The 57,671-nt window shown below is 52.7% G+C and carries 54 protein-coding genes (1 of these 54 cut by a window edge); 43 read left to right on the top strand and 11 right to left on the bottom strand.

The features are described from left to right. The first annotated feature begins 13 nt into the window (after positions 1–13). The 7 genes from mltG (at position 14) to NDQ72_12100 (ending at position 6,816) form a co-directional block, all read left to right on the top strand. The gene (mltG, locus tag NDQ72_12130; protein ID WKD26817.1) at positions 14–1,021 is read left to right on the top strand and encodes an endolytic transglycosylase MltG; all 1,008 of its coding nucleotides are present in this window, start codon (positions 14–16) and stop codon (positions 1,019–1,021) included. Between the two features lie 63 nt (positions 1,022–1,084). Next, complete coding sequence (tmk, locus tag NDQ72_12125; protein WKD26816.1) at positions 1,085–1,738, top strand: dTMP kinase; 654 nt, start codon at positions 1,085–1,087, stop codon at positions 1,736–1,738. Then, positions 1,729–2,712 carry a DNA polymerase III subunit delta' gene (locus tag NDQ72_12120; protein ID WKD26815.1) on the top strand — a complete coding sequence of 328 codons (984 nt, stop codon included), beginning with the start codon at positions 1,729–1,731 and terminating at the stop codon, positions 2,710–2,712. Before tmk ends, NDQ72_12120 begins: the two co-directional genes overlap by 10 nt. A 38-nt stretch (positions 2,713–2,750) precedes the next feature. Further along, positions 2,751–3,086 (top strand): PilZ domain-containing protein, encoded by a 336-nt coding sequence (locus tag NDQ72_12115; protein WKD26814.1) that lies wholly within the window; start codon positions 2,751–2,753, stop codon positions 3,084–3,086. A 76-nt stretch (positions 3,087–3,162) separates the two neighbouring features. After that, positions 3,163–3,996, top strand: coding sequence for a TatD family hydrolase (locus tag NDQ72_12110; GenBank protein WKD26813.1), 834 nt, complete (start codon positions 3,163–3,165; stop codon positions 3,994–3,996). A 31-nt stretch (positions 3,997–4,027) separates the two neighbouring features. Continuing rightward, on the top strand, positions 4,028–4,594 hold the full coding sequence (locus NDQ72_12105; GenBank protein WKD26812.1) for a DUF1285 domain-containing protein: 567 nt from the start codon (positions 4,028–4,030) through the stop codon (positions 4,592–4,594). Further along, on the top strand, positions 4,591–6,816 hold the full coding sequence (locus NDQ72_12100; protein ID WKD26811.1) for an ATP-dependent helicase: 2,226 nt from the start codon (positions 4,591–4,593) through the stop codon (positions 6,814–6,816). Before NDQ72_12105 ends, NDQ72_12100 begins: the two co-directional genes overlap by 4 nt. A 47-nt stretch (positions 6,817–6,863) precedes the next feature. On the opposite strand, the gene NDQ72_12095 is transcribed toward NDQ72_12100, so the two are convergent. Further along, positions 6,864–8,528 carry an electron transfer flavoprotein-ubiquinone oxidoreductase gene (locus tag NDQ72_12095; protein ID WKD26810.1) on the bottom strand — a complete coding sequence of 555 codons (1,665 nt, stop codon included), beginning with the start codon at positions 8,526–8,528 and terminating at the stop codon, positions 6,864–6,866. Positions 8,529–8,958: 430 nt separating this feature from the next. Here NDQ72_12095 and NDQ72_12090 point away from each other — a divergent pair, with 430 nt between their 5' ends. The 14 genes from NDQ72_12090 to NDQ72_12025 all read left to right on the top strand — a co-directional run bounded on the left by NDQ72_12090 (position 8,959) and on the right by NDQ72_12025 (position 21,543). Beyond that, entirely contained in the window at positions 8,959–9,708 is a 750-nt protein-coding gene (locus NDQ72_12090) for an electron transfer flavoprotein subunit beta/FixA family protein (GenBank protein WKD26809.1), read from the top strand. A gap of 14 nt (positions 9,709–9,722) precedes the next feature. Further along, positions 9,723–10,649, top strand: a complete 927-nt coding sequence (locus NDQ72_12085) for an FAD-binding protein (protein WKD26808.1) — start codon at positions 9,723–9,725, stop codon at positions 10,647–10,649. Between the two features lie 232 nt (positions 10,650–10,881). Beyond that, positions 10,882–11,493: a superoxide dismutase gene (locus NDQ72_12080; GenBank protein WKD26807.1), complete on the top strand. Its 612-nt coding sequence runs from the start codon at positions 10,882–10,884 to the stop codon at positions 11,491–11,493. Positions 11,494–11,865: 372 nt separating this feature from the next. Then, positions 11,866–12,087 (top strand): glutaredoxin-like protein NrdH, encoded by a 222-nt coding sequence (gene nrdH / locus NDQ72_12075; protein WKD26806.1) that lies wholly within the window; start codon positions 11,866–11,868, stop codon positions 12,085–12,087. Positions 12,088–12,096: 9 nt separating this feature from the next. Next, positions 12,097–12,546, top strand: a complete 450-nt coding sequence (gene nrdI, locus NDQ72_12070; protein ID WKD26805.1) for a class Ib ribonucleoside-diphosphate reductase assembly flavoprotein NrdI — start codon at positions 12,097–12,099, stop codon at positions 12,544–12,546. Beyond that, on the top strand, positions 12,513–14,726 hold the full coding sequence (gene nrdE, locus NDQ72_12065; protein ID WKD26804.1) for a class 1b ribonucleoside-diphosphate reductase subunit alpha: 2,214 nt from the start codon (positions 12,513–12,515) through the stop codon (positions 14,724–14,726). Before nrdI ends, nrdE begins: the two co-directional genes overlap by 34 nt. A gap of 43 nt (positions 14,727–14,769) precedes the next feature. After that, a complete protein-coding gene (gene nrdF, locus NDQ72_12060; protein ID WKD26803.1) occupies positions 14,770–15,741 on the top strand; it encodes a class 1b ribonucleoside-diphosphate reductase subunit beta in 972 nt (323 codons plus the stop codon). A 58-nt stretch (positions 15,742–15,799) separates the two neighbouring features. Then, the gene (locus NDQ72_12055; protein WKD26802.1) at positions 15,800–16,210 is read left to right on the top strand and encodes an NUDIX domain-containing protein; all 411 of its coding nucleotides are present in this window, start codon (positions 15,800–15,802) and stop codon (positions 16,208–16,210) included. A gap of 279 nt (positions 16,211–16,489) precedes the next feature. Then, on the top strand, positions 16,490–17,272 hold the full coding sequence (locus NDQ72_12050) for a DUF3450 domain-containing protein (GenBank protein ID WKD26801.1): 783 nt from the start codon (positions 16,490–16,492) through the stop codon (positions 17,270–17,272). Continuing rightward, positions 17,269–18,639, top strand: a complete 1,371-nt coding sequence (locus NDQ72_12045; GenBank protein ID WKD26800.1) for a MotA/TolQ/ExbB proton channel family protein — start codon at positions 17,269–17,271, stop codon at positions 18,637–18,639. Before NDQ72_12050 ends, NDQ72_12045 begins: the two co-directional genes overlap by 4 nt. A gap of 1 nt (position 18,640) precedes the next feature. Continuing rightward, positions 18,641–19,183 (top strand): MotA/TolQ/ExbB proton channel family protein, encoded by a 543-nt coding sequence (locus NDQ72_12040; GenBank protein WKD26799.1) that lies wholly within the window; start codon positions 18,641–18,643, stop codon positions 19,181–19,183. Further along, a complete protein-coding gene (locus NDQ72_12035) occupies positions 19,176–19,583 on the top strand; it encodes a biopolymer transporter ExbD (GenBank protein WKD30389.1) in 408 nt (135 codons plus the stop codon). Before NDQ72_12040 ends, NDQ72_12035 begins: the two co-directional genes overlap by 8 nt. After that, the gene (locus NDQ72_12030; protein ID WKD26798.1) at positions 19,580–20,347 is read left to right on the top strand and encodes a TonB family protein; all 768 of its coding nucleotides are present in this window, start codon (positions 19,580–19,582) and stop codon (positions 20,345–20,347) included. The genes NDQ72_12035 and NDQ72_12030 overlap by 4 nt, the downstream gene beginning before the upstream one ends. Before the next feature lie 95 nt (positions 20,348–20,442). Further along, the gene (locus NDQ72_12025; protein WKD30388.1) at positions 20,443–21,543 is read left to right on the top strand and encodes a hypothetical protein; all 1,101 of its coding nucleotides are present in this window, start codon (positions 20,443–20,445) and stop codon (positions 21,541–21,543) included. Between the two features lie 69 nt (positions 21,544–21,612). Here the strand turns inward: NDQ72_12025 and xthA are convergent, their stop codons facing one another. Continuing rightward, positions 21,613–22,446: an exodeoxyribonuclease III gene (gene xthA / locus NDQ72_12020; GenBank protein WKD26797.1), complete on the bottom strand. Its 834-nt coding sequence runs from the start codon at positions 22,444–22,446 to the stop codon at positions 21,613–21,615. Further along, positions 22,446–22,694: a hypothetical protein gene (locus NDQ72_12015; protein ID WKD26796.1), complete on the bottom strand. Its 249-nt coding sequence runs from the start codon at positions 22,692–22,694 to the stop codon at positions 22,446–22,448. The genes xthA and NDQ72_12015 overlap by 1 nt, the downstream gene beginning before the upstream one ends. A 145-nt stretch (positions 22,695–22,839) precedes the next feature. On the opposite strand from NDQ72_12015, the gene rhlB reads away from it, so the two are divergent. Together rhlB and dinG are read left to right on the top strand one after the other, a co-directional pair. After that, the gene (gene rhlB, locus NDQ72_12010) at positions 22,840–24,114 is read left to right on the top strand and encodes an ATP-dependent RNA helicase RhlB (GenBank protein ID WKD26795.1); all 1,275 of its coding nucleotides are present in this window, start codon (positions 22,840–22,842) and stop codon (positions 24,112–24,114) included. A gap of 5 nt (positions 24,115–24,119) precedes the next feature. Further along, positions 24,120–26,249 (top strand): ATP-dependent DNA helicase DinG, encoded by a 2,130-nt coding sequence (gene dinG, locus NDQ72_12005; GenBank protein WKD26794.1) that lies wholly within the window; start codon positions 24,120–24,122, stop codon positions 26,247–26,249. 73 nt (positions 26,250–26,322) lie between these two features. On the opposite strand, the gene NDQ72_12000 is transcribed toward dinG, so the two are convergent. Continuing rightward, a complete protein-coding gene (locus tag NDQ72_12000) occupies positions 26,323–27,399 on the bottom strand; it encodes a 3-deoxy-7-phosphoheptulonate synthase (GenBank protein WKD26793.1) in 1,077 nt (358 codons plus the stop codon). A 378-nt stretch (positions 27,400–27,777) separates the two neighbouring features. Here NDQ72_12000 and rpoE point away from each other — a divergent pair, with 378 nt between their 5' ends. The 12 genes from rpoE (at position 27,778) to acpS (ending at position 38,807) form a co-directional block, all read left to right on the top strand. Next, positions 27,778–28,377: an RNA polymerase sigma factor RpoE gene (gene rpoE, locus NDQ72_11995; GenBank protein WKD26792.1), complete on the top strand. Its 600-nt coding sequence runs from the start codon at positions 27,778–27,780 to the stop codon at positions 28,375–28,377. Between the two features lie 297 nt (positions 28,378–28,674). Continuing rightward, positions 28,675–29,415, top strand: a complete 741-nt coding sequence (locus NDQ72_11990) for a sigma-E factor negative regulatory protein (GenBank protein ID WKD26791.1) — start codon at positions 28,675–28,677, stop codon at positions 29,413–29,415. 116 nt (positions 29,416–29,531) lie between these two features. After that, positions 29,532–30,428, top strand: coding sequence for a MucB/RseB C-terminal domain-containing protein (locus NDQ72_11985; protein ID WKD26790.1), 897 nt, complete (start codon positions 29,532–29,534; stop codon positions 30,426–30,428). A gap of 14 nt (positions 30,429–30,442) precedes the next feature. After that, positions 30,443–30,889 carry a SoxR reducing system RseC family protein gene (locus tag NDQ72_11980; protein ID WKD26789.1) on the top strand — a complete coding sequence of 149 codons (447 nt, stop codon included), beginning with the start codon at positions 30,443–30,445 and terminating at the stop codon, positions 30,887–30,889. Between the two features lie 80 nt (positions 30,890–30,969). Continuing rightward, positions 30,970–32,388 carry a DegQ family serine endoprotease gene (locus tag NDQ72_11975; protein ID WKD26788.1) on the top strand — a complete coding sequence of 473 codons (1,419 nt, stop codon included), beginning with the start codon at positions 30,970–30,972 and terminating at the stop codon, positions 32,386–32,388. A gap of 192 nt (positions 32,389–32,580) precedes the next feature. Next, the gene (gene lepA / locus NDQ72_11970) at positions 32,581–34,398 is read left to right on the top strand and encodes a translation elongation factor 4 (GenBank protein ID WKD26787.1); all 1,818 of its coding nucleotides are present in this window, start codon (positions 32,581–32,583) and stop codon (positions 34,396–34,398) included. Between the two features lie 15 nt (positions 34,399–34,413). Further along, positions 34,414–35,217, top strand: a complete 804-nt coding sequence (lepB, locus tag NDQ72_11965) for a signal peptidase I (GenBank protein ID WKD26786.1) — start codon at positions 34,414–34,416, stop codon at positions 35,215–35,217. Between the two features lie 61 nt (positions 35,218–35,278). After that, the gene (gene rnc, locus NDQ72_11960) at positions 35,279–35,971 is read left to right on the top strand and encodes a ribonuclease III (GenBank protein WKD26785.1); all 693 of its coding nucleotides are present in this window, start codon (positions 35,279–35,281) and stop codon (positions 35,969–35,971) included. Continuing rightward, entirely contained in the window at positions 35,968–36,867 is a 900-nt protein-coding gene (gene era / locus NDQ72_11955; protein ID WKD26784.1) for a GTPase Era, read from the top strand. The genes rnc and era overlap by 4 nt, the downstream gene beginning before the upstream one ends. 8 nt (positions 36,868–36,875) lie before the next feature. After that, complete coding sequence (recO, locus tag NDQ72_11950; protein ID WKD26783.1) at positions 36,876–37,568, top strand: DNA repair protein RecO; 693 nt, start codon at positions 36,876–36,878, stop codon at positions 37,566–37,568. 35 nt (positions 37,569–37,603) lie between these two features. Then, entirely contained in the window at positions 37,604–38,428 is an 825-nt protein-coding gene (gene pdxJ / locus NDQ72_11945) for a pyridoxine 5'-phosphate synthase (GenBank protein WKD26782.1), read from the top strand. Position 38,429: 1 nt separating this feature from the next. After that, entirely contained in the window at positions 38,430–38,807 is a 378-nt protein-coding gene (acpS, locus tag NDQ72_11940) for a holo-ACP synthase (protein WKD30387.1), read from the top strand. Positions 38,808–38,825: 18 nt separating this feature from the next. Here the strand turns inward: acpS and NDQ72_11935 are convergent, their stop codons facing one another. Beyond that, positions 38,826–41,525, bottom strand: a complete 2,700-nt coding sequence (locus NDQ72_11935) for an ATP-binding protein (protein ID WKD26781.1) — start codon at positions 41,523–41,525, stop codon at positions 38,826–38,828. Positions 41,526–41,616: 91 nt separating this feature from the next. On the opposite strand from NDQ72_11935, the gene cysM reads away from it, so the two are divergent. The 7 genes from cysM to rluF all read left to right on the top strand — a co-directional run bounded on the left by cysM (position 41,617) and on the right by rluF (position 51,595). Beyond that, positions 41,617–42,513, top strand: coding sequence for a cysteine synthase CysM (gene cysM, locus NDQ72_11930; protein WKD26780.1), 897 nt, complete (start codon positions 41,617–41,619; stop codon positions 42,511–42,513). Then, positions 42,514–43,980: a 23S rRNA (uracil(1939)-C(5))-methyltransferase RlmD gene (gene rlmD / locus NDQ72_11925; GenBank protein ID WKD26779.1), complete on the top strand. Its 1,467-nt coding sequence runs from the start codon at positions 42,514–42,516 to the stop codon at positions 43,978–43,980. It abuts the gene before it with no gap. A 70-nt stretch (positions 43,981–44,050) separates the two neighbouring features. After that, a complete protein-coding gene (gene relA / locus NDQ72_11920) occupies positions 44,051–46,327 on the top strand; it encodes a GTP diphosphokinase (GenBank protein ID WKD30386.1) in 2,277 nt (758 codons plus the stop codon). Further along, positions 46,327–47,166, top strand: a complete 840-nt coding sequence (gene mazG / locus NDQ72_11915; protein WKD26778.1) for a nucleoside triphosphate pyrophosphohydrolase — start codon at positions 46,327–46,329, stop codon at positions 47,164–47,166. Before relA ends, mazG begins: the two co-directional genes overlap by 1 nt. A gap of 61 nt (positions 47,167–47,227) precedes the next feature. After that, the gene (gene ppc / locus NDQ72_11910) at positions 47,228–49,876 is read left to right on the top strand and encodes a phosphoenolpyruvate carboxylase (GenBank protein ID WKD26777.1); all 2,649 of its coding nucleotides are present in this window, start codon (positions 47,228–47,230) and stop codon (positions 49,874–49,876) included. A 65-nt stretch (positions 49,877–49,941) separates the two neighbouring features. Then, on the top strand, positions 49,942–50,487 hold the full coding sequence (locus NDQ72_11905) for a DUF924 domain-containing protein (protein WKD26776.1): 546 nt from the start codon (positions 49,942–49,944) through the stop codon (positions 50,485–50,487). 67 nt (positions 50,488–50,554) lie between these two features. Further along, a complete protein-coding gene (gene rluF, locus NDQ72_11900; GenBank protein WKD26775.1) occupies positions 50,555–51,595 on the top strand; it encodes a 23S rRNA pseudouridine(2604) synthase RluF in 1,041 nt (346 codons plus the stop codon). A gap of 85 nt (positions 51,596–51,680) precedes the next feature. Here the strand turns inward: rluF and NDQ72_11895 are convergent, their stop codons facing one another. Genes NDQ72_11895 through NDQ72_11885 form a run of 3 tightly spaced genes read right to left on the bottom strand, consistent with a single transcriptional unit; the run spans position 51,681 to position 54,057 of the window. After that, positions 51,681–52,340 carry an aminodeoxychorismate/anthranilate synthase component II gene (locus tag NDQ72_11895; GenBank protein WKD26774.1) on the bottom strand — a complete coding sequence of 220 codons (660 nt, stop codon included), beginning with the start codon at positions 52,338–52,340 and terminating at the stop codon, positions 51,681–51,683. After that, positions 52,337–53,761 carry an anthranilate synthase component I family protein gene (locus tag NDQ72_11890; GenBank protein ID WKD26773.1) on the bottom strand — a complete coding sequence of 475 codons (1,425 nt, stop codon included), beginning with the start codon at positions 53,759–53,761 and terminating at the stop codon, positions 52,337–52,339. Before NDQ72_11890 ends, NDQ72_11895 begins: the two co-directional genes overlap by 4 nt. A 2-nt stretch (positions 53,762–53,763) precedes the next feature. Beyond that, positions 53,764–54,057, bottom strand: coding sequence for a trp operon repressor (locus NDQ72_11885; protein WKD26772.1), 294 nt, complete (start codon positions 54,055–54,057; stop codon positions 53,764–53,766). A gap of 118 nt (positions 54,058–54,175) precedes the next feature. Between NDQ72_11885 and NDQ72_11880 the strand changes: the two genes are divergently transcribed. After that, positions 54,176–56,074, top strand: coding sequence for a monovalent cation:proton antiporter-2 (CPA2) family protein (locus tag NDQ72_11880; GenBank protein ID WKD26771.1), 1,899 nt, complete (start codon positions 54,176–54,178; stop codon positions 56,072–56,074). Here the strand turns inward: NDQ72_11880 and NDQ72_11875 are convergent. From NDQ72_11875 to NDQ72_11865, 3 genes are all read right to left on the bottom strand, one after another. Then, entirely contained in the window at positions 56,071–56,640 is a 570-nt protein-coding gene (locus NDQ72_11875) for a hypothetical protein (protein ID WKD26770.1), read from the bottom strand. The genes NDQ72_11880 and NDQ72_11875 overlap by 4 nt on opposite strands. Before the next feature lie 44 nt (positions 56,641–56,684). Further along, a complete protein-coding gene (locus NDQ72_11870; protein WKD26769.1) occupies positions 56,685–57,509 on the bottom strand; it encodes a methyltransferase domain-containing protein in 825 nt (274 codons plus the stop codon). Positions 57,510–57,570: 61 nt separating this feature from the next. Continuing rightward, on the bottom strand, positions 57,571–57,671 hold the final stretch of the coding sequence (locus tag NDQ72_11865; protein WKD26768.1) for an AMP-binding protein. It continues 1,603 nt past the right edge of the window; only the last 101 of its 1,704 coding nucleotides appear in the window; the start codon falls outside the window, past its right edge; the stop codon is at positions 57,571–57,573.

Raw genomic sequence — 57,671 nt, 5'->3', positions numbered from 1 at the left:
TTATTGAGGTGTCATGGTGAAACGGTTTTTAGCTGCCGTAGGTGTCGTGGTCGTGATTGGATTCGCAGCCGTTGTGGGCGGCTATGCATACTGGCAGCAGCGCTTATCGGCATCGGTCACACTTGAGGAGCCCGCGCTTTACCAGGTTCCTGCGGGTGCTGGGTTCAATCAGGTCGTTCGAGAGCTGGAAAGCCAGGGTTTTATTGAAGATGCTTGGGCATTTCAATTATTGGCGCGTGTTGAGCCTGAGCGTGTACCACGCTTACGGGTGGGGGAGTATCAGCTAACCCCAGGCATGAGCGGTCTTGAACTGATTGCCCTATTGGGCAGCAATAACGTTGTCACTTATCCGTTAACGATTCCCGAAGGGTGGACGTTCCGCCAGATGCGCGAGCTGTTGGACAGTGCGCCAAAACTTGAAAATCAGACGGCAGAGTTAAGTGACGACGAAATTATGTCGTTGCTGGATCGAGAGGATACCTTTCCTGAAGGCTGGTTTTTCCCTGATACCTACCGCTACCACCTGGGTATGAGTGACGTTGATATTCTACGTCAGGCACTTTCCCGCATGGAGCAGATTCTAGCAGAAGTCTGGGACGGGCGTGATGATGACCTGACCATTGAGACACCTTATGAAGCACTCATTATGGCATCGCTCATTGAGCGTGAAACAGGCGCGCCGGAAGAGCGTCGGGAGATCGCAGGTGTCTTCAAGCGTCGTATGGAACAGGGAATGCGTTTGCAAACAGATCCCACGGTCATTTATGGCATGGGCGAACGCTATGAAGGGAGGATCACACGTGCTGATTTACGTGAGGCGACTCCCTATAACACCTATGTGATTGATGGCATGCCGCCAACGCCGATTGCCTTACCCGGGCGCGCCTCCCTTGAGGCGGCTGTGAATCCGCTGCCTGGAGAAACGCTTTACTTCGTCTCGCGCGGTGACGGTACCCACCATTTTTCACGTACGTTACGTGAGCACAATAATGCGGTTAATCGCTATATTCGCAATCGCTAATTAGGTTGAGTCATTGTTTAAGTGCGATGTGTTTTTTTCGAATTTACTTAGTAAGGGGCTTCAATGAGCAAGCGCGGACGCTTCATCACCCTTGAGGGTGGTGAGGGAGTCGGAAAATCTACTAACGTGGCGTTTGTAGAGACATGGCTACAAGAGCGCGGGATAGAGGTTGTGCGAACCCGTGAGCCCGGGGGGACGCCACGCGCTGAAGCGATTCGAGGATTGCTGCTTGATCCCTCTTTCGATGAGCCCTTGCACAGCGATGCCGAATTGCTATTAATGTTTGCCGCGCGAGCCCAGCATTTAGCGCAAAAAATAGTGCCAGCCCTTGAACGCGGTGCTTGGGTGATCTGTGATCGTTTTACCGACGCTACCTTTGCTTACCAGGGCGGTGGCCGCGGTATTGAGACAGGTCGGATTGCTCAACTGGAACAGTTCGTGCAAAAAGGTCTCTCCCCAGATCTAACCCTGTTACTAGATATGTCACCCGAGGCTGCGAAAGAGCGTCTTGAAGGGCGTTTAAGAGACCAGCAAACGCAGCGTGATCGCTTTGAGCAAGAGCAAGTAACCTTTTTCGAAGCAGTGCGGCGGGCTTACTTAGCGCGCGCTGCCGCTGCCCCCCAGCGCTTCGCAATTGTTGATGCCGGGCAAGCGCTTGATCAAGTACAGGCGTCTCTAGCTCAAGCGCTAGAAGAGCGAGTGGCGTTATGGCAATAACGGGAGTGCTGCCTTGGCATCAGTCTACGTGGCAGCAGTTGATTCGTCTCGCCAATGAGGGGCGGCTGCCGCATGCGCTGTTAATCAGCGGTGCTCACGGAGTTGGCAAGCAGCAGTTGGCGGAAGCGTTGATTGCTCGAACGTTATGCGCACAACCTGGCGAGCTAGCCTGCGGCCACTGTCATAGCTGTGCCATGCTGGCTTCGGGCTACCACCCCGACTTGATGCGCATTTCTCCAGAAGAGGGTAAGCGTCAGATTCGCATTGACCCCATACGTGATGTAAACCGCTTTGTTTCGCAAACCGCGCAGCAGGGAGGTTATCGTGTGATTGTGATCTCCCCCGCGGAAGCAATGAATATTGCAGCGGCAAACGCACTGCTCAAAAGCCTTGAAGAGCCCGGCGATAAAACGCTATTTATTCTGCTGTCAGACGTGCCTTCGAGAACGCTACCCACGATTCGCTCCCGCTGTCAGCAGTGGCCATTAGCCAGTGTCCCCTTTGAGGATTGCCAAGGCTGGTTGACTGAAAAACTTGGCAGCGACGAAGCACATTTTTGGTGGCGAGTGTCGGGTGGTTTGCCGCTGCTTGCTGTGGAGTTGGCAACGCCTGAGGAGCGCGCACTTCGCCATCAAATTCATGATAGTTTCGAGCAGTTAGTGCGTGGTGCTGAGCCTGTTTCAGAGGCTGCTAGGCTTGATCGTCAGGCCATTGATGCCATCTTGTGGTACGGTATTGCTTGGCTTGAAGACTTGATCCGGCTGGGTTTGTCTGGCGAAACCTCGGTGCTGCATAACCCTGATTTAGAGCCGTTATATCGTCAAGCGATGAAGAATGGACGGGTGCAGGATTGGTTCCGATTACTGGATTATGCTCGAGAACAGCGCCGTTTATTCGCAGTCGGCGCTAACCCGAACCCTCAGCTAGTGCTTGAAGCGTGGCTGGTACGCTGGTCGGCGCTGTTACGCTCCTAGGGCTGTTGCTAAATAGGGTTGTTGCCAAGGAGGCTGTTATGACGGTTCAAAAAGCACTTTCTTTGACAATGCCGGATATACCGACGTTACTTTCCGCGTATATGCCTTTTCTAGATAGAGGCGGTATTTTTGTCCCGACTAAAGCGCTTTATCGACTTGGACAGCAGGTTTATCTATTGCTGACCCTGCCAGGAGAGAGTGAACGTCTTTCTATCTCCGGCCATGTTGTTTGGGTTTCTCCTGAGGGCGTGAGTGGACAGCGAATGCCAGGTATTGGGGTGCATTTCAGTCAGCAGGACTACTCAGTACGTGATCGCATTGAAACGTTGTTGGCCGGCCAGTTAGATAAAGCTCCTCCGTCCTTTACGCTTTGATAGCCGCTAGTTAGCACCGCAATAACACTGAACAAAACCTGCCCTTCACCTGTTTACGAGAATTTAAGAGAGCTGCATGTTTGTTGATTCCCACTGCCATTTAGACCGTTTATCTGAGCTAACCCACGACGGTGATATTGCCGCAACGCTGGCGGCTGCTCGTGCTGCTAATGTGAGCCAGTTCTTAGCTGTTGCGGTGACGCTTGAGGAGATGCCGGGGTTGGCGGCAATCGCTCGTGAGCACCACGACGTGGTTATTTCGGCGGGACTGCATCCGCTTCATCAGGCTCCGAAAGAGCCAAGCGTAAGCGATATTGTTGATGCTGCTGAGCAGTACGGTGCCGTCGCCATCGGTGAAACAGGGTTGGATTATCACTATCAGGACAGCGTGCCTGTAGAGGTTCAGAGCGAGCGGTTTAAGCGCCATTTAATTGCAGCCAATGAGCTAGAGCTGCCGGTAATTATTCATACCCGTGAAGCGAAAGAAGACACGTTAGCGTTGCTGCGTGAGCACACGAATCCTGAGGTAGGCGGCGTATTACACTGCTTTACTGAAGGTTTAGACATGGCGCGTGAAGCTGTGCGGCTTGGGTTCTATATCTCGCTATCGGGTATTATTACCTTCCGCAATGCTGCGTCGCTTAGAGAGCTGGCCAGAAAACTGCCGCTTGACCGGCTGCTGATTGAAACCGATAGCCCTTATTTGGCGCCTGTTCCTTATCGTGGCAAGCCCAACGAACCCGCTTGGGTGGTTGAGGTGGCAGAGTGTATCGCTAAAGAACGCGGGATCAGCGTTGATGAAGTGGCGATGCAAACCACCGCCAATTTTTATCATCTGTTCCGCGCTGCCGTGCCCGATGCCCCTGATAACGTAAAGGAAGCGTTGGCGCAGTCCGGTTTAGTGGTATAAGTGGCTGTAAGCACAGCTTGGGAGGTAAGCGATGAATATTGATCGGCTTATGCAGCAATTTAACGGTTCGGCGACGATTCCCCCCGTTGATCAGTGGCAGCCAGCACTTAGTGGCGATATTGATATCGTTATTCAGGCTGATGGCACGTGGCTGCATGAAGGAAAGCCGTTTGAGCGCCTTGCCATACCACGGTTGTTAGCGAGCCTATTACGCCGCGATGCCGATGGCTATTGCCTGGTAACGCCTGTTGAGCGTTGGCGTGTCACCGTGGTTGACTGCCCGTTCGTGGCGGTAGAAGCAGATTTTCACGATGATGCCTGGTGGCTGACGACCCAATTCGATGACGTTGTGCGTGTGGATGCAGAGCATCTGCTTAGTCTCTCCAAAACGCCTGAGGGTGTCCTTGCCCCTGAGTGTGCCGTGCGCTTTGGGCTAGCGGCTCGTTTGCATCGCAATGTGTATTATCGATTGGTAGAGCAGGCCACGCTGAGCGAGGCAGACGACGGCGAATGCCAATGCCGACTCTACAGCGCAGGATCTTGGTATGTCTTAGGTCAGTTTAATGCCAATGATGCGATGCCAGGCGAGGTGACGTGAAGTTAACCGCTGAACAGCAAGCCGTTGTCCAGCATCGCGAGGGGCATGCCCGCGTAGCTGCTGTTGCAGGGGCGGGTAAGACCACCACCATGGCGGCAAGGGTGCTCCACCTGTTGGCGTCTGGTGTATCGCCGAAGCGTATGCTGGTGCTGATGTTTAACCGCTCAGCCCGAGACGATTTTCAACGCCGCCTGATCAGCATGGCGCCTCAAGGGCAGCCATTGCCAGATGTGCGCACCTTTCACTCTCTTGGTCATCGGTTGACGCAGAGTCTGTGTCGCTGGGGGGCGCTTGCGCCGAGACGCCTGCTGTCTGCTGATTGGCAGCTAGAGCGCCTGTTACGTCAGGCGAGCTTGAATGTGCTTCACGATGCCGTTGAGCGTCGCGATGCCGTTGAGCGTCGCGATGCGGCTATCGAAGGCGACCGATTAGAAGCGCTTGCTCACTTCTGTGGGCTGGTAAAAGCGGAAATGCTATCGGCTGATGTACTTTACAAGCGTCTCAATTACGAGCCGGATACTGACTACTTTCCCAGCGCATTTGATGAAGCTGAACGGCTGTTGCACGTTGAAGGCGTCATGACCTACGCTGACTTGCTCTATCGGCCCCTGCAAGTGTTAGAAGCCGAACAGACCTTGCGCAGTCGTGTGGAAGGTTTTCTTGATCATGTGATCATTGATGAATACCAGGATATTAATACTGCCCAGCAGCGGTTGCTGGCGGTGTTGGCGGGCTCCAGCGCCAATGTGATGGCGGTAGGTGATGCGAATCAGTGCATCTACGAATGGCGGGGCGCACGCCCTGACACCATGCTGGAAAACTTTACCGCCACGTTTGGCAGCGCCACAAACTACCCGCTCTCTATCACGTTTCGTCATGGCCACGCGCTGGCGCTGACCGCAAACCATGCCATCATGGCTAATCAGCGCCGACCAGACCAGCTCTGTTTGGCGGATGCTAATAATCCTGAGACCCATATATCTGTCGGCCAGGGCAGCCGACTGCTGCTCGATGCCTTAGTCGATTGGCAAGCGCAGGGGCGCGCGTTGAGCGATGTTAGTCTGCTGGTGCGTAGTTGGGCGCTTTCGGTGCCATTTCAGTTGGCGTTACTGCAGGCAGGTATTCCATTTCGTCTTCAACGAGAAGATCGTTTCGTTTTCCGACTCCCTCTCGTGCAGGCATTGGCTGGCTATTTGAAACTGTCTCGCCAGCCAGAGCTGCTGCACGATCCAGAGCAACTCTTGCTTTTGCTCTCTCAGCCAACGCCTTTTGTTGCCCGTGAGCGGCTTCAGCAGCTTGCCTATCAGCTGGCCGGCACCCAGCGCTGGCCTGAACGCCACGAGCCGGTACTAACCTCTCTAAAGCCGCTGCAGCGCCGCACGCTTAAAAAACGCTGGGCGCTGCTATGTGAGCTGCCCAAATTAAGTGGTTGGCCGCCTGCAAAGCTGCTGAGTCATGTGGTGGAAACGATCGAAGCGGAAAAAACCTTAAAGCGAGCAGCGGCAAGACGCGATAAGGGCGAAGAGGACGTTCGTCTATTGGATGTGCTTATCGAGCAGGCCGATAGCGTGAAAGATCCAGATGCGTTTATCGAACTGCTCGAGCGTCCAGTGGAGAACCAGGCTGGCGGTGTTCTGATTAGCACGGTTCACGGAGCGAAAGGTCTGGAGTGGCCGTTGGTCGCCGTTGCCGGGGTGAATGAAGAGGACTTTCCGCACTACAGTCGAGACAATCCGCTCAATGATGAGAGGTTAGAAGAAGAGCGACGACTGTTTTACGTGGCGATTACACGGGCTCAAGAGCAACTGCTGGTGCTGCATGATGGGGGTGTTCATCGGCCTAGTCGCTTTATTGCGGAAAGCGCCTGGCAGGATAGTTTGCGGGTAGCGTCATGTTTGTCGCGCCAAGATACACCCGCCACGGCTGTGCAGGTAACATCGCCGAGCTTGGTGAAGCGCTATCTTGAGCGCTTAGGGCGAACGGATATTGAGCTGGCAGCGCCGCAGATCAATGAGGCAGCGGCAAGTTATCAGGCTGATGCACACTTTTACCCAGGACAACGCTTGATACATGCCGTGTTTGGAGAAGGTGAGGTGGCCTCGGTAGAAGGTAACCCCTCCGATCCTGTCATCGATGTGCGCTTTGTACAGGCTGGTCGGCGCCGTCTCATTGCTCGACGCGCGCCGATTGAGTGCCTAGAGCCACCGGCGCAGCCAGCGTAACTGACCGCGCCGAATGTCTCTGTGGTGCGAATTACATAGTCGGATGGTTACATATTGGGATAGTTGGGCCCGCCGCCGCCTTCTGGTGCTACCCAGGTAATATTTTGGGCAGGGTCTTTAATATCGCAGGTTTTGCAGTGCACGCAGTTCTGGAAGTTGATCTGGAAGCGTGGCTTGCCTTGATCATCTTCCACCACTTCATAAACCCCCGCAGGGCAGTAGCGTTGGGCCGGTTCTGCATAGGTTGGCAGGTTGTCGCGAATCGGCAGCTCTGGATCTGCTAGGCGCAGATGGCAGGGCTGGTCTTCTTCGTGGTTGGTGTTGGACAAAAAGACGGAAGTCGATTTATCAAACGACAATTTGCCATCGGGCTTCGGATAAGTGATTTTTTCGAACTCAGCAGCAGGCTTCAGCACGCCGTGGTCGGTGGTGGTGTCATGAACATTGGGTAGCTTATTGCCCAGCAGTTGATTGACGAAGTTGTAAGCACCGCCGCCTACCGTGCCATATTTATGCATAGCAGGGCCAAAGCTTGCGCTCTCTTTCAGCTCTTCATAGGCCCAGCTAGCTTGCCATTTCTCAGTGAAGCTAGCCAGCTCCTGAGCACCTTCATCACCCCCCTTAATGGCTTCAAAGACACTTTCTGCAGCGACCATGCCAGATTTCATCGCTGTGTGTAGACCTTTGATTTTGGCAAAGTTCAGCGTGCCCGCATCGCAGCCAATCAACAGGCCACCCGGGAACGTCATTTTCGGTAGGCAGTTAAAGCCGCCTTTGGTAATGGCGCGCGCACCATAGGCAACCCGTTTGCCGCCTTCTAAATATTGGCTAAGCACCGGGTGATGCTTCATACGCTGGAATTCATCAAAAGGTGACAGCCAGGGGTTCTTATAACCAAGATCCATAATGAGGCCAACGACGACCTGCTGATTTTCCGCGTGGTAAAGGAACCAGCCACCGTGAGTGTCTTTTTCAAGCGGCCAGCCCGAGCCGTGAAGCACAAGCCCAGGTTCATGTTTGTCGGCGGGAACATCCCACAGTTCTTTCAAGCCAATCCCGTAGTGCTGTGGGTCACGGCCAGCATCTAGTGAGAACTCTTTGATTAACCGTTTACCCAAGTGGCCGCGGGCACCTTCGGCAAATAGTGTGTATTTCGCGCGCAGCTCCATGCCTGGCATATGGCCATCTTTGGGAGTGCCATCTGCGCCAACACCCATATCACCAATGAGGATGCCGCGTACTGCATCATCTTCGATAATTACGTCCTGGGCAGCAAAACCAGGGAATATTTCCACCCCAAGAGACTCGGCTTGCTCTGCCAGCCAGCGGCATAGGTTGCCTGCGCTAATCACATAGCGATTAAGCTCGCCGCCAGTGTTATGCATGCTTTTTGGCACTAGCGCATTAGGGATTTTTTGCGCTTTTTGAGCATCTTTTAATAGATAAACATCGTCACGAACGGCAGGTGTGTTAAGCGGTGCGCCACGCTCTTCCCAATCAGGAAATAGCTCTGCCAGTGCGCGGGGCTCAAAGACAGCACCAGAAAGGATATGGGCGCCGACTTCGGAGCCTTTTTCGACGACACAAACCGTCAACTCTTGTTCCGCTTGATTTGCCTGTTGCATTAGACGGCAAGCGGAAGCTAGACCAGAGGGGCCAGCCCCGACAATGACTACATCGAAGTCCATGACATCGCGTTCAACATTTTCCACCCGGCTTCTCCTTATTCTCAATTCTCATAAGTGCCACTATTTACAAAAACTAGCCTGTACAAACGTCAAATGAGCGTTATGAGAACTAGCTTATAAAAAGATGGCCTTAATTTTAAACGGTCGTTTGCTTCTGGTTATGCTCCATGATAGGCATAATACCCCTGTAAGGTCACCCCTACGATGGCAAAAGCACCATTTATCCATGGAGTTTGCGTCGCTGCTACGACCAAGGCCGTAGTTAATCAGTGTTGTCGCTAGTCACTAGGTTGTGGCAAATTGATAGGGTTTTTCATTTACAGACCTATCAAACGCTTGCATGAATTTTTTAAGGTGGCGTATTTAAATACACGTCGCCCCTATTTTAGAAGCATCAGTTGGTACGATGCTGAGACAAGCTAACGGCTTCCATCACAAGCCAAGCGAGGAATCTATGAAAGTACTCGTCGCGGTTAAACGCGTCATCGACTATAACGTCAAAATCCGCGTGAAAGCGGACAACTCTGACGTTGATCTTACCAACGTCAAAATGGCGATGAACCCCTTCTGCGAAATTGCCGTAGAAGAAGCGGTGCGCCTCAAAGAGAAAGGTGTTGCGACAGAAGTCGTGGCCGTTACCGTTGGCCCCAAGGCGGCTCAAGAGCAGTTGCGCACCGCGCTAGCGCTTGGGGCGGACCGTGCTATTCATATTGAAACCGACGAGCGCGTTGAGTCGCTTGCGGTGGCTAAGTTGCTAGCTAAGGTTGTTGACGAAGAGCAACCTGGCTTAGTGATTCTTGGTAAGCAGGCTATCGATACCGACAACAATCAAACGGGGCAAATGCTGGCCGCGTTGACCAATCTACCCCAAGGTACGTTTGCCTCTGAGGTTGCTGTTGACGGTGACAAGGTGAATGTTACTCGCGAGATCGATGGTGGTCTGCAAACCGTAGCGCTTTCTCTGCCCGCTATCGTTACCACCGATTTGCGTTTGAACGAGCCGCGTTACGCGAAGCTGCCCGACATCATGAAGGCCAAGAAGAAGCCGCTGGATACCAAAACGCCCGCTGATTACGGGGTTGAAGTGGCCTCCAAGGTTAGCCTGCTCAAAGTGGAGTCCCCGGCAGAGCGCAAAGGTGGTGTTAAAGTCGCCTCGGTAGATGAATTGATCGACAAACTGAAAAACGAAGCCAAAGTGCTTTAATAGGAGCTGATCTCATGAGCATTCTGGTACTTGCCGACCTTCATGAAGGTCAGTTAGCGGGCGCAACCGCTCACGTAGTTGCTGCTGCCAAGGCGATTGGTGGTGACATTGACGTGCTGGTGGCCGGTGAAGGCGTTCAAGCGGCGGCTGATGCTGCTGCAAAGCTTGAAGGCGTCAATAAAGTTCGCGTTGCCGATAACGCTGTTTACGCCCATCAGCTTGCCGAGCCAATGGGTGCGCTATTGGTTGAATTGGCTGGCGACTATACCCACGTGTTGGCTAGCGCCTCTACCACTGGCAAAAACGTACTGCCGCGCTTGGCTGCCTTAAAAGATGTTAGCCAGCTGTCTGACGTGATTGGCGTTGAAAGTGCTGATACTTTCCTGCGTCCAATTTATGCGGGCAACGCCATCGCCACAGTAAAAAGCGACGACGCACTGAAAGTGATGACCGTGCGTACCACTGCGTTTGATGCGGTCGAGAGCACGGGTAGCGCCTCTGTAGAAGCGGTAGACGTAGTGGTCGAAAATGGTCAGTCTAGCTTTGTTAAGCAAGAGCTGGCGCAGTCCGACCGCCCAGAACTTGGCGGTGCTAAAGTTGTGGTGTCTGGTGGTCGTGGTATGGGCAACGGCGAAAACTTTAAGCTGCTTGACGGCATCGCTGACAAGCTGGGTGCTGCCATTGGTGCATCGCGAGCGGCCGTAGATGCTGGGTTTGTGCCCAATGATATGCAGGTCGGCCAAACCGGTAAGATTGTGGCCCCTGAGCTGTATATTGCCGTGGGTATTTCTGGTGCTATTCAGCACTTGGCGGGCATGAAAGACTCCAAAGTCATTGTTGCGATCAACAAAGACGAAGAAGCGCCAATCTTCCAAGTCGCCGATTACGGCTTGGTGGGCGATCTCTTCGAGGTTCTGCCGGAGCTTGAAAGCAAGCTATAAGCCACTGAATCTAAACTGGCTAAAAGCCGACTTCACCAGAAGTCGGCTTTTTTATTGGCGATGAATTCGATAAACTGCCAATAGTTGACTATGGTACTGGGGTATAAAATGTATCGGTTATCAATAATCGCTACTCACGGTGATTAATTATAGCCGTGATGGTTGAAAAAGGTGGGGTAAGACCACACTTAGTTATGTGAGCGTAACAAAAGCCACTTAAGGAGAAGTTAGCATGGCACATACACTTCCAGAATTACCGTACGCTTATGACGCGCTTGAGCCGCATATCGATGCGATGACGATGGAGATTCATCACTCTCGTCACCACAATACTTACGTTACTAATCTAAATGCAGCTCTTGAAGGCACGGGCCTTGAAGACGTGCCGGTTGAAGAGCTGGTTGCCAATCTTGATCGTGTACCTGAAGAGAAGCGTCAAGCCGTTATTAATAACGGCGGCGGCCATGCCAACCACTCTATGTTCTGGCAAATGATGTCACCTAATGGCGGCGGCCAGCCCCAGGGTGATGTAGCAAAAGCGATTGAAGCCGAACTAGGCGGTCTTGATGCGTTCAAGGAAGCGTTCAAGAAGGCTGCGCTGGGTCGCTTTGGTAGTGGCTGGGCATGGCTCTCCGTGACACCTGAGAAAAAGCTGGTCGTTGAAAATACCCTGAACCAAGACAGCCCGCTAATGCATGGCAACACGCCGGTATTGGTTCTGGATGTTTGGGAGCACGCATACTACCTGAAGTTCCAAAACAAGCGCCCTGATTACGTAGAAGCCTTTTTTAACGTAGTCAATTGGGAAGATGTTGAGCGTCGTTATCAGGCGGCTATCGCCTAAACTCACGCGCTGTGAGAAAGGCGCCAAGCTAGTTGGCGCCTTGGAAAAAAACCGCTTCCATTGGGAAGCGGTTTTTTTTGTTTTTGGGAGAAGGTTCAGCTGTTTCTGAGACAGCTCTTGTGATGACCCGAATGAGGGCTATGGAGAGCGTTCCTGGGGTGGTTCGGGGAAAGGCGTTTTAGGCGGCTATTGAGAGGCTGCTGGGTATGATATTGGGTACGAGCTGTCAATAACCTGTGGATGAAAAATACCATATATGCTTGAGTTGATTTTCTCATGGTCTATATATAGTATGCGTTGTGTCTTCCAGAGAGGGCGAGCACAAGATGTGCTCTACCCGAAAAACACCGCTATGAAAAGGGAAAAATAGCCATGGATATCCAAATTTATAGCAAGCCTGCTTGTGTTCAATGCACTGCTACCTACCGTGCGCTGGATAAGCAGGGCCTAGAATATACCGTTATCGATATCACTGCTGAAAGCGGTGCCCAAGAGGAAGTAGAAGCGCTGGGTTATCGCCAGTTACCTGTCGTGGTTGCAGGCGAGGATCATTGGTCTGGTTTTCGTCCTGACCGCATTCAAGCGCTAGCGTAAAACATCGCTATGCAAAACGCTGGTGTGGAAGCTGGGCGCAATCGTTCATTAGTTTATTTTTCCACTAAGTCAGGCAATACCCACCGTTTTATACAAAAGCTTGGCTTAAGCGCCCAGCGGCTGCCACTAAACCGTGAAGAACCAACGCCACGCGTTGAGCAGCCCTACATATTAGTGACGCCTACCTATGGTGGCGGCTATGCCGAAGGGGCAGTGCCGGGGCAGGTGATTCGGTTTTTAAATGATGAGCACAATCGGCACCTCCTAAGAGGTGTTATTGCCGCTGGTAATACGAATTTTGGTGAGGCATACGGATTGGCAGGGCGAATTATTGCTCAAAAGTGCCAAGTGCCGCTGCTTTATCGATTTGAACTGTTTGGCACTGACGACGATGTCGCCAAGGTCCGCAAAGGAGTAGAAGAGTTTTGGAAACGTCAAGCTCAGTCTCTAGCAACGTAGCCGCTAACAATGTCGCTACAAAAAACTCGGCAGAAACAAAACGGCCTACTGCGGGGGTGTCCGAGGCGCGTACCCTGGATTACCATGCGCTGAACGCGATGTTGAATCTATACGGTGCCAACGGTGAATTGCAGCTCGATAAAGATCGCGAAGCCGCCCGCCAGTATTTCCTGCAGCACGTTAATCAAAACACCGTGTTCTTCCACTCGTTGGAAGAGAAGCTCGATTACCTAGTGGAAGAGCAGTACTACGAGGCAGAAATGCTGGCCCAGTACAGCTTTGCCTTTATTAAGGCGCTGTTTGAGCAGGCATACGCCTATAAATTCCGTTTCCCGAGCTTCTTGGGCGCTTTCAAGTATTACACCAGCTACACGCTGAAAACGTTCGACGGTAAGCGTTACCTTGAGCGCTATGAAGACCGTGTCTGCATGGTGGCGCTGACCCTGGCGCGTGGCGATGAGGCGTTGGCCAAGTCACTGGTTGATGAAATTATTAGCGGCCGTTTTCAGCCAGCTACGCCGACTTTCCTGAACTGCGGTAAACAGCAGCGCGGTGAGCTGGTTTCCTGCTTCCTGCTACGTATTGAAGATAACATGGAGTCGATTGGTCGCTCGATTAACTCCGCGTTGCAGCTCTCTAAGCGCGGCGGCGGTGTTGCCTTCTTGTTGACTAATATCCGCGAGTCCGGCGCACCCATTAAGCGTATCGAGAACCAGTCCTCGGGTATTATCCCGATTATGAAACTGCTGGAAGATGCCTTCTCCTACGCTAACCAGTTAGGTGCGCGCCAGGGCGCAGGTGCGGTTTATTTAAATGCTCACCACCCGGATATTCTGAGTTTTCTCGACACTAAGCGTGAAAATGCCGATGAAAAAATCCGCATTAAAACGCTGTCGCTGGGCGTAACGATCCCGGACATTACCTTTGAGCTGGCCAAGCGCAACGACGATATGTACCTGTTCTCGCCCTACGATGTTGAGCGGGTTTATGGCGTGCCGTTTGGGGATATCAGCGTGACCGAGAAGTATCATGAAATGGTCGCGGATGCGCGTATTCGTAAGCACAAGATCAATGCGCGTGCATTCTTCCAAACCCTGGCCGAGCTACAGTTCGAATCAGGCTATCCGTACATCATGTTTGAAGATACGGTTAACCGTGCGAACCCGATTGCTGGTCGTATCAATATGAGCAACCTTTGCTCTGAAATTCTCCAGGTGAATACGCCCACCGAATACGATGACGATCTTGGCTATCGTCAGGTCGGTCAGGACATCTCCTGTAATCTGGGGTCGATGAACATCGCTAAAGTGATGGACTCAGGTGATATTGGCACCAGCGTTGAGATTGCCATTCGTGGTTTGACCGCGGTTTCTGAGATGAGCAACCTGCGCAGCGTACCTTCCATTGCTGAAGGTAACGCCAAGTCTCGCGCCATTGGCCTCGGGCAAATGAACCTGCACGGTTTCCTGGCGCGCGAACACATTTATTATGGTTCGGAAGAGGGCTTGGACTTTACCAATCTCTACTTCTACTGCGTGGCATTCCATGCGATTCGTGCGTCTAACCAGCTGGCGATCGAACACAGCGAAGCCTTTGCAGGGTTTGAAGACTCCACCTACGCATCGGGCGCTTTCTTTGATAAGTACACCGATCAAGCGTGGCTGCCGAAAACTGAGAAAGTGCGTCATTTGTTCGAGCGTAGTGGTATTGCACTACCTACCCAGGAAGAGTGGCAGGCGCTAAAGGCATCGGTAATGGCGCACGGGCTGTATAACCGTAACCTGCAGGCGGTGCCGCCAACGGGTTCTATCTCATATATCAACCACTCCACCTCGAGTATTCACCCGGTGGCAGCGAGAATTGAGATCCGTAAAGAAGGCAAGCTGGGGCGTGTTTATTATCCGGCGCCATTCTTGAATGAGGCGAACTTCGATTATTTCCAGGATGCTTATGAAATTGGTCCTGAGAAAATTATCGATACCTATGCTGAAGCGTCTAAACACGTTGATCAGGGGCTGTCGTTGACGCTGTTCTTCCCTGATACCGCCACCACGCGGGATATCAACAAAGCGCAAATTTACGCGTGGCGTAAGGGCATCAAGACGCTTTACTACATCCGTTTACGCCAGAGCGCGCTTGAAGGTACGGAAGTAGAAGGCTGCGTCTCCTGCTCGCTGTAATCGTATATCGCTTTTATTAGATCATGTTGGTGAGAGAATTCTGATGACCACTATGCAACGCTTATCGCGGGTCGATGCGATCAACTGGAACCGCCTTCAGGACGATAAAGACCTGGAAGTGTGGAACCGCCTGACCAGCAATTTCTGGCTGCCGGAAAAAGTGCCGCTCTCCAACGATATTCAATCGTGGAACACCCTGACGCAGCAGGAAAAACAGCTGACGATTCGTGTGTTCACTGGCCTGACGCTGCTCGATACGATCCAGAGCAGCGTGGGAGCGCCGGTATTAATGGAAGATGCGCGCACACCCCATGAAGAGGCGGTTTATACCAATATTGCCTTTATGGAGTCGGTGCATGCGCGCTCTTACAGCTCGATTTTCTCAACACTGTGCGCGACGCGGGATGTAGATGATGCGTTTCGCTGGAGTGAAGAAAACCCGACGCTGCAGGCGAAGTCTGAATTGATCCTTGAGCGTTACCGCTCCGACGATCCGTTAATGCGCAAAGTGGCTAGCGTCTTCCTTGAGTCATTTCTGTTCTACTCGGGTTTCTACCTGCCGATGTACTGGTCGAGCCACGCCAAGCTGACTAACACGGCTGATCTGATTCGTTTGATCATTCGTGATGAAGCTGTGCACGGCTACTACATTGGCTACAAGTTCCAGCAAGCGCTGGCAGAAGCCACGCCCGAGCGCCAGCAAGAAGTGAAAGACTACGCTTATGAGCTGCTGCTAGAACTTTACGACAATGAAGTGCGCTACACCGAATCGCTCTATGATGAGGTGGGCTTAACGGAAGACGTGAAGAAATTCCTTCACTACAACGCCAATAAGGCACTGATGAACCTCGGGTTTGAACCGTTGTTCCCCAGCAGCGTCACCGACGTCGACCCAACGATTATGGCCGCACTTTCGCCGAGTGCGGATGAAAACCACGACTTTTTCTCCGGTTCTGGTTCTTCCTACGTGATTGGTAAGGCTGTTGCCACCGAAGACGACGACTGGGCGTTTTAAGCTTATCGTCGGCGGCTTTTCAACGCTGTTGATAGTTTGATGAGGCAAGGAGGGGGCAGTGCTGGGCAATACCGAAAAGACGCAGAACCTGCTGAAAATAGCAGCGGCAGTCGTGAGTGACCCTTCGGGGCGTTTGCTATTAGTACGCAAGCAGGGCACGCGCTTTTTTATGCAGCCAGGCGGTAAAATTGAGCCAGGAGAGGAGGCCATAGCGGCGCTCTGCCGTGAGTTGGAGGAAGAAGTTGGCTTACGTATAGCAAGTGATCAGCTACTTCCTTTGGGCATGCAGCGTGCTTTAGCAGCCAATGAGCCAGACACCGTGATTGAAGCGCAGTTGTTCAGTCTGGTGATTGATCAGCCTGTCAATGCTGGGGCGGAGATTGCTGAAACGATTTGGGTAACCCGCGAAGAGGCATTAAAGCTGCCGTTGGCGCCGTTGACCAAGCAGCATGTTGTGGTTGCTGCTTAGAAACGCTTTTCCTGTGTTTTTACTGAATCTGTGTTTTTGCTGAACCTATATCTTTACTGAACCTATATCTTTACTGAAGGGCGCCACTTGGCGCCCTTTTTTATGGTGGAGTGACGGTCTGCAACGAAACACTATTGAATGCTAATGATAAATATTGTCATTTATTCTATTAGTGTTAGGCTATGCACTGCTTAAACGAAACGCAAATCGTTCATTATACCTAATGAGTTTCTAGCGCGCCGTTAATGGCGACGTGCTAATCAGTAACGGAGACGTAACGTGCTGAAAAGGCCTTTCTTTGCCTTGCATGGAGGCTGGCTTGCCGGAGTGCTGGTCAGCGGTACGCTAATGGCAAGTGATGAGACAGTCGATCAAGCGGCCCAGAGTGTCGAGGCCCAGCAAGCGCAGTCCGCACTTCAGCAGCAAATTGATGAGGCTGATGACGTCACGCGTTCAGCGATTGAAGAGCTGCGCCGCCTAGAGCGGGAAACCCGCCAGATGGAAGCATCCAATGCTGCTTTAAGTGGTCGTCTGGCCCGTGAAGCCGAGCGCCAGCAGCGCCTTGGTCAGGCGCTCGATACGTTAAGCGACACGCGCGCAGCGCTGCCTGCTGTTGAGCAGGATATGACAGAGCAGCTAATCAGTTGGATCGAGTCTGACCTGCCGTTTCTGAAAACCGAGCGTTTGGCGCGTGTTCAACCCACTGAGCAGCAACCGTCAGAGAGTGCGGCACGCATTGCTAATTTGCTGGAAGCTTGGCGTGCTGAGTTGGCGTATGGCCGTGAAGTGGATAGCTGGCGTGGTCGTTTACAATTAGCAGAAGGTAATCCGCGTGAAGTGGACTATTTGCGCATTGGCCGAATCGGCTTTTATTACCTAACCCCTGATGGTCGAGAAGGGGGGATGTGGGATAAGGCGAGCGGTGAGTGGCAGGCGCTTGATGAAAGCGCTCGCCGCGAGGTGCGTAACGGTCTACGTATTGCTGACGATCAGCGCACGCCAGAGCTGCTGCGTTTACCGCTTTCTATTAGTGCCAATGACCACGCAGGGGGCCAGCAATGAGTCTGTTAACACGCCAGCGAGGCGCGCGCAGAAGCATAATCTGTTTTGCATTACTGGCAAGCCTTCTGGGCGGCAGTATGGCAATGGCGCAAACTGACAGCGTTGGTTCGTTACGTGAAGCTCGCGAAGCCGCTGAGGCGCGTGACCAAGCGCGCTTGCAGTCGTTCCTTGAAGATCAAGAGGCACTGGATGAAGCGCTAGCAGAGGCGCGGGCTGAGCATCAAGCTGCAGAAGAACAGCAAGTCGCATTAGCCGCGCAACAGCAGGAACAAGCGCAACAGGCTCAAGCGCTGGCCGCGCGCCAGGAAGAGCAGGGCGAAGCGCTCACCTCGCTACTGGCGGATCTGTCACGGCACAGCGAAGAGGTGCGTAACGAACTAGGCGGTGATAGCTGGTTAACGCTGGATGCTGATGCGTTACCACCGCGTCTCAATGAGATCGAGGTGCTGGAGCGTCAACAAATCGAAACTGTCGTGGATAGTTTGGCGATGCTAACGCTGAGCACTGGGCGTGCCGAGCGACTTGAATTACCGGTGGCCGATGCCAGTGGCGAGATTGAATCGAGAAGCGTTGTGCGCTTGGGTGATTTTGCAGCGTTTACTGACACAGCGTTGCTCAGCAAAGGCCAGGATGATAGTGGCTTGGCGGAAGTGCCGCATACTCCTGCTGAAATCAGCGATGTGCTGGCGGCCTATCATCAAGGTCAAAGCCGTGTATTTGCCATTGATCCTACCCAAGGTAGCGTGCTGCAAGCTCTCGCTCAGCAGCCAAGTCTTTGGGAGCGATTCCAGCAGGGCGGTTATGTCGGTTACGTCGTGGTAGCGCTGGGTGGCTTTGGTCTATTAGTGGCATTGGCTCAGTACCTTTACCTGGTCGTCGTCAGTGCACGGCTGCACCGTCAGCGTAAAGCGCTGGATCAACCGAATGCTAATAACCCGCTGGGTCGCGTGCTCCAGCGTTTCCAGGAAATGGATAAGCACCAAACACCGGAAGCACTGGAAGCGAGGTTGGATGAGGCGGTGTTGGCTGAACTACCGCGTATCGAGCGTGGCCAGCCGATTGTTAAGCTGTTGGCAGCCGTTGCGCCGCTACTGGGTCTGCTGGGTACCGTGACCGGCATGATTGTCACCTTCCAGGCGATTACCGTATTCGGTACCGGCGACCCGCAGCTAATGGCGGGTGGTATCAGTCAGGCGCTGGTAACAACGGTGCTGGGGCTTGTGACAGCCGTGCCGCTACTATTTGCTCAGACAGCCTTGGCGAGTCGGAGTCGCTTGATTACCCAGGCCATTGAAGGTGAAGCAAGTGCCACCTTAGCTGACCATCTTGAAGCGCAGTCGACGGCTAATGCGCAAGCGGTGACCTAATATGCCCACGTTACCTCTTTGGCTTGAGCCCGTTGAGCGGCTGCTTGATGCCGGTGGTGCCGTTTTAGTGGTGCTGGCATTCGTTGCCGTGTTGGTGTTTGGGATGGCAATTGAGCGCTGGTGGTATTACCGCTTTAGTTGGCGGCGTGCCCGTCGCCAACTGATTCGACGCTGGGCGGCACGCAATGATCACCGTAGCTGGAGTGCACGCACGCTACGCAATGTCTGGACAGAGGCACTGGTTGCTAAGCTACGCCGCCCGCTGCCATGGATCAAACTGCTTGTGGCGCTATGCCCACTGTTAGGCTTGTTGGGTACTGTCACCGGTATGATTACCGTGTTCGATAGCCTTTCTCTTAGTGATACTCATCAGGCGCGGGCCATGGCCGACGGTGTTGCCCGTGCCACGCTGCCCACGCTAACCGGCATGGCGATTGCTGTGGTGGGGTTGCTGTTTATTAGTCGTTTAGAGCACGTGATTCGTCGCGAAGACCAGCGGTTACACGACCGCTTAGCCCGTGCCTTGGAGGAGAATGATGCGTAGACGCCGTTCCATAGACACCACGGCTGATAGTAATGAAGTTAACCTAACGCCGATGCTGGACGTTGTCTTTATCATGCTGATCTTCTTTATTGTGACGACCAGCTTCATTAAAGAGAGCGGTGTTGAGATTGAACGCCCCGAAGCGGCAGCGGCAAGCCCGCGGCCCGATGCACAGGTACTGATTGCTGTGACGCCGGAGGGGGCTGTTTGGGTCGATGGTAAACCAGTTGATGTGCATCGTATTGGCCAGCAGGTCGCCGATATGTTGAGTGATGATGGCTCCGTTGTTATCCAGGCCGACCGGGAATCCACGACTGGCTTGCTAATTGAAGTGATGGATCGTCTTAAACAGGCAGGTGTTGATCAGATTGCCGTGGCAGCGAGCCGGAGTGCACCATGATTCGTCATGTTCTCTCGATACTGGGCGGCATTGCCTTAGCCGTTGGCTTGTTTTGGATGTTAGCGCTACTGGTAACGCCCCCGGAGCGCTCGCCTGAGACGCCGATCATGACTATGTCGATGACCATGATAGAAGCGCCAGAGATGGCGCCAGAGCAGGAGGCGCCGCCGCCTGCGCCTTCAGAGGCAGCGCCAGTAACACCGCCGCCGATGCCTATGCCAGCGCCGGCACCTATCGCTGAGAGTGCGATTGCGCTACCTGAGGTAGAGCTTCCTGACGAGCCAGTGGAGCCGGTTGAGTTGGAGAGTGAGTTACCAGAGTTGACTGAAATTACTCCCGAACCGACCCCGCAGCCCGCGCCGAAGCCCTCTCCACGACCGGCACCGCAACCTGACCCTGCACCACAGCCAGCAGAAACGGCGGCGCCTTCTCCTGCGCCTTCGACAGCGCAGCGAGAGGCCGCGCCAGTGGCAGAACCCGCGCCATCGAATGAGCCTGTTAGTGTCGGGCAAGTTGCCCCGACCAGTCGCGTGAATCCTTCTTATCCGCCGCGCGCTCAGCGGCGGGGCATGGAGGGCTTTGTTGAGGTGGAGTTTGTTATTCGCCGAGATGGTAGTGTCGATAACGGCACGATTCGCGTGACGCGGGCACAGCCGAGGCGAGTGTTTGAAGACGCTGCCCGTGAAGCGATCGCGCGCTGGCAGTTCGAACCCGGCCAGCAGCTTCGCCGCGCCACGCAGCGCATTGAGTTCCAGTTGAGATAGCCCGTTGAGTTAGTCCGTTGGAATAGTTCGTTGAAAGGGTTTGTTGGAATGGTTCGTTGAGTCAGTCCATTGAAAATGCCAGTCGAGGAAAGAGTATGCAGCGTTGGGTGGGAATCGTCGTATTAAGCGCGCTAAGCGTCATGGCGCACGCGAACGAACCGCTGCCGGGTGACATTGTTCGCGATCTTAATGGGTTACAAAGCCAATTAGCTGAGCAGCCCAGCGGCGAGGCTGATAGCGATGTGCTCGAGCGTATTACGAGTCATGCGCGATCCCAGGCAGCGCGTCTCGCTGGCGGCAATCGTGCGGACCAGTGGGCAAGTGCGCTCTATCATCAGCTCGCCGCGAGTGCGTTGGTGCGTCAAGGTGATCACATTGCAGCTGCTGATGAGTTAGCCAGCGCACGGCAGCGCCCTAGCGTGCCAAACAGCCAAATTCTGCGCTGGCTGCGTGATGAGGCGTCGCTGCGTCGCGCGGGTAACCAGCGTACTGAAGCCATCACGCTATATGAGCAGTGGCTCACTCAATCCCAGGGCAGTCCTCACTACGATGAATCAGCATGGCGACTGATTCGCTTATTGGCGGAAGTGGAGCGCTGGGATGACGCCGCTGAATGGCTGTTCCCGCTACTGCAAAAAGGTGGATTGACTGACGCACAGCAGGCACTAACCACGGTGGTGTTACGCAATGCGGGACAAAACGAGCAAGCTCTCGGTTGGCTAGTGGGTGATTTGAATGCGCAGAGCGATCCTGATGCTTGGCGTCAGGCGGCAGGGCTTGCCCAGCAAGCAGGCCAGGCGGGCGTGGCGGCTGGCGTGTGGGAGATGGCGTGGCAGCTGGGGAAGTTCACCACGATTGAAGATCGCTTAACGTTAATTCGTCTGCATTTGGCGGGTGGTACGCCAGCTAGGGCAGGTGAGCACTTGGAAACGGCTATTCAAGAAGGTGTGTTGGCGCGTGATGAAGAAACGTTACGGCTGCTGGCGGGGGCGTGGCAGCAGGCTAGGCATGTTGATAAGGCGTTAAGCGCTTGGAAGGCACTTGCTGACAACACTCAGCAAGCGGAAGACTGGCGGCAGTATGGGCAGCTGGCTTACCGCTGGGGGCAAGATGATCAGGCTGAGGAAGCCCTTATCAAGGCGGCGAATCTTGGTGACGATCAGGCGGAGCAGTGGTTGGCGAATTTTGAGGAGTGAAGTGACAAGCCCACAGTAGACGCCCCTCGAATAACCTAAGGGGCGTACGCGCGTTTGGCTTGTTTGCGCTTAGTCTGTCTGGGAGAGTGTCAGCGCAAAATCGCTCCAGGTAGGAGCGTGATCGGAAGGCCGCTCCATGCCGCGCAGTTCATAATCAATGCCTGCGCCGGTGACGCATTCGGCAAGCGGTTTAGACACCAGAATGTAGTCAATGCGCAGGCCGCGTTTTGGCTCACGGTCAAAGCCTTTCGAGCGATAGTCAAACCAGCTGAACCACTCACTATTATCTGGGTGACACAGCCGATAGCTGTCGCTAAGGCCCCACGCTTTTATCCCTTCAAGCCATTCTCGCTCGATAGGCTGAAAGCTGGCTTTGCCCTCGCGCAACCAGCGTTTGCGGCTTGGTTCGCCAATGCCAATATCCTGATCTTCCGGCGATATGTTGAAATCCCCCATGATCGCCAGCTGTTCTTCAGGATGGTGCTGGTTGTGTAGCAGGCTTGCCAACTGCCGATAGAAGCGCGCTTTGTGCGGGAATTTAGTGGGGTGTTCAATGTTTTCACCCTGGGGGAAGTAGCCATTCCAAACAGTGACTGTTTCACCATTGTCGGCTAGTAACCGCACGCCAATCATCCGGCGTTGGGCTTCTTCCTCATCGTCAGGGAAGCCATAAAATACCGCTTGGGGTTTTTGCCGACACATTAAGGCAACCCCGTAGTGGCCTTTTTGACCGTAATAAAAAACGTGATAGCCCATGGCTTCAACATCAGCCAGAGGAAACTCGCTGTCTTGTACTTTGGTTTCCTGTAGGCCAATGACGTCTGGCTGCTGCGTATCAATCAGCGCTTGAAGCTGATGAAGCCGTGCCCGAATGCCATTGATATTAAACGAGACCAAACGCATTACGAACGATCTCCTGAAGGGTTGTCTCCTTCTTTATCAGGATGGATGGCAATATTCTGTCCGTCTTGCTGGCGTGCCAGTTTACGCACGGCTTGAAGCTTGCGTTGTTGCTGCTTCTTAGCCACAAAGCGGCGTGAAGGAGCCACTTGGTCAGGGTTGTCATGGCGCCATTTTTTGTAATCTTTGCGGCGACCAGTGCGGATAGTTACCTTATCCGCTAGCGAACGAGTTTTTTTCTTACGCGTCATGTCGCGCTCCTTGGGTTAATTTATGCCTCATTCTAACAGGCAAGCGCACTCCTTCGACAGCAGGACGCGCTCTTATCGCCAACCCCTGGTACAATGCGCACTTCGTGATGCCTAACATCCACAGCAATGGACAGATACACAGCCTATGAGCGAGTCGGAACAGACCACAGCATCGGCCCAGAACCGCAAGCCTAAACGCCGCCGTCGGAAGCCGCGTCGTCGTCAATCGAACTGGGATCTTCGTCAGTTTCAGGTGCCCGCCGTTGCCGGCAAGTGGCGCTTCCATGACTTTGATTTGCCGCTGCCTTTAATGCGTGCCATTCATGCCCAAGGGTTTGAATACTGCACGCCTATTCAGTCAGAGGCACTGCGTCACACGTTGCTGGGTGGCGATATTGTCGGTAAGGCGCAGACAGGTACCGGAAAAACCGCCGCCTTTTTGATCTCGGTAATGGCTTATTTTCTGGAAGAGCCGACCCCTGATGGCCAAAAGCAAGGCGCACCCCGTGCGTTAATTATTGCGCCTACCCGGGAGCTGGCGCTGCAAATTGAAAAAGATGCTAAAGCGCTTGCTCGCTTCACGCAGCTCAATGTGGCCAGTGTTGTCGGCGGCATGGACTATCAAAAGCAGCGCGACAGTTTGGGTAAGAAGATCGATATCCTGGTGGCAACACCCGGTCGCTTGCTGGATTTCCATCAGAAGCGCGATATTGACCTCTCCGAAGTTGAGGTGTTGGTATTGGATGAAGCGGATCGCATGCTTTCCATGGGCTTTATTCCCGATGTGAAGCGCATCATTCGCTATACGCCTAAAAAAGAGGAGCGCCAGACGTTTCTGTTCTCGGCAACCTTTACCGATGATATCTTGAACCTAGCGAGTCAATGGACGCTCGATCCTGCTCATGTAGAGATTGAAGTCACCGTTGAGAACCAGGCAGATATCGATCAGCGCGTTTATTTAGTATCTGATGATGACAAGCAGCGACTGTTGGTGAACCTGCTGACGCAGGAGAGCTTCGAGCGCGTGATGGTGTTTGGTAATCGTCGTGATCTCGTGCGCAAGCTAGATGATTTGCTGAAAAAAGCAGGCGTTAGTGTCGCTATGCTATCTGGCGATGTGCCGCAAAATCAGCGCATCAAAACCTTGGAAAGCTTCCGTGAGGGAGAAATCCAGGTGCTGGTAGCAACTGATGTCGCAGGGCGTGGTATTCATATTGAAGATGTTAGCCACGTGATCAACTACACACTGCCGGAAGATCCAGAAGATTACGTTCATCGCATTGGACGTACCGGTCGTGCGGGTGCCAAAGGCGTCTCGATTAGCTTTGTTGGCGAAGAAGATGCGTTCTCGCTACCAGAGATTGAGCGCTACATTAACGGTAAGCTGCCCTGCGAACATCCGCCGGAAGGCATGCTGTAACGCGCATGCTCGATAATGCGCTGAAAAGCGATATTCAAGACGCCTATCGTCGCGTGGTGGAAAAGCTTGAGCTGACACCACGCTACGGACAGCGTCTGATGATCGCAGAAATCGCCCGTACACTAGGTGGCATTGAGCAGGATAGCGAAGGCAAGCGCACAAACGATAATCATGTATGTGTGCTGGAAGCGGGTACCGGAACCGGTAAAACGCTTGCCTATCTGATTGCCGCATTGCCGATTGCTAAGGCGCAGGGAAAGCGACTGATTGTTTCCACCGCGACGGTGGCGCTGCAGGAGCAGGTGCTTAATCAGGACTTGCCTTCGCTTGCCAGTCATAGCGGTATTGCCTTTCGTTACGCCTTGGCAAAAGGGCGCGGCAGGTACGTGTGTGTTGCGCGCCTTGATCAGGCGTTAGAAGGCTCTGAGCCAAACCCGACACTGTCGCTGTTTGAGCAGTCACTTCAATCCCACAGTAGTGACTTTTCCTTATTAGCCACGGATCTTGCCGAAGCTTACGGAAAAGGTGAATGGGCAGGTGATCGCGATACGTGGTCGGCGTCGATCGACGACGGTCATTGGCGACAGCTTACGGTGGATCATCGTCAGTGCACCGGGCGTCGTTGTGGCCATTTCGGTGCCTGCGCCTTTTTCCGTTCCCGGCGTGATCTGGAAGATGCCGATATAATTGTGGCCAACCATGACTTGGTTCTTGCTGACCTGGCGCTGGGTGGTGGGGCGATTCTACCCGATCCCGCTGACTGCATTTTTGTCTTTGATGAAGGCCATCATCTGCCGGATAAGGCGCTTTCCCACTTTGCCCATCGCTTTGCGGTGCATGGCTGCCTGCGTTGGTTAAAAACACTGAAAAGCAGTCTAACCGATCTGCATCAAGGATTAGCAGTTCAGCCGACGATTGCGCGTTTGCTCGCTGGGCTACCTGAGCTGCTGCATAGCTTAGAGCCCGCTTTGGGCGATGTGTTTAGCATGGGGCACCAACTGGCGGGGCGGGAAAACGGCTTGTCGGATGAAGAAGCTAATCATCAACTTCGTTTTGAAAAAGGCCAGGTACCAGAAGCGCTTCGCGAACAAGCTCAGCAACTGCTGGTTATGTTCGCCACGCTGTCACGCAGCCTGGAGAGCATTAGCGATATCCTGCGCGAAAGTCTCGATCCCGATAAGCAAACAGGGTTGGATAGGGATCAAGCCGACACGTGGTTACCGCTGATTGCACTGCTGCATGGGCGTTCGCTTGATGCCCATTCACTATGGCAAGCGTTCAGTGAACAGGATGCTGCCAATGCGCCGCCCAGTGCTCGTTGGATTACGCTTAGTCGTGTGGCGGGAGAACCGGAAATTGAGTTTTCGGCAAGCCCCGTATCCGCGGCGCATACCCTCGCGAAACATTTGTGGGGGCGCTGCCATGGCGCGGTAGTAACGTCAGCAACACTTACCGCGCTGGGGCGTTTTGAGCGAATCCAAGAGCGCGCTGGGCTAGCAAACCGCTATCGCTATCAGGCGTTGCCGAGCCCCTTTGATTACGCCAATGCCATTCTGCGCGTACCTAAGGAGGCGACCGATCCCAGTGATCGAGATTCCCATGAGAGCGCCATTGTTAATTTCGTGACCCAACTGGGAGACGACGAAGCTGCGCTGGTGCTGTTTTCTTCTCGGGCGCAATTGCGAGCAGTGGAAAAAGCCTTGCCGGCGGCGGCTAAGGGGCGCGTGTTAGCGCAGGATGCGTTACCCAAGCATGAATTGCTTGAGCGTCATCGCGCGGCTGTCGATGATGGCAATGGGAGCATCATTTTTGGCTTGGCCAGTTTTGCTGAAGGTATCGACTTACCTGGCGACTACCTCACCCATGTGGTGATTACCCGGCTGCCATTTGCAGTGCCAGATGATCCTGTGGGAGCTACGCTTGCTGAATGGATTGAAAGCCAGGGCGGTAACCCGTTTATGCGGATTAGCGTTCCAGATGCGTCAATCAAGCTAGTGCAGGCCTGTGGGCGATTGATCCGTAAGGAGAGCGACCGCGGTGTCATCACGCTGTTGGACCGCCGGGTGATTACGCGTCGATATGGCCAAGCGTTGCTAGATGCACTGCCGCCGTTCAAACGAGAAATCATGCCGTAATAAAAGGTAGCCATAAAAAACGCCCCGCTAAGGCGAATTACCTTGCGGGGCGCTTATGGTTGCTAGCCGTTTTTTACTGTGCGATGCGCTGGGCGAGCACTGGCGCAAGCTTGTCGTTCATGCGGGTAAAGGTTTCAACCGTTGTATCCCAATCAATGCAGGCGTCGGTGATGGAAACGCCATAGGTTAGCTGGCTAAGATCGGCAGGAACTTTCTGGTTGCCCCAGCCAATGTTTGACTCGACCATCAGACCAATAATGGACCTGTTGCCTTCGAGGATTTGGTTGGTGACGTTTTCGAGCACCAGCGGCTGTAGGCCAGCATCTTTATTAGAGTTGGCGTGAGAGCAATCGATCATAATGTTGGCTGAAAGATCAGCTTTTTTAAGCTCTTTTTCTGCCAATGCAACGCTGACGCTATCGTAATTTGGCTTGCCATTACCACCGCGTAATACGACGTGGCCGTAAGCGTTACCCCGTGTACGGATAATGGCAACTTGACCTGCGTTGTTGATACCCAGGAAATTATGCGGGCTGGCAACAGACTGCAGGGCATTAATAGCGACGTCGAGGCTGCCGTCGGTGCCGTTTTTGAAGCCGACTGGGCAGGAGAGTCCTGATGCCATTTCACGATGGGTTTGCGATTCGGTGGTGCGTGCACCGATCGCAGACCAGCTAATGCAGTCTTGCATATACTGGGGGGAGATCGGGTCTAACGCTTCCGTTGCAAGCGGCAGGCCAAGCTCAGCCAGATCGACAAGTAGCTTGCGCGCGATATGGAGGCCTTCATCAATTTCGAAAGAGTCGTTAAGATGAGGGTCGTTTATCAGCCCTTTCCAGCCTACTGTGGTACGGGGTTTTTCGAAATAGACGCGCATGACAATGAACAGGCTGTCGCTCACTTGGTCTGCCAATTTACGCAGGCGACGGGCATAGTCCAGTGCGGCATCGACATCATGGATGGAGCATGGACCTACAACGACGAGAAGTCGGTGATCTTTACCATCGAGGATGTTTTGGATGGTATGGCGACCCTCAATAACACAGCGTTCCGCAGCTTCTGTTAGCGGAATAGTCTCTTTAAGGGCTTCGGGGGTGGTGAGAACATCCTGTGCAAGGACGTTAAGGTTACTAACCTGCTGATCTGACATCGTGCTACCTGTGCGTGCGCTATGGACTAAAAAGTGGCTCTACTATGGCGTGTCAGGCAGGTAAAAATCAATTGTTACGGAACTTGATCTAGACGAAAAGTGTCACGGTCAAGATTTTGTGGGAGCTGTGGATCAAGTTGAGAGGAATGAGGGGGAGTGTGTGTAAGCGCTTGATGCCCCGCTAAGAACGCGCAACACTAAGTACCACTGAATACTTTTTTACACTGAATGTAGTAGGCGAAGCATTCATTATTATCTGTCATCATTAAGATTAACCAATGCCCAAGGGACACTATGCTGCTTGCTGTGAAGGCCCACATGAAAGGGCGAAGAGAAATAGCGCTCGGCGTGCGTCGCACGAGCGGGAGGGGGGTGTGAATGGGCACTCGTGAAACAGACCAGCAGTTGGTTGAACGTGCCCAAAAAGGTGATACACGCGCTTTCGATCTACTGGTCAAAAAATACCAGCACAAAATTATTGGATTGATCGGACGTTATGTTCACGATCACTCCGAAGTACAAGACGTGGCGCAAGAAGCCTTTATTAAAGCGTATCGAGCGCTGGGGAAATTTCGCTCGGAAAGTGCGTTTTATACATGGATGTACCGTATCGCGATTAACACTGCCAAAAATCATTTAGTCTCTCGGGGGCGCAGGCCGCCCGGCAGTGATCTGGATATTGTCGATGCTGAAATGGTTGACCAGAGCGGACGGTTGGCTGACGCTGAGTCGCCAGAGGCATCGATTGCTCGGGATCAGTTGGAAGCAGCCGTTTACGAAGCCATCGAAAATCTGCCAGATGATTTACGCACAGCGATCACGCTGCGTGAACTGGATGGTCTTGCGTATGAGGATATTGCCCAAGTGATGCAATGCCCCGTAGGCACCGTGCGTTCGCGTATTTTTCGCGCCCGTGAGGCGGTTGATGAGCATATACGCCCATTGGTGACAACGGCCCGGAACAGTCGTGATGAGTAAGGGGCCGAATAGGGGTAGGTTTAGGGCGCTAAATTCACATTTGATTACGTTTTTAGATTTTTTGTGAACTGTCTGGAAAGTGAAGCGTCATAGAACCTGACGATCTTAGTTGGGTCGAGTAAGCGCCAAGTGAACGTTCAATGTTCAGTAGTCAAATAGTTTAATCTGCTGATAATTAAGCGTTTAGGAATTGGCGATTTGAAACGAGGTCTTGGCCTGTGGAGTGGCTGTGGTGGTACACACTGGGTAGCAGTGTCGCCGCAGCGCTTCTAATAACACAGTGTGAGGGTGTGAAGTATGAGTCATAACACACGGGAGTCGCTTTCAGCATTGATGGATAGCGAAAGTGATGAGCTTGAATTGCGCCGAGTGTTGAAGTCATTGCCTGACGATTCTGATGCGGCGGAGACATGGCGGCGCTACCATTTGGCGCGCAGCATGATGCAGCGTGAAAGAAATGTTGATGTGAGCATTGATCTTTCTGCTGGCATTATGGATCGATTGCGCGATGAACCTGCTCCAGCCCTTGAAGACGACACCGTGGTTATTCCCACTCGTTCTGGTGGACTTTCCTTTGCCCGTGGTGCCGGGGTAGCGGCTGCCGTTTCACTGATGGTTATTACCGGGGTGCAGTTCTTTAACAACGGCAATACAACGTCTGGTAGCGCGCAGAATGCAGGCGATAGCATTGCTGCCCAGTCCGGCAGTGGTGTGCAGGTTCAGCCTGTTAATCTTGCAGCTTCTCAACCCGCTTCCATGACGCCATCAGAAATGCCGATGTTTGAACAAACGCCGTTTCGTGTGAATGGTCAGTCTGGACAAGGCGGCTTTATGAATGTCAGCGACGCTGGGTTCTCAACACCCCATGCGCCCCAGGGAGATATGGCCCAGCAGACACTGGCTATTGATGCTGATCAGATTCGCCTGCTTAAGACGTACCTTGAACAGCACGCGCAAGGTGCTGCCGGTGGAAGTGGTGATAGCTGGATGCCATTAATGCGCTCTTCTTCAGTAACGGAGCCTTTAGGACAACGTTAATATTAGGTGCGTTGGCCAACTTTTTTAACCAAGTGAGGGCCCGCGTGGCTGGAAACGTGATAGGTAAATATCTTTACGGGAGAGGTAGAGGTAGGCTTGCAGTGGGCCTGTGCGTATTGAGCACCTGTTTACTGCCTCTCCATTTGAAAGCTGATAGCTACCCATCGCTTTCCTGCGCAGATGCTCCTAGCCAAGCCCCTTTCACTACTGCTCATGAGTGGCTAGTGGCTAGTGTCTATGCTGGGCATTGCTTTGAATTTCAAGCGCGTGCGGTTTCTATTGATGCGATAGGGGTTAGAACACTGGCGCTCTCCCATCGCATTCGAGATGGCGTTCGCCAACAAGTTGTGCAGCATCTGGATGGCCCGTCCGTTAGCGTTGAACGCCGTTCTATCGCTGGGCATTTAGCTTGGTTTCCATCTGGTGAGTCTGACTCAGTATCTGCACCAGAAGCATGGGCAGAGCATGTCGCCGAGTACTATGACATAACGCTTCAGGATAAAACACGAGTAGCCGAGCGTGATGCTGTAGAGCTTCGCTTTTCGCCTATCGATAGTCAGCGATATCAACATACTTGGTGGATCGATCAAGCGACTGGGCTATTGCTTAAGCATGTGCTTAGCGATGCTCAAGGCCGTGTCCTTGAAACCTTCCAGGTCACCCAGCTTCACTCTCCTACCGCCTATAGTGGTGAAGTGCCCAGACCCAGCGATGAGCAGATGCTTGATCAGCCTTGGCAAGTAACTTGGCTGCCTGAAGGATTTGTCGAGCAGCCATTGGAGCCAGGGCAGCAAAGTGGCCAGCGTGTGTATAGCGACGGGTTGGCGGCGGTGAGCGTGTTTGTGTCGCCCGCCAGTCAGCCAGCGTTGGAGCAAGGTCTTCATCGAGTCGGTGTATCTAACGCTGCTGTGTCGTTGATTGATGTCGGAGATCAGAACTGGCAACTAGTGGGCATCGGCGAGCTGCCCGTTGAATTGTTGCAGCGCATTGTTCAGTCAGTGCAATTTGAATAACCAGGTACATCGTTGTGAACACTACAGATTGCAATGCTATCGTACGCTCAGGCACCGTCATTGCTCACTCTGGAGCAGGAATAGTGGTCGATGTGTCGAGCAGTGTCGCTTGTCAGCAGTGTGCTGAAGGGCGTGGATGTGGCGCAGGGTTGTTAGCTCGCCGTCAACCACGCACCGTCATTGATCCGGGCGGTTTGCCCTCGCAATATTCAAGCCTTTATCCAATAGGTAGCTCAGTTTCGTTCACCGTTACTAAAAGTGATGTAAATATTCTGGCGCTGCTCGTTTATGCATTACCTCTCCTATTTGCCATCATCACTTCTGGTACGGCGTCAGGAATGGGGGCGAGTGATGGGGTTTGTGCGATGCTATTTTTTAGTACCTTAATTGGCGCTGTCGTCATCCTAAAATATCTACTGCGCGGACGAGTGGAACGCTTCCGCCCGCGTCTGGTCAGTTAATACTCCTGTAACTCGCTGAGAGTTGCACTCCCTTGTGTTTAGTACGTGGTTAGTACTTTTGCTTGATTAGGAGCTGTTGCATGAAGCGCTTGGTTTTTCCTTCCGCACTTTGGTTGTGCTTTATTGTATTTTTGTTCGTTGGGCAAAATGCCCACGCGCAGAACTTGCCAGACTTTACCAAATTGGTAGAAGACGCTGCCCCTGGTGTGGTCAATATCTCTACTAGCAGGACGATTCAGCGTAGTTCTGGGCCTTCTATTCAAGGGTTCGGTGGCCAGGATATCCCTGAAATATTCCGCCACTTTTTTGGCGATAGTTTTCCTACGCCTCCCCCTAGTCGAGGGCCAAACCGCAGTGAAGAGCGCCAGTCACTTGGTTCTGGTTTCGTCATTAGTGCGGATGGTTACGTGCTGACGAACGCTCACGTGGTTCAAGATGCTGATGAAATTCTGGTGCGATTAAACGATCGTCGAGAACTCACCGCAGAGCTGGTGGGTAGCGATACGCAAACAGATGTTGCGCTACTGAAGGTGGATGCCAACAATTTACCAGTGCTTGATCTGGGCGACTCCGATGAATTAAAAGTCGGTGAGTGGGTGGCTGCCATAGGCTCACCCTTTGGTTTTGACCATTCTGTATCTGCTGGCATTGTGAGTGCTATTAACCGCACGCTGCCTCGTGATGTTTATGTACCCTTTATCCAAACCGACGTTGCCATTAATCCAGGTAATTCCGGTGGCCCCTTATTTAACCTTGAGGGGGAAGTGGTCGGCATTAACTCACAAATACTGACGCGTAGCGGTGGCTTCATGGGGCTCTCTTTTGCTATTCCCATTAATGTCGCCATGGATGTGGCTGACCAGCTACGTGAAGACGGACATGTGAATCGTGGGTGGTTGGGCGTAATGATTCAGCCTGTGTCTCGTGATCTTGCTGAGTCGTTTGGCATGGAGGAAGCCATTGGCGCGCTGATTGCTGACCTAGATCCGGATGGGCCCGCGGCGCAAGGTGGTCTTCAAGCAGGGGATGTCATTATTGCCGTGAACGGTGAAGAGGTTGATCGTTCCAGCACGTTACCGCGTCTGATTGGTCGCGTTGCTCCTGGCAGTGATGTGGATTTAACACTGATGCGAGATGGTGAAGAGGTGACTGAAACGCTTGAACTGGGTAGCTGGCCTGATTCAGAAGCTGGTCATAGCGATAGTTCGAGCAGCAATAATCAGGTTCGTCTGGGTGTGGCCGTGGTAGAAGTTGATGAGGCAACCCGTGAGCGCCTAAATATTGGTGGTGGCGTGGAAGTGCGTCAGGTTGACCCCGACAGTGTTGCCTCGCAAGCGGGGCTGCGTGTGGGCGATATATTGGTCAGCATTGACCATCGTAGCGTTGCTTCGGCAGATGAGCTGTTGAGAATTGTTGAAGAACTGCCAGATGATCGTGCAATTCCATTGCGCTTGTATCGAGATGGACGCTCGCTATTTGTGGCATTACGTCTAGAGTAATCCACTGATTGTCTCTCCAGTCCGGCGGTTCTCGCCGGACTGCTGTTCCTATCCCGCGCATATCGCTACAATAGCGCTTATCTTTTTGACGAACATTGGCAAAGTAGTCGTGCAGGCAATCTTTATTGCCTGCGCATATTGGCTCTATAAAGCCAGCTACACCTTGCACACCCATAAGGCAGAACACACTCGATGTCTCAAGACGTTTCCAGCGGAAAGCTCAAGCACATACGCAACTTCTCCATCATTGCGCATATTGATCATGGTAAATCGACGCTATCAGATCGTTTGATTCAGACCTGCGGCGGTTTGACCGAGCGAGAGCTTAAGGAGCAAGTGCTCGACTCCATGGATATTGAGCGCGAGCGTGGTATTACCATCAAGGCGCAGTCCGTCACGCTTGACTACACGGCTGCAGACGGTGAAGTCTATCAACTCAACTTCATTGACACGCCTGGACACGTGGACTTCTCTTATGAGGTGTCGCGTTCTCTTTACGCCTGTGAAGGGGCGCTGTTGGTGGTAGACGCCGCACAAGGTGTGGAGGCTCAATCGGTTGCCAACTGCTACACCGCAATTGAACAGGGCTTGGAAGTACTCCCAGTACTTAACAAGATTGATTTGCCCCAGGCTGACCCTGATCGTGTCGCACAGGAAGTCGAAGAGATTATCGGTTTGGATGCCACCGATGCCTGCCAAGTGTCGGCTAAAAGCGGTATCGGTATCGACGCCTTATTAGAGCGGTTAGTGCGGGATATTCCGCCTCCTAAGGGTGATCCAGAAGCCCCCTTACAAGCGCTTATTATCGACTCTTGGTTCGATAACTATCTTGGGGTTGTCTCGCTAGTGCGCTTATTCGACGGAACATTGCGCAAAGGCGACAAAATCCGCATCAAGTCCACAGGGCGTGACTGGGGGGCGACCGAAGTAGGGATCTTTACACCGCTTCGCAAAGAGACCAATATTTTGCGTGCTGGTGAAGTAGGCTTTATTGTCGCTGGCATCAAGGAGATCCACGGAGCACCGGTGGGCGATACAATCACCCACACCAAAACCCCTGATGTTCCCCGCTTGCCTGGTTTCCAAAAAGTGAAGCCGCAGGTATATGCAGGTATGTTCCCGGTTAGTGCCGATGACTACGAAGACTTTCGGGATGCGCTTGAGAAGCTTGCGCTCAATGATGCTTCGCTTGAGTATGAGCCGGAAAACTCGGATGCATTGGGCTTTGGTTTCCGCGTCGGCTTCCTGGGTACGCTGCACATGGAGATCATTCAAGAGCGCTTAGAGCGTGAATATGATCTTGATCTGCTGACCACAGCGCCGACGGTGGTGTATGAGCTCGCCATGAAAAACGGCGAGATTCAATACGTATCGAACCCCTCGAAATTGCCTGATATGGCAGACGTTGATGAGATGCGTGAACCCATCGTGCGCGCCAGTATTCTGGTTCCTCAGGAGTATGTTGGTAACGTGATTGCTGAGTGTGAGCAGCGCCGCGGTACGCAATTAGATATGCAGTTCCTGGGTAATCAGATCCAGTTAACCTATGAGCTGCCCATGTCAGAAGTGGTCATGGATTTCTTTGATCGTTTGAAGTCTATTTCTCGTGGTTATGCATCACTTGAGTACAACTTCGAACGTTTTGAAGCGGCTAAGTTGGTTCGCCTGGACGTGCTGATCAACGGCGATAAAGTTGACGCACTTGCTGTCATTATCCACCGTGACCATGCGCATAACCGTGGTCGCCTGCTAGTGGAAAAAATGAAAGAGCTGATTCCGCGGCAAATGTTTGATGTGGCTATTCAGGCCGCTATTGGTGGCCAGGTTGTCGCGCGCTCAACAGTCAAAGCGCTGCGTAAAAACGTGACGGCCAAATGTTACGGCGGTGATGTAAGCCGTAAGAAGAAACTATTGGAAAAACAGAAGGCCGGTAAGAAACGGATGAAACAGGTGGGGCGTGTTGAAATTCCCCAGGATGCCTTCCTTGCTGTGCTCAAGGTAAACGACTAGGGATACTTACCCCACATGGATTTTTCATTATTACTGGTGATTGCCGTTGCACTTTCTGGGGCAATATATTTGCTGGATGTGCTTTGGCTTAGACCTAAGCGGCGTGAGCGATTAGCCGCTGCTGAAGCAGCTACCACGCAAGGCCTGGATGAAACGACTCGAGAGACGTTGCTCAAAGAGCCATGGCCGATTGACTACTCTCGCTCATTTTTTCCAGTTCTGCTGGTGGTGTTGGTCGTACGTAGTTTTATTATTGAGCCGTTTCAAATTCCATCTGGATCAATGAAGCCGACGCTTGAAGTGGGTGACTTTATCTTGGTGAATAAGTTTGCCTACGGCCTGCGATTACCGGTGCTGCACAGCCGTTTTTTAGAGGTTGATGATCCTGAGCGCGGGGACGTGATGGTGTTCCGCTTTCCAGAGGAGCCGTCGGTCAACTTTATTAAACGTGTGGTTGGTTTGCCGGGCGACCGTATTCGCTATGAAGGAAAACAGCTGTATGTTAACGGTGAGCCAGTTACTAAAGCATTGATTGAAGAAGGCCCCGAACTTTCGCCGCAACAGCTATTATTGGAAGAGCAATTAGGTAGCGTTAGCCACTATATATATAATAACCCCCGTGATCCTGGGCCCCAGATGCGTGAAGTGGTTGTTCCGGATGGGCACTATTTCACGATGGGCGATAACCGTGACCACTCCAACGATAGCCGTTATTGGGGGTTTGTTCCTGAAGATAATATTGTTGGAAGAGCGTTTGCCGTTTGGATGCATTGGGACGGTGGTTTGCCTAGCTTTACCAGTGTACGGCGTATTGAATGAAAAATAGTTTAGAAATTGTTAATGCTGTCATATTAGTTAACGTCAACGACGTAGGAGCACTGTGAGTAATTCCTTAATCGCTTTTTGCCGACGAATCGGCCATACCTTCGGTGACCCTACGCTGATGGAACTGGCCATGACCCATCGTAGCTACGGTGGTCGTAACAATGAGCGCCTGGAATTTCTGGGTGACTCTATCGTCAATTTTGTAATCGCTGAGGCGCTTTTCCAACGTTTCCCTCAGGCTAGGGAAGGACAGTTATCACGCCTTAGAGCGCGTTTAGTAAAAGGTCAGACATTGGCTGAGTTGGCTCGAGAAATGGAGTTCGGCGAATGCTTACGGCTTGGCTCTGGAGAAATGAAGAGCGGCGGGCATCGCCGCGAATCCATTTTGGCTGATGCAGTAGAAGCTGTGATTGGCGCTATTTATTTAGATGCGGGCATGGATGTCGTTCGTCAACGTGTGCTGGCATGGTACGCCGAGCGGCTTGAAAATATTTCGCTACAAGATACCCAGAAAGATCCCAAAACACGTTTGCAAGAATTTTTGCAATCGCGTCAAGCAGCGTTGCCACGCTATGAAGTAGTCTCTGTAAAGGGGGAGGCGCATGCCCAGACCTTTACCGTGGAGTGCTACATTGATTTGCTAACCGAGCATACCACTGGTAAAGGTCCCAGCCGCCGCCATGCTGAGCAACAGGCGGCTGAAGAAGCGCTATTCCACCTTGAAAAAACACCTGGAGACAAGTCATGAGTCAAACCTGCGGCTTCGTGGCCATCGTTGGACGGCCCAACGTAGGCAAATCAACCCTCATGAACCGGATTCTAGGGCAAAAGATCTCTATTACTTCGCGTCGTCCTCAAACCACGCGGCATCAGGTAATGGGTATTAAGACTGTCGAAGAGACGCAGTTCATCTATGTTGATACGCCTGGCATGCACATCATGTCAAAAGACCGTAATAAAGCGATCAACCGCTTTATGAATCAAGCGGCAACACAAGCGTTACGTGATGTTGACTGCGTAGTGTTTATTATTGACCGCACCCGTTGGACGGATGAAGACCAAGCCGTGCTAAAGCGGCTTGAGCACGTGAAAGCACCGGTGATTCTAGCCGTCAACAAGGTAGATCGCTTAAACGATAAAGGTGACTTGCTACCCTGGTTAGCTGAAGTAGGTGCACGCCGTGAGTTTGCTGCGGTTGTACCAATTTCTGCCAAGCATGGCACTCAAGTTGATACGCTCGAACAGGAAGTTGCCAAATACTTGCCAGAGAGCGTTCACTTTTTCCCGGAAGATCAAATCACTGACAAGAGCTTGCGCTTCATGGCGGCTGAGTTGGTGCGTGAGAAAGTCATGCGTCAGTTGGGTGACGAACTGCCGTATCAAATGACCGTGGAAATCGAAGAGTTCCGGGAAACCGAGCGTGTGACCCATATCAGTGCCTTAATCCTGGTCGAACGTCAGGGGCAAAAGGTTATCTTGATCGGTGAGAATGGCGAGCGTATTAAAAGCATTGGCCGCGAAGCCCGCCTAGATATGGAGCGTGCCTTGGGTACCAAGGTAATGCTCAATCTATGGGTGAAAGTGAAGCGCGGCTGGTCTGATGATGAGCGGGCATTAAAGAGTTTGGGTTACGATCTCGATTGAGTGCTTCCATGTCGGCAGAGCCAGCGTTTTTACTGCATCGCAGGCCTTACCGTGAAACCAGCGCGCTGGTGGATTTGTTAACCCTTAACCATGGCCGTATCCGCGCCGTTGCCCATGGAGGGCAGCGGCCAGGTTCTAAGTCGCGTCAACGGCTGCAACCCTTTACTCCTTTGTTTGTGTCGTGGCGCGGCGAGCGTGAGCTAAAGCGATTAACGCTGATGGAGTCGCGTGGCCAGACGGCATTGCTAGCCGGAGAAGGGTTGCTCTGCGGTTTATATGCCAATGAAATAGCCACGCGTCTACTGCCTTTGGAGCTTGCAGCGCCAGAGGTTTTTGCATTTTATAGCGCGCTGTTAGAGGCATTGCCAACACCGGCGGATCGCGCCTTGGCGCTGCGACGCTTTGAATGGGCGCTGTTGGAGACGCTAGAGGCAACACCGCGTTTTTGTACCTGCGATGGCGCTGCGCTTGATCCTCAAGCGCGTTATCGGTTTGATGCGGCAAGTCGTTCTTTTATACCTGCTGAGCAGGGCATAGAAGGCCGCACGCTGCGCTATATTGATCAAGGCGATTGGCAGCCCGCTGGCTTAGCTAGTGCATTAAAAGCGGTAATGCGGGCAGCGCTTGCGCCTCATTTAGGCGCGACTGCTTTACGTTCCCGAGAACTAATGCTTGATTTGGCCCGCCGCCGACAGCGCTAGGTGGGCATTTTGATATCACTTATTGGAGACACGCGATGCATCCTCCGAGGATTTTATTAGGCGTTAACATCGATCACATTGCGACGCTACGCCAAGCGCGTGGTACTCGTTATCCTGATCCAGTTCAAGCGGCGCTGTTAGCGGAAGAAGCGGGCGCTGACGGCATCACGGTTCACCTGCGTGAAGATCGTCGTCATATTCAGCCTAGAGACGTTCGCCTGTTGGCAGAAATGCTCAATACACGCATGAATTTAGAGATGGCTGTCACTGAAGAAATGCTAGTGCTGGCTGAGGAAGTACGCCCGGCACACGTGTGTTTAGTACCAGAAAAGCGTGAAGAGCTAACCACCGAAGGTGGCTTGGACGTTGTGGGTGGTTTTGATCTTATTGCCAATGCCTGTGAGCGCTTAAGCGCAGCCGGTTGCGACGTGTCTTTGTTTATCGATCCTGATAACGCGCAAATTGATGCTGCCATTCGTGCAGGGGCACCAACGATTGAGCTGCATACAGGTGCCTATGCAGAAGCAAAACCTGGCAGTGAGGCTGCTATTGCTGAATATGAGCGCCTGAGTGCAGCGGCCATTCACGCTGTTTCTGCTGGCTTAGTGGTTAATGCTGGGCATGGCTTGCATTACCACAACGTTGAGGCGATTGCTGCGCTACCGGGTGTTAATGAGCTCAATATTGGTCACGCCATTATTGCCCGAGCTCTTTTTGTCGGGTTGAAGGACGCCATTCAAGAAATGAAACGCTTGATCATTGCTGGTCAGGAAGCTGGATTAATGGCGGCGTTAGATGCTCATGAGCATGAGCATGAACATGAGCACGAACACAAGCATGACGGTTGCTGTAGCCACTAAGATGATTGTCGGAATTGGGTCGGATATCGCCCGTGTCGAGCGCTTTGCTAAGGCAGTAAAACGTCATGGGCCACGCTTTGCCCAGCGAATTTTAGGCCCTGAAGAGCAGGCTGTGTGGCAGACAAAAGGTCAGCCCGCTAGCTATTTGGCTAAGCGTTTTGCAGCGAAAGAAGCGTATGTTAAAGCGCTAGGGCTTGGCCTGAGAAGCGGTATGCAATGGGGCGATATTCAGATCCTCAATGATTCGCTGGGCAAGCCAAGCCTGCAGCTAAGTGGTGAGGCGCTTCGTCTATTTCAAGCTAGCGGCGCCTCGGCGACTCATATAACGCTCAGTGATGAAGCAGATTACGCGGTAGCATTTGTGGTACTTGAATGCTAGTACTTGAGCGCTAACGGGCTAGCGCTGATTTAACGTGCTCCGCTGCTCCCTGAGGCGTTTGATGGCGGTATACAGCTTATCAAGTAAATTTTCAGCCTGTTCCAAGCCCCCGGTGCGTAACCGTGTCTCCAGGGTTTCTACTGTTAGCGCGAGCTCGGGTGCTCCGCAGTAACGACTGGCCCCATTGAGCGCATGAACATGATCCAGCAAGACCGTCAGGTTGTTTTCTTCGAAAGCGCTGCGAATGTGCTGTTCGCATTCACTTAGGCTATCGATCAGGCGCTTTAGCTGCTGTTTGGCGAACTCGGGGTTGCCGCCTGCAAGGCGCGTGCCGAGCTCAAGGTCAATGACGGATAACGAGGTGGGGGTATATCCAAGAGCAGGGGTTTTTGGGGGCGTCTGTAACAGCGGACTGGTTGGCAGCGTAATGCCCAAGAAGCGTTGAAACTGCTGTTGCAGCTGAGTTTCATTGATAGGCTTCACCAATACGTCGTCTAAACCCTCCACAAGCCACTGCTGACGTTCATCGCTTAGCACGTGTGCGGTCACGGCAATAATTGGACAGCGCGCCCAGCTATTATTAATGCGCCGCAAAGCCTGGGTGGTTTGAACACCGTCCATATCAGGCATACGAATATCCATTAGCACCATGTCTGCTTCGTTCTGACGCGCGTAATCCAACGCTTCCTGGCCGCTGGCAGCCAATACAATGTTGATATGCTCATTTTCGAGCATGGCCTTTAACAGTTCGCGGTTGGGCGCATTATCGTCAACGATCAGAACTGTGAATGTTGACGAGGGAAGTGCTTTAATCGTTTGTGCGCTGGCAGAAATAGTGGCTGTAACAGGTTCCAATAGTTGTTTGAACGTGGCAATCAATTGAGTTCTGGTAAATGGTTTGCACAGCATGTCCCCCCCATTAGGAAGCTCCCAGTGAGGCAGTTCAAAGCTAGTGGCGTTTGCGAGGATGAGTGTTGGGCAGGGCGCTTGAGCAATCACGGACTGCCAATACGTCTTTCGCTCACCGATGAAGTCATCATGATCTAGGCTCAGCAGTAGCAGTTGCTCGTTGCCAGATTCAATGAAAGAGACGGCAGTTGCGCCCCAGCGTTCCATTAAGTGTTCCAACACATTGCGAGTGGGTAGATGGGGCTCATGTAAACGAATAATTGAGCCGTCGAGTGAGAGTTCCTGTGGCCGTTCCTTGGTCATGTCGGCAAGTAGTGGCAACGTAAATGAGAAGGTTGCGCCTTCTCCAGGCTCGCTATCGACTGAAATCTCTCCACCCATTCGTTGAACTAATTGCCTGCAAATCGTTAGCCCTAAACCACTGCCGCCAAACTGTCTGGAGTGACTAGGATCTGCCTGGGAAAAGGCGCTAAATAGCTGCTTTTGTTGTTGTTCACTCAAGCCAATGCCTGTGTCACTAACGCTAATACGCAGCACAACATGCTGGCCCTCCTGGCTGTCCAGCATGACACGAATGATGACTTCTCCCTTCTGAGTAAATTTCAGGGCATTGCTAGTCAAATTATTGAGGACTTGATGGATGCGTAGCGGGTCGCCGCAGAGCGCTGACGGCACGTCGTCATAAACCATCGCCACTAAATGCAGTCGTTTGCGTTGAGCTTCAGGCGCATGAAGGCCAACAACTTCATCCATCAGCGACACAAGATCGATATCGACTTCTTCTAACGTCAGCCGGTCGGCTTCTAGTTTCGAGAAGTCCAGCACATCATTGACTAGCATCAACAGGTTATCGCACGCACGGTGCACATGTTCTAGCCATTCTTTCTGCCGAGCGTCGAGAGAGGAGCGGCCTAATAAACGGCAAAAACCAATGATGCCATTTAAAGGGGTGCGGATTTCGTGGCTCATATTAGCCAGAAATTCGGACTTCACTGCATTCGCGCGTAGTGCGCTTCGATGAGCAAGATCGAGTTTGATATTTTGCTCTTCAATCGTCTCCATGGACTCTTGCAGTTCACTGGTCGCTTGCTCGATTTGGCTTTGCATATCATGCTGAGCTTGCCGAAAATGCTCCGCTAGCCCATTGATATGCTCTGCCAGTTGCCGAAACTCGGTAGGGCGGGCTGCCGCCATATAAGGCCGGTAGTCCCCCCGGGATAGGCGGTAAAGCGCTTGGTTCGCTTCTTCAACTGGGCGAGTAGCGTAGCGGCTGATCGCAAACGCGACTAAAAAAAGCAGCAGCCCAAGCAGCATGCCGCCTAAGCTGAGGCTAGCAATGAGCTTATAGCGCTCCAGTTTAAGCGTGCGTATGTCCATTTCGGCTTCGAGCCAGCCAGTATTAGCGAGATTAAATGGTTGGCCGTAAGACGTGGTTAAAGGTACCTGTAAACGCCAAATAGCTTCATCCATGGTGAGTGTCGTAGCATTGGGGGCATTTAGGCGAGGGGGTGGAGGTATCGAATGTCCCAGTACCAATAAGCGACTCCCTTGCTCGTCGAAAAGCGTCACCGCACGTAACCCTTTGTGCTCCAGAAGCTGTCTGGCAATGGCTTCCAAACGAGGCAAGTCGCCATCTACCATGGCGTTACCCAGGCTTGGTGCCAGTAATTCACCAGCGCTAACTAAACGCTCTTCTAACATGTCACGGCCGGTGGTCTCGCTTTGCACCACCAGCAATAGTGCCATGACGGCATAGACAAGAAGCGGAAATCCGAGTAACGCAAAGAGTAAGCGCGTGTTTAAAGACATGAGAGAAGCTCGTTGATTCAATGAGGTTGCCTGTCAAGCTAACGGCAGCACCGATATAATGCAGCATAATGGTGATGATAAGGAATGTACGATGAATTATCCGACGCTCGAAGATGTGGTTGGCAATACGCCACTGGTTCGTTTAAAGCGCATAACGGCAGGGCGTAATAACACGCTTCTAGCCAAGCTAGAAGGCAATAACCCTGCTGGTTCGGTGAAAGATCGCCCGGCACTCTCTATGTTAAGTGAAGCTGAAGCACGGGGCGATATTGTTCCAGGCGATACGCTGGTGGAAGCAACCTCGGGTAATACAGGTATTGCCTTGGCCATGGCCGCTGCGATCAAAGGCTACAAAATGACGCTAATCATGCCTGAAAACGCTTCTGAAGAGCGTAAGCAGGCGATGGCGGCTTACGGTGCCACATTGGTGTCAGCGAGCAAAGAAGGCGGGATGGAAGAGGCGCGAGATATTGCCGATGCGATGATTGCAAGAGGCGAAGGTAAGCCGCTAAATCAATTTGCCAATCCAGATAACCCGCTTGCGCACTATCGCACAACGGGGCCTGAAGTGTGGCAGCAAACCGGCGGTGAAGTGACGCATTTTGTCAGTTCAATGGGGACCACGGGCACCATCATGGGGGTGTCTCGCTATCTTAAGGAACAAAACCCAGCGATCCAAATTGTCGGTTTACAACCGGCGGATGGTGCGAGCATACCGGGGATTCGTCGTTGGCCAAAAGAGTACCTGCCGTCGATTTTTGAAGCACCAAGGGTTGATATTACCCTTGATATCGCTCAGCAAGAAGCAGAAGCCCACATGCGCCGCCTGGCCCGTGAAGAAGGTATTTTTGCCGGGGTGTCGTCAGGTGGCAGCTTGGCTGGAGCACTGCGTATCGCAGAACAAACTGAGAACGCGGTCATTGTCTTCATCGTTTGTGACCGAGGTGATCGCTACCTTTCCACAGGCTTATTTGCCCCGGAGTTATAGATGGCCATGTTGGGTAAGCGGCGGCCATCTCGCCCCGCCTCGGGACACTCAGGGCTAGTTCGCCAACCAAGCCGTAAAACTGAGTCAAAAGATGATACCTCGACAACGCTGGTGGTTGAACGTTTAGCTCATGATGGCCGTGGTGTAGCGCATAATGTCGAGGGAAAAACAGTCTTTATTGACCAAGCGCTTCCCGGTGAACATGTCGATGTAGCGATACACGTGACGCGTAAGCGGTATGACGAAGCGCATATAAAAAACCGGCTCACCTCTTCAGAACAGCGGGTTGAGCCTCCCTGCACTTACTTTGGGCAGTGTGGAGGCTGTGATTTACAGCATCTTAATCTTACTGCGCAACGCCAGCATAAGCGCGACGTTGTCACCGAGCTAATGGCGCGTCAGGGCCTGACGCTAGGTCCTATTGCTGCGTTAGATGGGAGTAGCGAGCACTACCGACGTCGCGCACGTTTGGGTGTCAGGGTAGATGGTCAGGGTAATGTTCTCCTGGGGTTTCGAGCGCCCAACAGCCACCGATTAGTGGATATTGAGCAGTGCCATGTGCTGGTGCCAGCGCTGAACAAATTGATTCTTCCGTTACGGCAACTGCTGGCAACATTAGCCTCGCCCCGTCTTGTTGGCCATGTCGAACTACTGGCGACCGATGAGGCGACAGTCGTGCTTGTGCGTCAGTTAAAAGCCCATGATCAAGATAGGGCTCGCTGGCAGCAGTTTGCGGAACAGCAGCAGGTCTCGCTCGGCACTTGGTTAGGGCGGGAGACGCCTGTTTTGCACTGGAATGGTGCGCAGGGTGATGCTACACCCGTTCTACAAGAAGTGCTTAATCTTGATGAACTCGGAATTCAAAGAGCGAGTTCACCCACAAGTGAACACTGTTTGTCAGGTGATAAAGCATCCAGCCTAGTGACGTTACGTTTCTCACCAGGCGACTTTTTACAGGTAAATGCTGAGGTAAACCAAAAGATGGTAGCCCAGGTGGTAGCATGGCTAAAGCCAGCGCCAGGGCAACAGCTCATAGATCTCTTTGCTGGGATTGGTAATTTCAGTTTGCCGTTAGCCGCCGCAGGAGCCAAGGTACTTGCTGTAGAAGGCAACCCTGCGATGGTCGAACGAATTACCGCTAACGCTAATGTTAACCTACTGGATGTGCATGCCCAGCAAGCAGACTTAAGCGACGCCAAAAAGGTGCAAATGCTATTGAGCGAGCATCAGCAAATTGATGCGGTTGTGCTGGATCCGCCGCGCAGCGGTGCAGAAGCAGTTTGCCAAGTATTAGGTAATTACAATGTACCCCGGGTGGCCTATATTTCTTGTGACCCGGCAACGCTTGCTCGCGATGCGGCACACCTTGTGCATGCAGGTTATCGCGTCAAGCAAGTAGCAGTGGCCGATATGTTTTTACACACTGCTCACCTGGAAACGCTGATGCTATTTGAATACGAGGGCTAGCCTGCCCATTGCATCAAGCCTCGGTGACGGAAAATGGCTAGCCGTCACCCTGAAAGGATGAATGATTGTCATGGTGAAAGTGCGTGAAGACCAGCCGCTTACCGAAAGCGGAAAGGTGGACATACAGCAGTGGTTAGCGCGCCTTCAAGAGGATGTGCGCCTACGCGACCCCGAACGACTATTGCAAGCATGCGAGCTTGCTGAACAGTTGGAACGAGAGGCGCCGCAAACCCACCGTGTGTGGCTCTCGCCAGGTTCAAGTTTTCGAATGGGGCTGGAGATGGCCGACATTCTGGCCGAGCTCAAGCTTGATCAAGCAACCCTTGAGGCTGCCGTGCTGTATCGCGCGGTTCGCGAAGGGCTGCTGAGTATAGACGCTGTTACCAAACGGTTTGGCGAAGAAGTCGCTAAGCTGATTGACGGCGTTTTGCAAATGGCAGCCATTAGCTACCCACTAGCGCCCAACCATGGTATGAGCCAGCATAACCAGCAGGAAAACCTGCGCAAAATGCTGGTTAACATGGTCGGGGATGTACGCGTTGCACTGATCAAAATTGCTGAACGCACCTGCGCCTTGCGCCAAGTAAAAGATGCGCCCCGTGAAAAGTGCTTACAAGTTGCGCGTGAAGTGGCTGATATTTATGCGCCGCTGGCTCATCGACTTGGGATAGGTCAAATCAAGTGGGAACTTGAAGACCTATCGTTTCGCTATCTGCATGAAGATGAGTACAAAGCGATTGCTAAGCTATTAGCTGAAAAGCGCTTAGATCGTGATCGCTATATTCATGACGTGGTGGAAACCATCAAGAGCTTGATGGAAGCCCAGAATATTCATCACTACGATGTCGATGGGCGAGCCAAGCACATTTACTCAATCTGGCGCAAAATGAAGCGCAAACGGATTGATTTTTCCCAGGTGCACGACGTGCGCGCAGTGCGCATCTTGGTACCTGATGTAGCCGATTGCTATACCGTACTCGGAATTGTTCACTCTCGTTGGCACCATGTGCCCAACGAATTTGATGACTATATCGCCAACCCGAAGAAAAACGGCTACCAGTCGCTGCATACCGCGGTGATGGGGCCAGAAAATAAGGTGCTGGAAATCCAGATTCGCACCTTTGCTATGCATGACGAAGCAGAATTAGGCGTGTGCGCACACTGGCGGTATAAAGGGCATGATACCAACGCCAAAAGCCGTAGTTATGAAGAAAAGATTGCCTGGTTGCGCCAAGTGCTTGAGTGGCAGGATGAAGTGGGTGGCTTTGGCGACCTGCGTGAAGGTCTTTCAAGCGACGTTGCGCCAGACCGCATCTATGTGTTCACCCCCGATGGTCATGTTATTGACCTGCCGCGTATTGCAACGCCTATCGACTTCGCTTATCGCGTGCATACTGAAATTGGTCACCGCTGCCGTGGTGCCAAGATTAATGGTCGGATAGTACCGCTTACCTATAAGTTAAAAACCGGCCAGCAAGTCGAGATTTTAACGGCCACCAAAGGCGGCCCCAGCCGCGACTGGTTAAACCCCAGTTTGGGCTATGTGCGCACCTCACGCGCGCGGGCGAAGATTCAGGCATGGTTTAAGTACCAAGCACGAGACCAGAACCTAGACGAAGGGCGGGCGCTATTCGAGCGAGAGATGCGCCGTTTGGATGTTGAAGGGCTTGATCTTGCTAAGCTTGCCGGTGCCGTTAACTACCAAAACGCCGATGATATGTATGCGGCGCTTGGCGCGGGCGACCTGCGTATCGGTCAAGTGCTTCATCAAGCCCAGCAGTTGTTTGGTGAAACGGACGACCAAGAGCAGTTAGATCGGCTGCTGGCGAAGCCACGCCGTCAGCCAAGCAAAGCGACTAAAAGCGACATTACCGTGCTGGGGGTCGGTAACTTAAAAACCAGCATGGCGAATTGCTGTCGGCCAGTGCCAGGCGAACCGATTGTTGGCTTTATTACTCAAGGTCGCGGGGTCACCGTCCATCGTCAGGACTGCAGCAACATCCTTCAATTGCGCATGGAAGAGCCCCAGCGCATTATCGAAGTAGAGTGGGGCGAACGTGCCCATACTCGTTATCCCGTCACTATTGAAATTCAAGCCTGGGATCGCTCTGGCTTACTACGCGACGTGACCGGACTACTCGGCAACGAGAAGGTCAATGTGTTAGCAGTGAATACACTGACAGATACCGACGAGGGTATCGCGCGACTGCGCATCACGCTGGAAGTTGACGGTCTTGAAGCGCTAGGCCGATTGTTTTCGCGTATCCAGCAGTTGCCCAACGTGACGGAAGTGCGTCGCCTGCGCAATGCCGACCCAGAGAAAAACGTCCGAAGAGGAGGCGCCTGATGCGTTACAGCGTAGAGGATCTACTGACATTGATGTCGGTACTTCGCAATGCGGAACTGGGGTGTCCTTGGGATATTAAGCAGGATTGGGACAGCATTGTGCCCCATACGCTGGAAGAAGCTTACGAAGTGGCTGACGCTATTGAACGACGTGCTTTTGATGAATTGCCCGGCGAGTTGGGTGACCTGCTGTTCCAAGTAGTCTATTACGCCCAGTTTGGTGCTGAAGAGCAGCGCTTCGACTTTCACGATATCGTTGATACATTGACCGCAAAGATGTTGCGCCGTCATCCGCATGTATTTCCTGATGGCACGCTAGCATCACGGCGCCCACCTGGAGTGAGTGCCGAGGACGTACAAACTCAGCACGTTAATTCACGCTGGGAAGCGCTTAAGGCCGATGAGCGTGCTGAGCGTTCGCAGCAAAGCACGCCCTCTGTACTTGACGATGTGCCACGTACGCTACCTGCGCTCAGTCGTGCTGCTAAACTCTCGAAGCGTGCCGCCAGGGTCGGGTTCGACTGGCCGGATGCCAGCGGTGTGCTGGACAAAATCAGAGAAGAGCTCGCTGAAGTTGAAGAAGCCCTTGCCGAGGGTAATCGCCAGCACGCTCAAGAAGAAGTCGGTGACTTACTGTTTGCAGTGACGAATTTAGCTCGCACACTGGGTGCCGACCCCGAACAGTGTTTGCGTACCACAAATAGCAAATTTGAGCGCCGCTTTCGCTACGTAGAGCGCGAGCTTGCCGCTGATGCGCGTCCGTTAACCGACGCCTCGCTGGATGAAATGGAAACCCATTGGCAAGCCGCTAAAGCACAAGAAAAAACGCTTACCCCTTAACAACTGATTTTTAACAACTGACTTTTAACAACTAATGCGACCCCGTAAGGAGGCCATGCCAATGAGTCACGACCTACACGAATCGCTACGAGATAACGTACGTATTCTCGGTGATAGCCTGGGCCGTACGATTGCCGATGATTTAGGCCAGTCGTTTGTTGATAAAATTGAAACAATTCGTGCCCATGCCAAGCAGGGACGTCAGGGCGATTCATTGCAGCAGCGTGAGCTTATTGAGTATCTACGCCAGTTGCCCGAACGCGACCTGCTGCCTGTGACGCGCGCGTTTAACCAGTTTTTGAACCTTGCCAATATTGCTGAGCAGCACTATCGGGCACGCTTTCGCCGGGTGGAAGACTACAAGCCAGGCTCCCAGCCAGTACTGGGTGAGCTGCTAAGCCGTGCACAGCAGGCGGGTAATTCGCCCCGTAAGCTAGTAGAAACCCTGGCCAGTATGCGCGTTGAACTAGTGCTGACTGCCCACCCCACAGAAGTAATTCGCCGCACGTTGATTCAGAAATATGATGCTATCGACGAGTGCCTAACCGCGATTGAAAGCTCTGAAGACTACCCAGAGCGTGGAACCCGCGCCCAGGGGCGCCTGGAAGAGTTGATCAGTCAGGCGTGGCATACCGATGAGATTCGTCATGAGCGGCCAACCCCCGTTGATGAGGCCAAATGGGGTTTCGCGGTTATCGAAAACTCCTTATGGCAGGCGGTTCCAGACTTCCATCGCGATTTAGATAATTTATTACTCGATACTGCCGGAGAGCGCTTGCCGTTGGATGCTGCGCCCATTCGCTACGCTTCCTGGATGGGCGGTGACCGCGATGGCAATCCCAATGTCACCGCGCGGGTGACGCGAGAGGTGCTGTTATTGGGCCGATGGATGGCCGCCGATCTCTATTTGCGCGATCTTGAGCAGCTGAAAACCGAGCTTTCAATGTGGAAAGCCAACAGCGCTTTGAAGGCAGAGGTAGGAGAAGTTGCTGAGCCTTACCGTGAGCTACTCAAGCGTCTGCTGAATAAAATGGAAGCCACACGCGACTGGGCAAAAGCAGAGCTGGATGGCCGCAACTATGACGGCGGACCAATTATTGAAACCCGCGACCAGCTCTATGCGCCGCTGCTGGCATGTTACCGCTCGCTGTGTGATGTCGGGCTGGACACTATTGCTAACGGTGCGCTGCTTGATACCTTGCGCCGCGTGGCGGTGTTCGGCGTCACGCTGACCAAACTTGACTTGCGCCAGGAGGCCAGTCGCCATGCCCAGGTAATGGAAGAGCTCACCAGTGCACTAGGCTTGGGGCACTACCAGGACTGGAACGAAGCACAGCGCCAAGAGTTCCTGCTCGCAGAGCTTGAATCAAGTCGGCCGCTGATCCCACGCCGTTGGGAGTGCTCGGCAGAATCCCGCGAAGTGCTCGATACCTTTAAAGTGATCGCTCAAGAGCATGCTGAAGCGTTGGGTACTTATATTATCTCCATGGCTGCCGAGCCTTCGGACGTATTAACCGTTGCGCTATTGATGAAAGAGGTGGGTGGCCAAGTCACGCTGCCCATTGCGCCGCTGTTTGAAACCCTGAACGACCTTGACCATGCGGGCGATGTCATTGACCAATTGCTGGCGCTACCGGGTTACCGCGCTCTGGCGAAAGACCGTCAAGAGGTCATGATTGGCTATTCAGACTCGGCTAAAGACGCCGGGCAGCTTGCTGCTGCCTGGGCGCAGTACCGTGCTCAAGAGTCGTTAGTCGATGTATGTGACAAACATGGCGTAGATTTGACACTTTTCCATGGCCGGGGTGGCACTGTTGGCCGTGGCGGCGGCCCTGCGCATGCGGCGATTCTCTCCCAGCCGCCGGGCTCGGTGAATGGCAGCCTACGGGTGACCGAGCAAGGTGAGATGATTCGCTTTAAGTTTGGTCAGCCAGATATCGCGCTGCGCTCTATGGAAATTTACGCTTGCGCGGTCATGGAAGCGACGCTATTGCCACCGCCCGCACCTGAGCCTCAGTGGCGTGAAGAGATGGACCAACTGGCCAAAGTGGCCCATGCCGCCTATGTGGGCGTAGTGCGTGAAGACCCCGATTTTGTCCCGTATTTCCGTGCTGTCACGCCGGAAGGAGCGCTGGGCAGGCTGCCGCTCGGCTCTCGGCCAACCAAGCGTCGCCAGGATGGTGGCGTCGAAACCTTACGAGCGATTCCGTGGATTTTTGCCTGGACACAGATTCGCTTGATGCTACCCGCTTGGTTGGGCAGTGGTGAGGCGTTCTCGCGACGCCTAGAGCAGCCAGGTGGCCGGGAAGTGTTGCAAGAAATGCGCAGCCAGTGGCCGTTCTTTGGCACCTATCTCGATATGTTAGAGATGCTGCTGGCCAAAGCGGACGTAGCGATTGCAGCCTACTATGAACATCGCTTAGTCGATGAGCCTTCGCTGAAAGCGCTGGGCAAGAAGCTACGTGAGCGTTTTGAACGGCTTGAAAACGTCGTGCTGGATATCCTTCAGCAAGAGAAGCTGCTTGAAAACACCCCACTTATTCGCCAAGCAATTGATGTGCGCAATCCTTACATCGACCCGCTTCATGGCTTGCAAGCGGAGCTTCTGCAGCGTAATCGGGACGCCGATGGTGCCATTAGCGCAGACCTCTCACGTGCGCTCATGGTGACCATGGCAGGTATTGCAGCAGGGTTACGCAATACAGGCTAACAAAGAGTGCGCCGCCACTGCGTGTGGCGGCGTGGTCATCACCTTACTAGGAATTGGGGGGCGCGATGATACAGGATGCTCAGTCAGTACTGTCGTTTTGGTTCAATGAATTGACGCCAGAGCAGTGGTTTAAAAAAGACACATCGATGGATCAGCAGATTACCCAGCGGTTTGGCTCATTGCTGACCAAAGCGGCCGCCTGTGAGTGTTATGAGTGGCGCAGTACCGCCCAGGGTAGGCTGGCTGAAATTATTGTGTTGGACCAGTTTTCTCGCAATATCTACCGTGACCACCCGCAAGCCTTCGCCAGTGACGCGTTAGCCTTAGCGCTTGCACAGGAAGCGGTTGCTTTAGCGGTGGATAACGAACTGGCTCCCGTCGAGCGTAGTTTTTTATACATGCCTTATATGCACAGTGAGTCTGCCGCTATTCATGAGGTGGCAATGCAGCTGTTTGATCAGCCTGGGTTAGAGAACAATCTGGATTTCGAGATTCGCCACAAAGCGATCATTGACCGCTTTGATCGTTATCCTCACCGTAACGACGTGTTGGGCCGGGTATCTACGCCAGCCGAAATTGAGTTTCTTAAACAGCCTGGCTCCGGCTTCTAGATGGGCTTTTACCGTTAGTTTTTGAATTTGCTTAATCACTTCACCACACTTTTGCCTATGGCGTTTTATGTCGTTACGAAAATCTACCCGCATCAATAAATACATCAGCGAAAGCGGTTTGTGTTCTCGCCGAGAGGCGGACCGCTATGTTGAACAAGGCAACGTTTGGATTAATGGGCGTCGGGCAACGACAGGCGACCAAGTGGTACCGGGTGATCTGGTTAAGGTCAACGGTCAAGAGATTGAGCCTCAGGAAGAAGAAGATTTGGTGCTGATTGCGCTGAATAAGCCGGTGGGAATAGTCAGTACCACCGAGTCCAGCGAAAAAGACAATATTGTTGAATTCGTGAAACACGGCACGCGCATCTTTCCCATCGGGCGTCTGGATAAAGACTCCCAGGGACTGATCTTTCTAACCAATAATGGCGACCTGGTTAATAAAATCCTGCGCGCTAATAATAATCATGAAAAAGAGTATGTGGTGACGGTCAATAAGCCGATTACCGATGAATTTGTTGCCGGCATGCAAAAGGGTGTGCCGATCCTTGGGCAGGTGACTAAAAAGTGTAAAGTGACCAAAACGTCGACGTTTGTGTTCACTATTACGCTGGTGCAAGGGTTGAACCGCCAGATTCGCCGTATGTGCGAGTACTTTGGCTACGAGGTCACCCAGCTTGTTCGCACCCGGATAATGAATGTTTCCCTGCAAGGGTTGGCTCTGGGCGATTGGCGGGATCTAACCCCTAAAGAGATTGATACGATTGTCGCGCTGACAGAACGCTCTGAGGCAGTGCCTGAAAAGCGCCAGACAGCACGGCCTGATTACAATTCAGGGGCAGGCGCTAACAAACCGAAAAAAACAGCCACCAAGGAGCGGCAGAAACAGGGACGGCAGAAACCGGCTAAGCCGGGTGCTAAAACGGTTGGCAATAAACCGCCGCCCAAGGGTAAAAGAACCGCCAGCGGTAAAGTGAGAACTGGCCCAAAAGCCAGTGCTTCGGGTAAACCGCAGCCCAGGGGCAAAACCGCTGGCGCAGGAAAAAACGGTAAGGCAGGGGCCAGGCCGGTGGGTAAAGGTCGTGTTGGTCGCCCGAAAGGGAAGCGTTAGAGAGTAGGGCGGGCAGCTCTGAGTGCCCGCCGTTAGTCGCTGAGTTATCTCAACACTAAGTTATCTCAACGCTAAGCCTGATGGGTCAGGCAAATAAGAAGTTAGCAATGAGTTCTTTGCCACCTTCTGTGGCAAACGATTCGGGGTGGAACTGAATGCCGTGAATGGGGTAGTCACGGTGCTTTACGCCCATTAATTCAAACTCACCCACTGCTTGCCAGTGGCTGCGTTGTTCAAACTTGTCAGCACCTAGCGCGCCCACTGTTGCGGTCACTTCCAGGCAGTCGGGCAGGGTGAACGCGTCGGCAATCAATGAGTGATAGCGCATCACCTCAAGCTGGTCGGGTACGCCATTAAATACCGAGTGATTGTTGTGATTGATCGGACTGATTTTGCCGTGCATCGGCAGAGGCGCTTTTACCACCTTGCCGCCAAAAACGTGAACAATGCCCTGCATGCCCAGGCACACGCCCAACAGTGGTGTGGTTTTGCCGAGCTTCTCGATGACGTCGGCGCAGACGCCAAAGTAACGCGGATCATCCGGCGAGCCTGGGCCCGGCGAGATAATAATCCGATCAGGCGCCATGGCTTCTATCGCTTTGAAGTCGATTTGATTGTTGCGCTTAACAATAATCTCGAAATGAGGCAGTTCGCCGCGGTTCTTCTCGGTGGTTAAAATCTCACCAATAAACTGATACAAGTTATAGGTGAAGGAGTCGTAGTTATCGATAATTAGCACCTTCATGCTTGGCTCTCCATGTCCATATCCGCGCTCATAAAGGGAGCAAGGGCTTTGCGGGTGCCTGCAAATTTGCGGCGTATTTCCTCGTATTCATCTTCGGCGTTGCTATCAAACACGTTGCCGCCACAAGTTTGTACGTAAGCGCTTTCACCGTTTACAAAGACGGTACGAATGGGAATCGCGAAGGTGCAGTCGCCGTTAAATGAGAATTGGCCAACCGCACCGCCGTAAGGGCCGCGACCGTCAATTTCCAAGTCATCGATAATTTTCATTGCTTCAATTTTTGGCGCACCCGTCAGCGTACCCGCAGGGAAGTTGCTGGCAAGCGATGTAAACATATCTTCGCCTTCGGCAATAATGCCAACAATTTCACTAGAGATATGTTGCACGTGGCTAAAGCGTTTGATGTCCATCAGGCTACGTACTTTCACCGTGCCAAATTGCGCCACTCGGCCAATATCGTTGCGGTGCAGGTCCACAATCATATTGTGCTCGGCAATCTCTTTGGGGTCGTTGAGTAGCGCGCGAGCTAGCTGCGTATCTTCTTGCGGGGTTTTGCCACGTGTAGTGGTGCCTGCCAGTGGGAAGGTCTCCATCTCGCCTTGGCGAAGCCTGAATAGAAGCTCGGGGCTTGCGCCAATCAGCTTCTGCTCGCCAAATTTCACGTAATACATCTGTGGCGATGGGTTAATGGTGCGCAGCTGATCGTAGAGCGCTAACGTATCGCCTTTAATGCTAAAGCGCTTTTTAAAGCCGACTTCGCACTGGAAAACCTTACCGTCGATGATGTCCTGTTTCACCTTGGCCACTGCTTCGGCGTGCTCTTCGCGGCTCATGGTGTCGCCCAGCGCAGTAATATGCAGCTCGCCTGAGGAGATATCATCAGCGTCGATCAAGGTTTGCAGGAACGCGTACCGGCTGTTGTCGTAATAAAAATAGGTGACTTCCCCGGTCATTTTGTCGAGGATCAAACCGTCTTTATAAAGGCCAAATCGAAACGTGTCGAAATCGTCGCTAGCTTTCAACGATAACGAAGGCTCAAAGTATTGCATGGCGTCATAACCAAGATAACCACTTAGTCCACCCGCATACTTACGAGAAATAATATTCTGCGGAATCAGGCTGCGCAGCAGCTCATAAGGGTTATCGCTTGGATAGTGGTTTGCATTACCGTCACGATCTTCAATAGTTAACGTGCCGCCATTGGCGTAAAGCGTGTACTCAGGGTCAAAGCCAATAATCGAGTGGCGCGCCATATGGCTATCTTCGCCCAGGGATTCCAGCATGTAGCAGGTATCAAATTGGCGTTCAATTTTTTGAAACAGAGCAAAAAAATCACAGTCCGCCGCCAGGGTGACGTAGTGAGGCTTGCGCGACAGCGTAAAAGGCTGTGGGCCTGATGAAGCAGGCGTAGTCATCGTCATGATTAATCGGTCCGTGAAGTGGGTGACGGTAGTGATGAAGGTAACGTTGAAGAGGGTAACGTGGTTAAAGCGCGCGAACCGCGGGATACCGTGGCAATACCGACGCCCAGGATTTCAGCGATTTTGCGATGGGGGACTCCTTCACGCAAAAGCTTAAAAATCTGTAGGCGTTTGCAGATTTCTTGGTACTCTGCGGGCGTTAACAAGCTGGCTAGTGCCTCGTCCATTGCTTCTGGCGAATCAATGGCAAGTAAATAGCGTACTAAATCAGCCTGATGGTCATCATCAAATGACATAAAGTGAGTTCACCGTATTGCCACAAAAGTAAGGAAATAAGTTGCTGTACTAGCGTACTAGTACGGTATCCTATTGCGCAATGAAGTCAAGACCTTCGTGTTAATTTGAGGAAGCCCGATGACCGACTATTTTATTCAAGCGTTTATCTATCTCATTGCAGCGGTAATCGCTGTCCCCCTTGCCAAGCGGTTTGGACTTGGTTCGGTGCTCGGTTATTTGGTCGCTGGGGTGGTGATAGGACCCATGCTGGGATTGGTCGGTCAGGAAACCACTACGATTCAGCACTTCGCCGAGTTTGGTGTGGTGATGATGCTGTTTTTAGTCGGTATGGAGCTCGACCCAAAAGGGTTGTGGGCCATGCGGGTAAGCTTGATAGGGATGGGTGGTTTACAGGTGCTGATAACAGCCGCTGCAGGTACCGCTGTTGCTTGGTGGCTGGGACTTGCTTGGCAAACATCCTTGGCCGTCGGTTTAATTTTCGCGCTTTCCTCAACGGCGATTGTGCTGCAAACCCTAAACGAAAAAGGACTCACGAAAACTGAAGGCGGGCGCAACGCGTTTTCGGTGCTGCTATTTCAAGACATCGCGGTGATCCTGATGTTGGCGTTGATCCCACTGTTGGCGCTTCCCGAACTAATGCAAGAAGGTGGTAGTTATGCTGAGCATAGTAGCCTAAGTCTTGTCGAGGGTATGCCTGGATGGCTCCACGGGCTGGTGGTGGTTGGGGCTATCGGAGTCGTCATTATTAGTGGGCATTATCTTGGGCCGATGCTGTTTCGCTACGTGGTTTCCTCTGGCTTGAGAGAGGTGTTTACAGCTGCCGCCTTAATGCTGGTCATTGGCATTGCTGCGTTGATGGGGGTTGTCAATTTATCTCCAGCGCTTGGCGCGTTTCTAGCCGGTATCGTACTCGCTAACAGCGAATTCAAGCACGAAATCGAGGCCAACATCGAACCGTTTAAAGGGCTTTTGCTCGGACTGTTTTTTATCACGGTTGGGGCTGGCATCGACTTTCAGGTATTCGCGTCGCAGTGGCCAACCGTATTGCTATTAGTGCTTGGCGTTATTGTCGTAAAGGGCACTATCCTGTTCGGGTTAGCTATGTTGTTCCGGGTTCGTAATAGCAATGGCTGGTTGTTTACGTTAAGCCTTGCGCAGGCAGGGGAATTTGGCTTTGTGCTGTTAACTTACAGCGTGCAGAGCAACGTTATTCCTGTTGATGTGTCGCAATTACTTTCGCTTGTTGTTGCGTTTTCCATGTTTGCAACCCCGCTGTTATTTATTGTCTACGACCGCTTAGTGCTACCGCGTTACCAAGCAGCTAAAAACGCTACGCGGGATGCCGATAAGATCGAAGAGCAAGCGCCAGTGATTATCGCCGGTGTCGGTCGTTTTGGGCAGATTGTATGTCGTTTGTTGCGCGCCAATGACATTCCCATCGTGGCTTTGGACCTCGAAATTGAGCAAATTGAGCTCCTTCGCCATATTCGGATTAAAAGCTACTTTGGCGATGCCAGTCGTTCAGATCTTCTAGAAACCGCGGGTGTTGCGAATGCGCGAGTGATGGTGGTAGCGATTGATGATCGCGATCGCGCTGTTGATATGGTGAAGCACGTTAAGCATTACTATCCCAACGTTTGGGTATTGGCGCGTGCCTTTGACCGTGGCCATGGGTATCAGCTTCGCGAAGCAGGGGCTGACGATGTAACCAGAGAGGTTTATCACTCTGCGCTAGAGCTGGGCGGCCATACCTTAACGGCTATGGGGGTACACCCAATGCGTGCCAAGCAGATGATCGACTCGTTTGAGCAACACGAAAATGCCCATGAAGATGAGCTGTTTGAAGCCTGGAAAGAGATTGAGGAGGGGATTAGCTTTAGCCCGCGTTACGGCGAACTGTTTATGAAACTGGAGGAAGCGCTGAGTCGGTCAATGCGGCACGGCTGGGATGAGTCAAATCAAGCTGAAGAGCCCGTATGGACGCCGCCTGAACAGGCATCCGAAGAAAACCGCTAAAACGGTAAGTGCAGGGAAGCGCTCAACATATTGAGGTGGCTGAGGGTAGGTGCGTCGATGCGTTCATACTCAACCCTGCTTACCAGGCGATTAATGGTCATGGTGGCGCCAAAGCCTTGCAGGAAGGCGGTGCCGCCGTCGTCGGCCAGTGGCTGATCGGTTTCGCCACGCCACTCGGTGAGGCCAGACTTAGCGTAAATACTAAAGGCACCCATTCGTACGCCTGCGACGATCGCTCCGCCTAAGCTGAGAGTATCCATGATGAGGGGGTCAGCACTGGAGGTGATGGGAACTTCTTCACTTTCGCGGTAGGCAATTTCAGCACCAATATCCAGCTGTGGTAATTGCCATGGGCTAAAACCTGCCGAAAAGCGGAAGCCTGTTGTGTAGCTATCGAGGCTGCTTAAGTCACTGCCTTCTAAAACGACACCGTTGCGCAGAGCCATAAACTCGCTGTTGGGAGACGCATAGGCGAGGTCGGTATCTCCGCTGCTGGCTAAACAGCCCATTAATGGCAGCATGGAGCCAGCAAAACTACAAAACAGGGTGCTTGCCAAGCGTTTCATTGGCGTTCCTCGTGTCCCTGGCTAAGGAAGTTATCTTAATCAGCCTAGCAACGGGCGCTGATTTCTACCACATTAATTGCGTTATTTGATAAGTTTTCTAGCAGATTTTTACCCATTTTCAAAAAGCGCTCGCCAAATACCCATTGGGGTGAGAGCACCGCGACGGTGTTAGTTTGCTCTTTTTGGCGCTGCCGCTGACGCCACTCAAGCGCAGTGCTGCTCCAATCTTCACTGTGCCGAAGCTGAAAGCCATTGGCTGCCAGCAAGTCCGTCAGTTCTGTCATCGAAAGCAAGTGTGAATGCTCTGGCGATGCTGCCCAAGGAACCGGGTAGCGCAATTCGGCAAGGTTTTTACCACTAACGACTTCATGCATGACAAGTTTGCCACCTGGGCGGAGCACGCGTCGGCTTTCGGCAATAACGCGGGCGGGGTCGGGCATGTTCATCAGGCTGTGCTGAAATAGTACGGCATCAAACGTGCGCTCAGGAAAAGGCAGTGCGCAGGCATCTCCGGTAACCCAGCTAAGCGACGGATTTGTCGGAGAAGCCGCTAAGTTAGTCAGTGCCTGATTAAGTACGTTAAAGCGGTGAGTGATATCTAAACCGGTAAGTTGAAAACCAAGCGCTGCGCCTTGGCGCATTAATCCGCCTAAGCCTGAGCCTATATCAAGCACCTTTGTATGTTGTGAAGGATCAAGTAGGTTAAGCAACTTTTTAGAGGCGGCAATGCCACCGATATGTAGCTGGTCTAGCGGGGCAAGTTGGTGAAGTGTTGGGCCATCAGGGTAGTGGGTGCGAATTTGGCTAAGGATAGCGCCATCGCGTAACCCTTGGTGGTAGTGCTTGGCTAGCCGCTGCTGTGTGGACATGTCGGTGTCTCAATGTCAAACAAAAATCAACGCCGACCATGGGCCGGCGTTGATTAAAGGGTTATTTTTGATCCTCAAGCCCAAGCTCTTGGATAGAAATTTCGCGCATTTTAAATTTCTGAATTTTACCGGTTACCGTCATCGGAAACTCATCAACAAATT

This window comes from Halomonas sp. KG2 (genome assembly GCA_030440445.1).
Classification (GTDB): Bacteria; Pseudomonadota; Gammaproteobacteria; order Pseudomonadales; family Halomonadaceae; genus Vreelandella.
This window is presented reverse-complemented; position numbering and strand designations above follow the sequence as displayed.

Coding starts and splice junctions, on each gene's coding strand:
- NDQ72_12115 (WKD26814.1), top strand. CDS start 2,751: ATGACGGTTCAAAAAGCACTTTCTTTGACAATGCCGGATATACCGACG.
- NDQ72_11935 (WKD26781.1), bottom strand. CDS start 41,525: ATGTCTTTAAACACGCGCTTACTCTTTGCGTTACTCGGATTTCCGCTT.
- lepB (WKD26786.1), top strand. CDS start 34,414: ATGGATTTTTCATTATTACTGGTGATTGCCGTTGCACTTTCTGGGGCA.
- NDQ72_12090 (WKD26809.1), top strand. CDS start 8,959: ATGAAAGTACTCGTCGCGGTTAAACGCGTCATCGACTATAACGTCAAA.
- NDQ72_12120 (WKD26815.1), top strand. CDS start 1,729: ATGGCAATAACGGGAGTGCTGCCTTGGCATCAGTCTACGTGGCAGCAG.
- lepA (WKD26787.1), top strand. CDS start 32,581: ATGTCTCAAGACGTTTCCAGCGGAAAGCTCAAGCACATACGCAACTTC.
- NDQ72_12105 (WKD26812.1), top strand. CDS start 4,028: ATGAATATTGATCGGCTTATGCAGCAATTTAACGGTTCGGCGACGATT.
- NDQ72_12080 (WKD26807.1), top strand. CDS start 10,882: ATGGCACATACACTTCCAGAATTACCGTACGCTTATGACGCGCTTGAG.
- NDQ72_11895 (WKD26774.1), bottom strand. CDS start 52,340: ATGAAGGTGCTAATTATCGATAACTACGACTCCTTCACCTATAACTTG.
- NDQ72_12045 (WKD26800.1), top strand. CDS start 17,269: ATGAGTCTGTTAACACGCCAGCGAGGCGCGCGCAGAAGCATAATCTGT.
- rpoE (WKD26792.1), top strand. CDS start 27,778: ATGGGCACTCGTGAAACAGACCAGCAGTTGGTTGAACGTGCCCAAAAA.
- relA (WKD30386.1), top strand. CDS start 44,051: ATGGTGAAAGTGCGTGAAGACCAGCCGCTTACCGAAAGCGGAAAGGTG.
- rlmD (WKD26779.1), top strand. CDS start 42,514: ATGGCCATGTTGGGTAAGCGGCGGCCATCTCGCCCCGCCTCGGGACAC.
- nrdF (WKD26803.1), top strand. CDS start 14,770: ATGACCACTATGCAACGCTTATCGCGGGTCGATGCGATCAACTGGAAC.
- recO (WKD26783.1), top strand. CDS start 36,876: ATGTCGGCAGAGCCAGCGTTTTTACTGCATCGCAGGCCTTACCGTGAA.
- nrdH (WKD26806.1), top strand. CDS start 11,866: ATGGATATCCAAATTTATAGCAAGCCTGCTTGTGTTCAATGCACTGCT.
- NDQ72_11870 (WKD26769.1), bottom strand. CDS start 57,509: ATGTCCACACAGCAGCGGCTAGCCAAGCACTACCACCAAGGGTTACGC.
- NDQ72_11990 (WKD26791.1), top strand. CDS start 28,675: ATGAGTCATAACACACGGGAGTCGCTTTCAGCATTGATGGATAGCGAA.
- era (WKD26784.1), top strand. CDS start 35,968: ATGAGTCAAACCTGCGGCTTCGTGGCCATCGTTGGACGGCCCAACGTA.
- mazG (WKD26778.1), top strand. CDS start 46,327: ATGCGTTACAGCGTAGAGGATCTACTGACATTGATGTCGGTACTTCGC.
- dinG (WKD26794.1), top strand. CDS start 24,120: ATGCTCGATAATGCGCTGAAAAGCGATATTCAAGACGCCTATCGTCGC.
- ppc (WKD26777.1), top strand. CDS start 47,228: ATGAGTCACGACCTACACGAATCGCTACGAGATAACGTACGTATTCTC.
- NDQ72_12000 (WKD26793.1), bottom strand. CDS start 27,399: ATGTCAGATCAGCAGGTTAGTAACCTTAACGTCCTTGCACAGGATGTT.
- NDQ72_12015 (WKD26796.1), bottom strand. CDS start 22,694: ATGACGCGTAAGAAAAAAACTCGTTCGCTAGCGGATAAGGTAACTATC.
- tmk (WKD26816.1), top strand. CDS start 1,085: ATGAGCAAGCGCGGACGCTTCATCACCCTTGAGGGTGGTGAGGGAGTC.
- NDQ72_12035 (WKD30389.1), top strand. CDS start 19,176: ATGCGTAGACGCCGTTCCATAGACACCACGGCTGATAGTAATGAAGTT.
- NDQ72_12030 (WKD26798.1), top strand. CDS start 19,580: ATGATTCGTCATGTTCTCTCGATACTGGGCGGCATTGCCTTAGCCGTT.
- NDQ72_12085 (WKD26808.1), top strand. CDS start 9,723: ATGAGCATTCTGGTACTTGCCGACCTTCATGAAGGTCAGTTAGCGGGC.
- NDQ72_11975 (WKD26788.1), top strand. CDS start 30,970: ATGAAGCGCTTGGTTTTTCCTTCCGCACTTTGGTTGTGCTTTATTGTA.
- rluF (WKD26775.1), top strand. CDS start 50,555: ATGTCGTTACGAAAATCTACCCGCATCAATAAATACATCAGCGAAAGC.
- pdxJ (WKD26782.1), top strand. CDS start 37,604: ATGCATCCTCCGAGGATTTTATTAGGCGTTAACATCGATCACATTGCG.
- xthA (WKD26797.1), bottom strand. CDS start 22,446: ATGCGTTTGGTCTCGTTTAATATCAATGGCATTCGGGCACGGCTTCAT.
- nrdI (WKD26805.1), top strand. CDS start 12,097: ATGCAAAACGCTGGTGTGGAAGCTGGGCGCAATCGTTCATTAGTTTAT.
- NDQ72_11890 (WKD26773.1), bottom strand. CDS start 53,761: ATGACGATGACTACGCCTGCTTCATCAGGCCCACAGCCTTTTACGCTG.
- NDQ72_11880 (WKD26771.1), top strand. CDS start 54,176: ATGACCGACTATTTTATTCAAGCGTTTATCTATCTCATTGCAGCGGTA.
- NDQ72_11875 (WKD26770.1), bottom strand. CDS start 56,640: ATGAAACGCTTGGCAAGCACCCTGTTTTGTAGTTTTGCTGGCTCCATG.
- acpS (WKD30387.1), top strand. CDS start 38,430: ATGATTGTCGGAATTGGGTCGGATATCGCCCGTGTCGAGCGCTTTGCT.
- NDQ72_11905 (WKD26776.1), top strand. CDS start 49,942: ATGATACAGGATGCTCAGTCAGTACTGTCGTTTTGGTTCAATGAATTG.
- NDQ72_12110 (WKD26813.1), top strand. CDS start 3,163: ATGTTTGTTGATTCCCACTGCCATTTAGACCGTTTATCTGAGCTAACC.
- mltG (WKD26817.1), top strand. CDS start 14: ATGGTGAAACGGTTTTTAGCTGCCGTAGGTGTCGTGGTCGTGATTGGA.
- cysM (WKD26780.1), top strand. CDS start 41,617: ATGAATTATCCGACGCTCGAAGATGTGGTTGGCAATACGCCACTGGTT.
- NDQ72_12025 (WKD30388.1), top strand. CDS start 20,443: ATGCAGCGTTGGGTGGGAATCGTCGTATTAAGCGCGCTAAGCGTCATG.
- NDQ72_12040 (WKD26799.1), top strand. CDS start 18,641: ATGCCCACGTTACCTCTTTGGCTTGAGCCCGTTGAGCGGCTGCTTGAT.
- NDQ72_11885 (WKD26772.1), bottom strand. CDS start 54,057: ATGTCATTTGATGATGACCATCAGGCTGATTTAGTACGCTATTTACTT.
- rhlB (WKD26795.1), top strand. CDS start 22,840: ATGAGCGAGTCGGAACAGACCACAGCATCGGCCCAGAACCGCAAGCCT.